Source organism: Paracoccus sp. 08 (assembly GCF_024105395.1).
Taxonomy (GTDB): domain Bacteria; phylum Pseudomonadota; class Alphaproteobacteria; order Rhodobacterales; family Rhodobacteraceae; genus Paracoccus; species Paracoccus marcusii.
Map to the genome: position 1 here is coordinate 1 of NZ_WEKR01000014.1, position 55,013 is coordinate 55,013.

General features: G+C 69.5%; 56 protein-coding genes (1 of these 56 running past the window's edge). 26 read left to right on the forward strand and 30 right to left on the reverse strand.

The features are described 5' to 3' along the window. A partial coding sequence (hrpB, locus tag GBO37_RS06500; RefSeq protein WP_252927954.1) for an ATP-dependent helicase HrpB occupies positions 1-1,499 on the reverse strand: 1,499 nt, incomplete at its 3' end. 116 nt (positions 1,500-1,615) lie between these two features. Between hrpB and GBO37_RS06505 the strand changes: the two genes are divergently transcribed. After that, a complete protein-coding gene (locus GBO37_RS06505) occupies positions 1,616-2,986 on the forward strand; it encodes a YcjX family protein (protein WP_046000766.1) in 1,371 nt (456 codons plus the stop codon). Further along, positions 2,983-4,047 carry a YcjF family protein gene (locus tag GBO37_RS06510; RefSeq protein WP_127897759.1) on the forward strand — a complete coding sequence of 355 codons (1,065 nt, stop codon included), beginning with the start codon at positions 2,983-2,985 and terminating at the stop codon, positions 4,045-4,047. The genes GBO37_RS06505 and GBO37_RS06510 overlap by 4 nt, the downstream gene beginning before the upstream one ends. Here the strand turns inward: GBO37_RS06510 and GBO37_RS06515 are convergent. Together GBO37_RS06515 and GBO37_RS06520 are read right to left on the reverse strand one after the other, a co-directional pair. Further along, positions 4,044-4,493, reverse strand: a complete 450-nt coding sequence (locus GBO37_RS06515; RefSeq protein ID WP_240542486.1) for a GNAT family N-acetyltransferase — start codon at positions 4,491-4,493, stop codon at positions 4,044-4,046. The genes GBO37_RS06510 and GBO37_RS06515 overlap by 4 nt on opposite strands. Continuing rightward, the gene (locus GBO37_RS06520; protein WP_252927957.1) at positions 4,490-5,932 is read right to left on the reverse strand and encodes an MORN repeat-containing protein; all 1,443 of its coding nucleotides are present in this window, start codon (positions 5,930-5,932) and stop codon (positions 4,490-4,492) included. The genes GBO37_RS06515 and GBO37_RS06520 overlap by 4 nt, the downstream gene beginning before the upstream one ends. A gap of 124 nt (positions 5,933-6,056) precedes the next feature. Between GBO37_RS06520 and GBO37_RS06525 the strand changes: the two genes are divergently transcribed. Next, positions 6,057-7,715, forward strand: a complete 1,659-nt coding sequence (locus GBO37_RS06525) for an NAD+ synthase (RefSeq protein WP_252927959.1) — start codon at positions 6,057-6,059, stop codon at positions 7,713-7,715. 3 nt (positions 7,716-7,718) lie between these two features. Here GBO37_RS06525 and GBO37_RS06530 read toward each other — a convergent pair whose 3' ends face one another. Next, a complete protein-coding gene (locus GBO37_RS06530; protein WP_252927961.1) occupies positions 7,719-8,408 on the reverse strand; it encodes a hypothetical protein in 690 nt (229 codons plus the stop codon). A gap of 76 nt (positions 8,409-8,484) precedes the next feature. After that, positions 8,485-10,140, reverse strand: a complete 1,656-nt coding sequence (locus GBO37_RS06535) for an MFS transporter (RefSeq protein WP_371927507.1) — start codon at positions 10,138-10,140, stop codon at positions 8,485-8,487. A gap of 354 nt (positions 10,141-10,494) precedes the next feature. Between GBO37_RS06535 and GBO37_RS06540 the strand changes: the two genes are divergently transcribed. From GBO37_RS06540 to GBO37_RS06550, 3 genes are all read left to right on the forward strand, one after another. Continuing rightward, complete coding sequence (locus tag GBO37_RS06540; RefSeq protein WP_252927963.1) at positions 10,495-11,454, forward strand: L,D-transpeptidase; 960 nt, start codon at positions 10,495-10,497, stop codon at positions 11,452-11,454. Positions 11,455-11,583: 129 nt separating this feature from the next. Next, positions 11,584-12,396 carry a hypothetical protein gene (locus GBO37_RS06545; RefSeq protein ID WP_252927966.1) on the forward strand — a complete coding sequence of 271 codons (813 nt, stop codon included), beginning with the start codon at positions 11,584-11,586 and terminating at the stop codon, positions 12,394-12,396. Positions 12,397-12,442: 46 nt separating this feature from the next. Beyond that, complete coding sequence (locus GBO37_RS06550) at positions 12,443-13,378, forward strand: lytic transglycosylase domain-containing protein (protein ID WP_240542485.1); 936 nt, start codon at positions 12,443-12,445, stop codon at positions 13,376-13,378. Here GBO37_RS06550 and GBO37_RS06555 read toward each other — a convergent pair whose 3' ends face one another. Next, positions 13,379-15,577 carry a primosomal protein N' gene (locus tag GBO37_RS06555; RefSeq protein ID WP_252928065.1) on the reverse strand — a complete coding sequence of 733 codons (2,199 nt, stop codon included), beginning with the start codon at positions 15,575-15,577 and terminating at the stop codon, positions 13,379-13,381. Between the two features lie 138 nt (positions 15,578-15,715). Between GBO37_RS06555 and fsa the strand changes: the two genes are divergently transcribed. Genes fsa through GBO37_RS06580 form a run of 5 tightly spaced genes read left to right on the forward strand, consistent with a single transcriptional unit; the run spans position 15,716 to position 19,478 of the window. Continuing rightward, a complete protein-coding gene (fsa, locus tag GBO37_RS06560) occupies positions 15,716-16,369 on the forward strand; it encodes a fructose-6-phosphate aldolase (RefSeq protein ID WP_046000760.1) in 654 nt (217 codons plus the stop codon). A 24-nt stretch (positions 16,370-16,393) separates the two neighbouring features. Then, on the forward strand, positions 16,394-17,074 hold the full coding sequence (locus GBO37_RS06565) for a DUF484 family protein (RefSeq protein ID WP_252927968.1): 681 nt from the start codon (positions 16,394-16,396) through the stop codon (positions 17,072-17,074). Then, positions 17,071-17,982 carry a tyrosine recombinase XerC gene (locus GBO37_RS06570; RefSeq protein ID WP_252927970.1) on the forward strand — a complete coding sequence of 304 codons (912 nt, stop codon included), beginning with the start codon at positions 17,071-17,073 and terminating at the stop codon, positions 17,980-17,982. The genes GBO37_RS06565 and GBO37_RS06570 overlap by 4 nt, the downstream gene beginning before the upstream one ends. A 51-nt stretch (positions 17,983-18,033) precedes the next feature. Continuing rightward, the gene (gene msrA, locus GBO37_RS06575) at positions 18,034-18,609 is read left to right on the forward strand and encodes a peptide-methionine (S)-S-oxide reductase MsrA (protein WP_084697183.1); all 576 of its coding nucleotides are present in this window, start codon (positions 18,034-18,036) and stop codon (positions 18,607-18,609) included. After that, a complete protein-coding gene (locus GBO37_RS06580; RefSeq protein ID WP_127897751.1) occupies positions 18,609-19,478 on the forward strand; it encodes a 50S ribosomal protein L11 methyltransferase in 870 nt (289 codons plus the stop codon). Before msrA ends, GBO37_RS06580 begins: the two co-directional genes overlap by 1 nt. An 83-nt stretch (positions 19,479-19,561) precedes the next feature. Here the strand turns inward: GBO37_RS06580 and GBO37_RS06585 are convergent, their stop codons facing one another. Continuing rightward, positions 19,562-19,756: a DUF1127 domain-containing protein gene (locus tag GBO37_RS06585; RefSeq protein ID WP_042250734.1), complete on the reverse strand. Its 195-nt coding sequence runs from the start codon at positions 19,754-19,756 to the stop codon at positions 19,562-19,564. Between the two features lie 191 nt (positions 19,757-19,947). Next, entirely contained in the window at positions 19,948-20,667 is a 720-nt protein-coding gene (locus GBO37_RS06590; protein ID WP_252927972.1) for a 16S rRNA (uracil(1498)-N(3))-methyltransferase, read from the reverse strand. Positions 20,668-20,682: 15 nt separating this feature from the next. On the opposite strand from GBO37_RS06590, the gene ubiA reads away from it, so the two are divergent. From ubiA to GBO37_RS06605, 3 genes are all read left to right on the forward strand, one after another. Then, on the forward strand, positions 20,683-21,621 hold the full coding sequence (gene ubiA / locus GBO37_RS06595; protein ID WP_252927974.1) for a 4-hydroxybenzoate octaprenyltransferase: 939 nt from the start codon (positions 20,683-20,685) through the stop codon (positions 21,619-21,621). A 61-nt stretch (positions 21,622-21,682) separates the two neighbouring features. Further along, positions 21,683-23,845, forward strand: coding sequence for an OmpA family protein (locus GBO37_RS06600; protein ID WP_252927976.1), 2,163 nt, complete (start codon positions 21,683-21,685; stop codon positions 23,843-23,845). Continuing rightward, entirely contained in the window at positions 23,842-24,171 is a 330-nt protein-coding gene (locus tag GBO37_RS06605; protein WP_252927978.1) for a hypothetical protein, read from the forward strand. Before GBO37_RS06600 ends, GBO37_RS06605 begins: the two co-directional genes overlap by 4 nt. Before the next feature lie 18 nt (positions 24,172-24,189). Here GBO37_RS06605 and GBO37_RS06610 read toward each other — a convergent pair whose 3' ends face one another. From GBO37_RS06610 to smpB, 3 genes are all read right to left on the reverse strand, one after another. Beyond that, entirely contained in the window at positions 24,190-25,371 is a 1,182-nt protein-coding gene (locus GBO37_RS06610) for an amino acid aminotransferase (RefSeq protein WP_252927980.1), read from the reverse strand. Next, positions 25,371-26,222, reverse strand: coding sequence for a 3-mercaptopyruvate sulfurtransferase (gene sseA, locus GBO37_RS06615; protein WP_252927982.1), 852 nt, complete (start codon positions 26,220-26,222; stop codon positions 25,371-25,373). The genes GBO37_RS06610 and sseA overlap by 1 nt, the downstream gene beginning before the upstream one ends. A 61-nt stretch (positions 26,223-26,283) precedes the next feature. Continuing rightward, a complete protein-coding gene (gene smpB / locus GBO37_RS06620) occupies positions 26,284-26,757 on the reverse strand; it encodes an SsrA-binding protein SmpB (protein ID WP_045980939.1) in 474 nt (157 codons plus the stop codon). Positions 26,758-26,848: 91 nt separating this feature from the next. Here smpB and GBO37_RS06625 point away from each other — a divergent pair, with 91 nt between their 5' ends. The 5 genes from GBO37_RS06625 (at position 26,849) to GBO37_RS06645 (ending at position 31,969) form a co-directional block, all read left to right on the forward strand. Further along, complete coding sequence (locus GBO37_RS06625) at positions 26,849-27,286, forward strand: ion channel (protein WP_252927984.1); 438 nt, start codon at positions 26,849-26,851, stop codon at positions 27,284-27,286. A gap of 3 nt (positions 27,287-27,289) precedes the next feature. Continuing rightward, entirely contained in the window at positions 27,290-28,948 is a 1,659-nt protein-coding gene (locus GBO37_RS06630; RefSeq protein ID WP_252927985.1) for a thiamine pyrophosphate-binding protein, read from the forward strand. Beyond that, complete coding sequence (locus tag GBO37_RS06635; protein WP_252927987.1) at positions 28,945-29,934, forward strand: P1 family peptidase; 990 nt, start codon at positions 28,945-28,947, stop codon at positions 29,932-29,934. The genes GBO37_RS06630 and GBO37_RS06635 overlap by 4 nt, the downstream gene beginning before the upstream one ends. A gap of 211 nt (positions 29,935-30,145) precedes the next feature. Beyond that, complete coding sequence (locus tag GBO37_RS06640; protein ID WP_252927989.1) at positions 30,146-31,615, forward strand: NAD-dependent succinate-semialdehyde dehydrogenase; 1,470 nt, start codon at positions 30,146-30,148, stop codon at positions 31,613-31,615. A gap of 99 nt (positions 31,616-31,714) precedes the next feature. Next, the gene (locus GBO37_RS06645; protein ID WP_198143153.1) at positions 31,715-31,969 is read left to right on the forward strand and encodes a GlsB/YeaQ/YmgE family stress response membrane protein; all 255 of its coding nucleotides are present in this window, start codon (positions 31,715-31,717) and stop codon (positions 31,967-31,969) included. A 152-nt stretch (positions 31,970-32,121) separates the two neighbouring features. On the opposite strand, the gene GBO37_RS06650 is transcribed toward GBO37_RS06645, so the two are convergent. Beyond that, positions 32,122-32,883, reverse strand: coding sequence for a DUF1013 domain-containing protein (locus GBO37_RS06650; protein ID WP_148911228.1), 762 nt, complete (start codon positions 32,881-32,883; stop codon positions 32,122-32,124). A 187-nt stretch (positions 32,884-33,070) separates the two neighbouring features. Here GBO37_RS06650 and GBO37_RS06655 point away from each other — a divergent pair, with 187 nt between their 5' ends. Continuing rightward, the gene (locus GBO37_RS06655) at positions 33,071-33,706 is read left to right on the forward strand and encodes a ribonuclease T2 (RefSeq protein WP_252927991.1); all 636 of its coding nucleotides are present in this window, start codon (positions 33,071-33,073) and stop codon (positions 33,704-33,706) included. On the opposite strand, the gene GBO37_RS06660 is transcribed toward GBO37_RS06655, so the two are convergent. Beyond that, positions 33,703-34,689, reverse strand: a complete 987-nt coding sequence (locus GBO37_RS06660; RefSeq protein WP_045980946.1) for an NAD(P)H-quinone oxidoreductase — start codon at positions 34,687-34,689, stop codon at positions 33,703-33,705. The genes GBO37_RS06655 and GBO37_RS06660 overlap by 4 nt on opposite strands. Positions 34,690-34,699: 10 nt before the next feature. Continuing rightward, a complete protein-coding gene (locus tag GBO37_RS06665) occupies positions 34,700-35,353 on the reverse strand; it encodes a COQ9 family protein (RefSeq protein ID WP_046000747.1) in 654 nt (217 codons plus the stop codon). 92 nt (positions 35,354-35,445) lie between these two features. Here GBO37_RS06665 and rpsU point away from each other — a divergent pair, with 92 nt between their 5' ends. Next, positions 35,446-35,652: a 30S ribosomal protein S21 gene (rpsU, locus tag GBO37_RS06670; protein ID WP_081994671.1), complete on the forward strand. Its 207-nt coding sequence runs from the start codon at positions 35,446-35,448 to the stop codon at positions 35,650-35,652. Between the two features lie 86 nt (positions 35,653-35,738). Here rpsU and GBO37_RS06675 read toward each other — a convergent pair whose 3' ends face one another. Continuing rightward, positions 35,739-36,464 carry a hypothetical protein gene (locus GBO37_RS06675; protein WP_252927993.1) on the reverse strand — a complete coding sequence of 242 codons (726 nt, stop codon included), beginning with the start codon at positions 36,462-36,464 and terminating at the stop codon, positions 35,739-35,741. A 69-nt stretch (positions 36,465-36,533) separates the two neighbouring features. Further along, positions 36,534-36,995, reverse strand: a complete 462-nt coding sequence (locus tag GBO37_RS06680; RefSeq protein WP_046000877.1) for an Lrp/AsnC family transcriptional regulator — start codon at positions 36,993-36,995, stop codon at positions 36,534-36,536. 134 nt (positions 36,996-37,129) lie between these two features. On the opposite strand from GBO37_RS06680, the gene ald reads away from it, so the two are divergent. Then, on the forward strand, positions 37,130-38,248 hold the full coding sequence (ald, locus tag GBO37_RS06685) for an alanine dehydrogenase (protein WP_252927995.1): 1,119 nt from the start codon (positions 37,130-37,132) through the stop codon (positions 38,246-38,248). Positions 38,249-38,251: 3 nt separating this feature from the next. Here the strand turns inward: ald and mscL are convergent, their stop codons facing one another. From mscL to GBO37_RS06700, 3 genes are all read right to left on the reverse strand, one after another. Further along, the gene (gene mscL / locus GBO37_RS06690) at positions 38,252-38,695 is read right to left on the reverse strand and encodes a large conductance mechanosensitive channel protein MscL (RefSeq protein WP_045980951.1); all 444 of its coding nucleotides are present in this window, start codon (positions 38,693-38,695) and stop codon (positions 38,252-38,254) included. Between the two features lie 117 nt (positions 38,696-38,812). Further along, entirely contained in the window at positions 38,813-39,436 is a 624-nt protein-coding gene (locus GBO37_RS06695) for a DsbA family protein (protein WP_127897739.1), read from the reverse strand. Between the two features lie 30 nt (positions 39,437-39,466). Further along, positions 39,467-39,991 carry a DUF721 domain-containing protein gene (locus GBO37_RS06700; RefSeq protein ID WP_045980953.1) on the reverse strand — a complete coding sequence of 175 codons (525 nt, stop codon included), beginning with the start codon at positions 39,989-39,991 and terminating at the stop codon, positions 39,467-39,469. An 85-nt stretch (positions 39,992-40,076) separates the two neighbouring features. On the opposite strand from GBO37_RS06700, the gene GBO37_RS06705 reads away from it, so the two are divergent. The 3 genes from GBO37_RS06705 to GBO37_RS06715 all read left to right on the forward strand — a co-directional run bounded on the left by GBO37_RS06705 (position 40,077) and on the right by GBO37_RS06715 (position 42,825). Continuing rightward, entirely contained in the window at positions 40,077-41,102 is a 1,026-nt protein-coding gene (locus tag GBO37_RS06705) for an A/G-specific adenine glycosylase (RefSeq protein WP_252927996.1), read from the forward strand. Between the two features lie 9 nt (positions 41,103-41,111). Then, a complete protein-coding gene (locus GBO37_RS06710; protein ID WP_252927999.1) occupies positions 41,112-42,242 on the forward strand; it encodes an alkane 1-monooxygenase in 1,131 nt (376 codons plus the stop codon). Positions 42,243-42,363: 121 nt separating this feature from the next. After that, entirely contained in the window at positions 42,364-42,825 is a 462-nt protein-coding gene (locus GBO37_RS06715) for a BLUF domain-containing protein (RefSeq protein ID WP_052714550.1), read from the forward strand. A 90-nt stretch (positions 42,826-42,915) separates the two neighbouring features. On the opposite strand, the gene GBO37_RS06720 is transcribed toward GBO37_RS06715, so the two are convergent. From GBO37_RS06720 to GBO37_RS06740, 5 genes are all read right to left on the reverse strand, one after another. Beyond that, positions 42,916-44,046 carry a site-specific DNA-methyltransferase gene (locus GBO37_RS06720; protein ID WP_045980956.1) on the reverse strand — a complete coding sequence of 377 codons (1,131 nt, stop codon included), beginning with the start codon at positions 44,044-44,046 and terminating at the stop codon, positions 42,916-42,918. 90 nt (positions 44,047-44,136) lie between these two features. Then, entirely contained in the window at positions 44,137-44,766 is a 630-nt protein-coding gene (locus tag GBO37_RS06725; RefSeq protein WP_045980957.1) for a ribonuclease HII, read from the reverse strand. Beyond that, a complete protein-coding gene (locus GBO37_RS06730; RefSeq protein WP_252928001.1) occupies positions 44,763-45,242 on the reverse strand; it encodes an ureidoglycolate lyase in 480 nt (159 codons plus the stop codon). Before GBO37_RS06730 ends, GBO37_RS06725 begins: the two co-directional genes overlap by 4 nt. 9 nt (positions 45,243-45,251) lie before the next feature. Continuing rightward, positions 45,252-46,874 carry a glycosyl transferase family 90 gene (locus GBO37_RS06735; protein WP_252928003.1) on the reverse strand — a complete coding sequence of 541 codons (1,623 nt, stop codon included), beginning with the start codon at positions 46,872-46,874 and terminating at the stop codon, positions 45,252-45,254. Position 46,875: 1 nt separating this feature from the next. Then, entirely contained in the window at positions 46,876-48,072 is a 1,197-nt protein-coding gene (locus GBO37_RS06740) for an MFS transporter (protein WP_127897732.1), read from the reverse strand. Positions 48,073-48,277: 205 nt separating this feature from the next. On the opposite strand from GBO37_RS06740, the gene GBO37_RS06745 reads away from it, so the two are divergent. Next, the gene (locus tag GBO37_RS06745) at positions 48,278-49,024 is read left to right on the forward strand and encodes a GntR family transcriptional regulator (protein ID WP_252928005.1); all 747 of its coding nucleotides are present in this window, start codon (positions 48,278-48,280) and stop codon (positions 49,022-49,024) included. Here GBO37_RS06745 and GBO37_RS06750 read toward each other — a convergent pair. The 6 genes in view from GBO37_RS06750 to GBO37_RS06775 are tightly spaced (at most 4 nt apart) and all read right to left on the reverse strand, a layout consistent with a single transcriptional unit that may run on beyond the window. Next, entirely contained in the window at positions 49,021-50,514 is a 1,494-nt protein-coding gene (locus GBO37_RS06750; protein WP_252928006.1) for a class I adenylate-forming enzyme family protein, read from the reverse strand. The two genes, GBO37_RS06745 and GBO37_RS06750, sit on opposite strands and share 4 nt — an antisense overlap. After that, the gene (locus GBO37_RS06755; protein ID WP_252928009.1) at positions 50,511-51,320 is read right to left on the reverse strand and encodes an oxepin-CoA hydrolase, alternative type; all 810 of its coding nucleotides are present in this window, start codon (positions 51,318-51,320) and stop codon (positions 50,511-50,513) included. The genes GBO37_RS06750 and GBO37_RS06755 overlap by 4 nt, the downstream gene beginning before the upstream one ends. After that, complete coding sequence (locus tag GBO37_RS06760; RefSeq protein ID WP_127897728.1) at positions 51,317-51,715, reverse strand: PaaI family thioesterase; 399 nt, start codon at positions 51,713-51,715, stop codon at positions 51,317-51,319. The genes GBO37_RS06755 and GBO37_RS06760 overlap by 4 nt, the downstream gene beginning before the upstream one ends. After that, positions 51,712-52,710: an acyl-CoA dehydrogenase family protein gene (locus tag GBO37_RS06765; protein WP_127897727.1), complete on the reverse strand. Its 999-nt coding sequence runs from the start codon at positions 52,708-52,710 to the stop codon at positions 51,712-51,714. The genes GBO37_RS06760 and GBO37_RS06765 overlap by 4 nt, the downstream gene beginning before the upstream one ends. Before the next feature lie 4 nt (positions 52,711-52,714). Continuing rightward, positions 52,715-53,896, reverse strand: coding sequence for an acyl-CoA dehydrogenase family protein (locus tag GBO37_RS06770; RefSeq protein WP_252928010.1), 1,182 nt, complete (start codon positions 53,894-53,896; stop codon positions 52,715-52,717). Next, a protein-coding gene (locus GBO37_RS06775) for an acetyl-CoA C-acyltransferase (protein WP_252928012.1) crosses the window boundary here: on the reverse strand, positions 53,896-55,013 show its 3' portion. 58 nt of this gene lie beyond the right edge of the window; the window shows 1,118 of its 1,176 coding nt (coding positions 59-1,176); its start codon lies off the right edge, out of view; its stop codon occupies positions 53,896-53,898. The genes GBO37_RS06770 and GBO37_RS06775 overlap by 1 nt, the downstream gene beginning before the upstream one ends.

The following is a 55,013-nucleotide window of genomic DNA, read 5'->3' on the forward strand; positions in this document are numbered from 1 at the left end:
GGTGCGGGGGGGACATCGTCCCCCCCGCCGTCGCGGGACGCAACCAGCCGCCGCAACCGCTTGGCCTCGGCCCTGATCCTCTCGATGCCCTGCCGGTTCACCTCGAATACCGCACGCGTACCCGGATCGCGGATCGCGCGCAGCCGATGCTCCAGATCGGCCCCCGCCCCGCGCAGCGGATCTCGGTCCGACAGCAGCGCCGCCAGATCGGCGGCAGCGGGGCCCGCCAGCGCCAGCATATGCGCCAGACGCGGATGCAGCGGCAGCCGTGCCAGCMCCCGGCCATGCGCTGTGATCCGCCCCTCCGCATCCAGCGCGCCCAGATCGGCCAGCAGCGCCCGCGCCTCGGTCAGCGCGGCGTCCGGCGGCGGCGTCAGGAACGCCAGATCGGCGGCCCCCGCCCCCCAGACGGCCAGTTCCAGCGCCAGCCCGGTCAGGTCGGCCACGACGATCTCGGGTGGCGCGAAAGCCGGCAGCGCCCCCTCCTCGGCCCGTGCCCACATACGATAGCAGATGCCCGGTGCCACCCGCCCCGCCCGGCCGCGCCGCTGCTCGGCCTCGGCGCGGCTGACCCGCTCGGTCACAAGCCGCGACATGCCGCTGCCCGGATCGAACCGCGCCCGGCGTGCGCGCCCCGCATCCACCACGACCCGCACGCCGGGGATCGTCAGCGAGGTCTCGGCGATGGCCGTCGCCAGAATGATCCGCCGCACGGCTCCCGGCGGGGCCAGCGCCGCGCGCTGCGCCGCGGCCGGCAGCGCGCCATACAGGGGCAGCACCTCGCAGCCCGTCCCCGACAGGGCCGCCGTCACGCGGCGGATCTCTCCCTCTCCGGGGAGAAAGGCCAGGATCGTGCCGCCCGTCTCGCGCGTCTCGTCATGGGCCCTTGCGATCAGACGCGCGGCATCATCCGCCAACCGCCCGCCCGCGGGCAGGGGCCGGTCCAGCCAGCGCGTCTCGACCGGAAAGGCCCGCCCCTCGGACGTCACCACGGGTGCGTCGTCCAGCATTGCCGCCACCGGCCCCGCGTCCAAGGTGGCGGACATCACCAGCACCACCAGATCCTCGCGCAGGGCGCCCCGCGCCTCCCAGACCAGGGCCAGCCCCAGATCGGCGTTCAGGCTGCGCTCGTGGAACTCGTCGAAGATCACGCAGCCCACGCCCTCCAGCGCGGGATCGGTCTGGATCATCCGCGTCAGGATGCCCTCGGTCACCACTTCGATGCGGCTGCCCCGAACCGATTCCCCGCGCATCCGGTATCCGACCCGCCCGCCCACGGCCTCGCCCAGGGACTGCGCCAGGCGCTCGGCCGCGGCGCGCGCGGCCAGGCGGCGCGGCTCCAGCATCAGGATGCGGCCCGCGACCTGATCCATCAGCGCCAGCGGCACCCGCGTCGTCTTGCCCGCGCCGGGCGGGGCCACCAGCACCGCGCGGCCGTGGCTGCGKATCGCCGCGCACAGCGCAGGCAGGGCGTCGTCGATGGGCAGGGCATCCGTCATGCCCGCCTTCTAGCGCCGCCGGGGCACCGGGCACAATCGCGCCGCTACACATCGCGCCTCCGCGGACCTATCTTGCACCCGCGGCGTTGGGTGTCGCGAAACGAACAGGGGCAGACATGGGTATCCGCAGCGACGTGATGGAGGGGCTGGGCCTGTCCGATCCGGTGATCCGCATCGGCGTGACGGGCCTGTCGCGGGCCGGCAAGACGGTGTTCATCACCTCGCTGGTGGCGAACCTTCTGGAACGCGGGCGCATGTCGTCGCTGCGCGCCGCCGCGGACGGGCGGCTCAAGGCGGTGTGGTTGCAGCCCCAGCCCGACGACACCATCCCCCGCTTCGACTTCGAACGCCACCTGGCCGCGCTGACGGGCCCCGATCCGCACTGGCCCGACGGCACGCGTCACGTCAGCCAGCTGCGCCTGTCGCTGCGCCTGCAGGGCGGCGGCATGTTCGGGGGGCTGCGCGGCGCGCGCAACCTGCATGTGGACATCGTCGATTATCCCGGCGAATGGCTGCTGGACCTGCGCCTGATGGAACGCGACTTTGCGCAATGGTCGACCGAGGTGCTGGACCGCATCGCGGGCCGCCCCGGCGCCGACCGGTTCCTGACCGCGCTGCAGGCGCTGCCCCGCGATGACGGCTTCACCGAACCGCAGGCCCAGCAGCTGGCCGACATCTATACCGCGCATCTGAACGCGGCGCGCGACGCGGGTTGGTCGGACTGCACGCCCGGCCGGTTCCTGATCCCCGGAGAGCTGGCGGGATCGCCCGCCCTGACCTTTGCGCCCCTGCCGCCCGACCTGCAGGCCACGCGGCTTGGCCGCGAATTCCGCCGCCGGTTCGATGCCTACAAGTCGCGGGTGATCCGGCCCTTCTTTCGCGACCACTTTGCCCGCATCGACCGCCAGGTGGTGCTGGTCGACATCCTGGGCGCGATCCATCAGGGCCCCCAGGCGGTCGAGGACATGCGCCGCGCCATGGCCGACATCCTGTCGGCCTTCCGCCCCGGCCGCGCAGGCTGGCTGGGCCAGCTTCTGGGCACGCGGCGGGTCGAACGCATCCTGTTCGCCGCGACCAAGGCCGACCACCTGCATCACACCCAGCACAACCGCCTGACCGCGATCCTGTCCGCCATGCTGCGCGAGGCCCGCGACCGCGCCGATTTCCAGGGCGCCCGGACCGAGGCGATGGCCATCGCCGCCCTGCGCGCCACGACCGAGGACATGATCGCCCAGCCCGACGGCGACCTGCCCGCCGTGCGCGGACGCCTGCTGGACGGGCGGCAGGCCGCGTTCTTTCCGGGCGAACTGCCCACCGACCCCGCGGTGCTGCTGCATCCCGCGCGGCAGGGCGCGCAGGCGTGGCTGGATGCCGATTACGCGATCATGAACTTTGCCCCCGCCCCCCTGACCACGCGTCCGGGCGACGGCCCGCCCCACATCCGGCTGGACCGCGCCGCCGAATTCCTGATCGGAGACCGCCTGTGACCGACGCCCCCAAACGCCCGCGCGGTCCGGTCCTGATGCCCCTGGACGACGATACCGGCACCCGGCCGCGGCCGCCCCGCACGGAAACCCGCGCGGACGACGCCCCAAGCCCCGCCGATGCCCCTGTCATCGACATCAGCGACGCCCCGCTGCCCCAGCCGCGCACCATGCAGATGGTGGCCCGGCTGGTCGGGCGCCCACCATCGCGTCTGACGCGGTTGTTCATCAATGCCGGGGCGGCGCTGTTCACCTTCCTTCTGGGCGTGATGGCGCTGGATTTCATTGACGGGCTGATGACCCGCTATCCGCTGCTGGGCTGGATCGCCGTCACGCTGTTCGCGGTCTTCACCATCGCGGCCCTGGGGATGGCGCTGCGGGAATGGCGGGCATGGCGGCGGATGGCCAGGATCGACGCGCTGCAGCGGCAGGCCGGCGCCGCCTTGGCCGCCGAGAGCCTGGATCAGGCCAAGGCGGTTGCCGACGGCCTGGTCGCCCTCTATGCCAAGCGCCCCGAGATGGAGTGGCAGCGTCAGCGCCTGGCCGACCGCCGGGCCGAAACCTTTGACGCCCAGGCCCTGCTGACCCTGGCCGAGACAGAGCTGCTGGCCGGGCTGGACCAGCAGGCGCGCCGCGAGATCGAGGCCGCCGCCCGGACGGTCGCCGCGACGACCGCGCTGGTCCCGCTGGCCCTGGCCGACGTGGCGGCCGCCCTGGCCGCGAACCTGCGCATGATCCGCCGCATGGCCGAGATCTATGGCGGGCGCGCCGGKGCCGTCGGCGGCTGGCGCCTGGCGCGGACGGTGATGACGCATCTGATCGCCACGGGCGCGGTGGCGGCCGGGGACGACCTGATCCACACGATGGCGGGGGGCGGCATCCTGGCCAAGCTGTCGCGCCGTTTCGGCGAAGGTTTGGTGAACGGCGCACTGACCGCCCGCGTGGGCATCGCCGCGATGGAGGTCTGCCGCCCGCTGCCGTTCCTGTCGCAGCCCCGGCCCAAGGTCGGAAACCTGGTCAGCCGCGCGCTGACCGGCCTGTTTTCGAACGACGACGCCCGCTAGTCCAGCGCCAGCTTGTATCCGACATGCGACGGGACGAACCCCAGCCCGTCATAGAACCGGTGCGCATCCGTGCGCGACCGGTCCGTCGTCAGCTGCACCAGCGCGCAACCCCGCGCCCGGCATTCCGCGATGGCCCAGTCCATCATCGCCCGGCCCAGGCCCGCGCCGCGATGGCTGCGGGCGACGCGCACCGCCTCGATCTGGCCACGCAGCGCGCCGCCGCGGGCCAGCCCCGGGATGAAGGTCAGTTGCAGGGTGCCGACCACCCGGTCCCCGTCCTGCGCCACGGCCAGCATCTGCGCCGGATCGGCGTCGATGAGATCGAAGGCCGCACGATACCGCGCGGCATCCGCCAGGTCCTCTCGCCCGGCGCCCAACTGATCGTCGGCCAGCAGGGCAAGGATCGCGGGCAGGTCGGCCGCGGTGGCGCGGCGGAACGCGGTCACGGGGCCTCGGCCGGCAGGTCGGGCGCGTCTTCGGTGGGGGCCATTTCGGTCGATCCCTGGTCGGCCTCGATCAGGCGGTTGTCCTGCCATTCGCCCGACGCGATCTGGCCGGTGGCATAGCGCATGACGCCCTGCCCCTGGCGCTTGCCCGCGGCAAAGGTGCCCTCGTACCGGTCGCCGTTGCCATAGGTCGCGACGCCGGTGCCGTCGATCTCTCCCGCCTTCCAGCCGCCTTCGTAGATGAACCCGTCGGGCGTGGTCAGGCGGCCCTGGCCCTCGCGCAGCCCGTCCACGAAGCTGCCGGTATAGACCGTGCCGTCGGGATAGGTGGCCTGCCCCTCGCCGTGTCGCTGGCCGTCCTTCCAGGCGCCGGAATAGACATAGCCGTCAGGATAGGACATGCGCCCCTGCCCGTCGTTGCGCGCGTTGCGAAAGCCCCCCTCATAGACCATGCCGTTGGCATAGCTGGCCTTGCCCTCGCCCTCGATCACGCCCTCGGACCACTGGCCCTCATAGGTCGAGCCGTCGGCATAGGTGATCTTGCCGGTGCCGTCGGGCCGGTCGGCGCGCATCTGGCCCAGATAGACCGACCCGTCGGGATAGGTGATCTGGCCGCGGCCCTCCATGCGGCCTTCGGACCATTCGCCGACATAGACGTAGCCGTCCGCACCGGTGAACGTGCCCTGGCCGTGGCGGCGGTCATCGGCGAAATCGCCGTCATAGACGTCGCCGTTGGCATAGGTCGCGACACCCTTGCCCTGCCGACGCCCGCCCTGCATCTGGCCCTCGTACCGGTCGCCCGTCGGCTGGACCAGAACCCCCGACCCGGACATCTGACCCGCTGCCCAGACCCCTTCGTAGGTCAGCCCGTCCGACATCACCAGCTTGCCCTGGCCCGCGCGCTGGCCGGCCAGCATCGCGCCCTCGTAGGTGGCGCCGTCGGGATAGGTGATCTTGCCCTGCCCCTCCTTGACGCCGGCGTTCCAGTCGCCCTCGTAGCGATAGCCGTTGGCCTGGGTCAGCACGCCCTGCCCCTGATGCAGGCCGCTGACGAACTGGCCCTCGTAGACGGACCCGTTGGCATAGCGGGCGACGCCCTGCCCGGTGATCTCTCCCTCGGCCCAGGCGCCTTCGTAGGTGCCGCCGTCGGCATAGGTGATCTTGCCCTGGCCATGCGGCTTGCCGCCCGCGAACTGGCCCTCATAGACGGACCCGTTGGGAAACGCGGCGCGGCCCTGGCCCATGATCTGGCCCTCGACCCAGTCCCCCTCGTAGCGATAGCCGTTGGGCAGGACATAGCTGCCCTGGCCGTGCTGCAGCCCGTTGCGGAAAGTGCCTTCGTAGACGCCGCCATCGTCGTACTGCTTGGTGATGACCTGGGCGGCCGCAGGGCCTGCCCAGATCGCCAATGCCAAGGCCGTTCCGATTGCCGCTTTCATCGCCTGTCGCCCCTTACGGTGTTTTGCCGCAGGTTTACCCCGGAAGGCACCCATGCGCAAAGGCCGACTTTTCCTTGGCCGGGCGATCCTCTATCCAAGGGGCCACACAACCGGGGTGCCCGTGATGACCGACCGTTTCCGCCTGACCATCGGGCAGCTGAACGCCACCGTGGGCGACCTGGACGGCAATGCCGCCCGCGCGCGCGATGCCTGGGAACAGGCGCGCGATGCAGGCGCCGACATGCTGGCCCTGCCAGAGATGTTCATCACCGGATACCAGACCCAGGACCTGGTGCTGAAGCCCGCCTTCACCGCCCAGGCCGAGGATGCGATCATGGCGCTTGGCACGTCGCTGACGGGCGGCCCCGCCATCGGCATCGGCGGGCCGTGGCGCGACGGCGGCCGTCTTTACAACGCGTGGTGGGTGTTCCGGGACGGGGCGCTGGTGGCGCGCGTGCTGAAGCATCACCTGCCCTACAAGCAGTTGTTCGACGAATTGCGCCTGTTCGACAGCGGCCCGATCAGCGGCCCCTATCCGGTGGGCGCGGCCCGCATCGGCAGCCCGATCTGCGAGGACAGCTGGTACCCGGACGTGGCCGAGACGCTGGCCGAGACCGGGGCCGAGATCCTGGTCGTGCCGAACGGCAGCCCCTATCACCGCGACAAGCTGGACCTGCGCATGGGCCACATGGTCGGCCGCGTGGTCGAAACGGGCCTGCCCCTGGTCTATGTGAACATGGTCGGCGGCCAGGACGACCAGCTTTATGACGGGGCAAGCTTCGTGCTGAACCCCGGCGGCCACAAGGTCTTGCAGCTGCCCGCCTTCCAGGAGGCGGTGGTGCATGTCGACTTTACCCACGGCCCCGATGGCTGGCAGGCCGAACCGGGCCTGATGGCGCCCCAGCCCGACGCGTGGGAGCAGGATTACCACGCGATGATGCTGGGCCTGCGCGACTATCTGCGCAAGTCGGGATTCCGCCGCGTGCTGCTGGGCATGTCGGGGGGCATCGACAGCGCGCTGGTCGCCACCATCGCCTGCGACGCGATCGGGCCGGAAAACGTGCGCTGCGTGATGCTGCCGTCGGAATACACCTCCCAAGCCAGCCTGGAGGATGCGGCCGATTGCGCGACGCGGCTTGGCGCGCGGCTGGACACCGTGCGCATCGACGGGGCGCGCGACGCGGTGGGGGATGCGCTGGCGCATCTGATGGAGGGCACGAGCCCAGACATCACCGAGGAGAACATCCAGTCCCGCCTACGCGGCGTGATGCTGATGGCGCTGTCCAACAAGTTCAACGAAATGCTGCTGACCACAGGCAACAAGTCCGAGGTCGCGGTGGGCTATGCCACCATCTATGGCGACATGGCGGGCGGCTATAACCCGATCAAGGACCTCTACAAGACGCGGGTGTTCGAAACCTGCCGCTGGCGGAATGCCAACCATCGCGACTGGATGATGGGCGCGCCCGGAGAGGTGATCCCCCAGCGGATCATCACCAAGCCGCCCTCGGCCGAACTGCGCCCCGATCAGCGCGACGACGACAGCCTGCCGCCCTATGAGGTACTGGACGCGATCCTGGACGGGCTGGTGGAACAGGACCTGTCGCTGGCCGATCTGGTGGCGCGGGGGTTCGATGCGGACACGGTGCGGCAGGTGGAAAAGCTGCTCTATGTCAGCGAATGGAAGCGATATCAGGCCGCACCGGGGCCGCGCATCTCGACCCGCGCCTTCTGGCTGGACCGCCGCTATCCGCTGGTGAACCGCTGGCGCGACCGGCTGTAGGTTTCAGAACTCCAGCCAGGTGCCCAGCCGGACGGCCTGTTCGGACGGGCCGGACAGGGGATTGACCATGCCCAGTTCCACCTTGACCGGGCCGGGCACGTCGAAGACCAGCGACGACATCAGACGGGCGGAATATTCCTCGTCCTGGGGGTGCTCCAGCCACAGGCTGTTGATGACCATCAGCCCGTCGCGCGGACGCAGGCCCAGGGTCACGTCGGTCTTGATCACCCGTTCGGCGGTCAGGAAGCTGGCGGCAAAGGACGGGCGCATGGGCGCGCGCGGGTCCGGCGCGCTGCCGGTCATCTTGGCCAGCACCTGCGCGGTGATCCAGCCCCGGTCGAAACCGCGGCCCCAGGACAGCGCGCCCTGGACCACCGGCAGGGCAAGGTCGTCCCGCCGGATCACCCCCGCGCCCGATTGCATCGCAAAGCGGTTTGGCCCCTGACCGTCGTCCAGCGCGCGTTGCAGCCACAGGATGGCGCTGGTCTCCGCCTGGTCGGCGCGGCCCAGTTCCATCCCCAGCGTGGTGCGCGGCGTCAGCCCGTATTCGGCATAGGCCGAGGCATAGCTGCTGTCCGCGCGATTGCGTTCCCCCGACAGCGACAGGAAGGTCCGCCCGGCCTCGCGCGGCCAAGGCCCGGCCTGCACCGCGGCGGGCAGCATCAGCGCCAGGAACAGGACAAGTCTGATCATCGGCCGGCCCTTTCGTGCCACGGGTCGCCCCAGATCTGGCACAACCCGCGCGTGCGGGCGAGGGGGAAACGATCCGTCAGGGGATCTCGATCTTGCCCACCAGGGGTACGTCGTCCTGGGGACCGACAGTGTGACGCTCGATCATGCGGTGGACCAGCGGGTCGGTGTCGCCCTTGTGCAGCGCGCGCAGGGCCACCGCGACCTCGGCATCCGACTTGGTGCGGCGCAGGTTGTGGCGGACATATTCGTCCCAGGTCGCGATGTGATAGCTTTCGCTCCACTGGTCGGGATGTTCCAGATCGCGCAGCAGCGACCAGTTGCGCGCCCCGTCCCGCCTGCGGATGTTGCGCCGCCGCTGCATCAGGCGCAGGAATTCGGGCACGTCGGGCTGATCGATGCGGTAATCGACCATCACCATGATCGGCCCCGACCGCCCCCGCAGGTCCAGCATCAGCGCGGGCTCGCGGAAGCGGTTCACCGGGTCCAGATCGACCGCCCCGAATTCGGGCGCCCGCAGCCAGAACCCGATAACGGCCCCCAGCAGCAGCACGCCCCCGGCGGCCGTCAGCGCCGCATCCAGGCCCTGCGTGCCCGCCACCATGCCCCAGATCCAGGCGCCCGCCGCCATGCCGCCGAAGGTCGCCATCTGGTACAGCGCCAACGCGCGGGCCACGACCCAGCGCGGCGTGGACAGCTGCACCGTCACGTTGAACAGCGACAGCGCCAGCACCCAGGACGCCCCCGCAGGCAGCATCGCCGCCGCGTGCAGCCAGACCGACTGCGTCTGGCCCAGGACCAAGGCCGAGAGCGCAAAGCCCGCAAAGGCCATGCGCACGACGTTCTCGTTGTTCAGCCGGGCGCGGATGCGGGGGTTCAGCAGCGCCCCGCCGATCGCGCCGACGCCATAGCATCCCAGCAGGCCGCCAAACAGCAGCGACCCCCCCTCAGGGTGGCTCTTGGCGACCAGCGGCAGCAGCGCCAGCACGGCGATGGCGGCAAAGCCGAAGAGCGCGCCGCGCGACATCACCCGCAGCAGGTTCGGCGACAGCGCGACATAGCGCAGGCCAGCCCCCATCGCGGCCATGAACGGCTCTGGCGTGGTGACGCGCGGCGCCAGCTTGGGCTTCCATTGCGACATCGCCCCCAGCAGCGGCAGATAGCTGATGGCGTTGACCGCAAAGGCAGCCGACGCGCCCAGTGTGGCCACGATCAGGCCGCCCGCCGCGGGCCCCACGCTGCGCATCAGGTTGAAGCCCACCGAGTTCAGGCTGACCGCCGCGGGCAGGTCCTTCCGGTCGACCAGATCGCCCATGCTGGCCTGCCAGGGCGGGTTATAAACCGCCTGCCCCGCCCCAAGCAGGAAGGTGAAGCCCAGCAGCAGCCACGGCGTCAGCCCCCCCGTCCAGGCCACCGCGGCCAAGGCCAGCGACACTACCGCCATGAAGATGAGCGCGCCCATCAGCAGCGTCTTGCGGTCAAAGATGTCGGCCAGCGCCCCCGCCCCGATCGCCAGCAGCATGATCGGCAGCGTGTTCGAGGCCTGCACCAGCGCGATCAGCGTGGCGCTGTCGGTCAGCTGGGTCATCAGCCAGGCCGCGCCCACGGCCTGCACCAGGCCGCCGAAATTCGACACCAGCGTCGCGCTCCACAGCAGGCGAAAGTCGCGATAGCCCAGCGGCGCCAGCGCGCCGGTCCGGGCGGGGACGGTGGTGGGGTCTGTCGAAGGGGTCACGGATCGGCCTTTCCTGCGGCGGGCATCGCGGTCAGCCTAGGCGGGCACCCGCGAACCCGCAACGTCGAGGCCCGCCCGATCGCCGCAAAGTTTTCGCCTGCACATGAAACCCGAAGACACGCCAAGTTGTTCATTAGGCGCATAAAGGTGATCCACCTGACGCCGTAGCGCCACAGAGATCGGGCGCAGACGCGGCACGGACCCCGTGGAGGGTGGCTCGGGGTTGACGCGGATCGGCGGGCGGCCTCATGGAAGAACATGCGAATCGCGCCCGCCCTGCGGCGCAACAGAACAGATGCTGCCTCGGAACCGCCTCTGCCGGCGCGACCGACGATGAACAAGGAACAAGCAACGATGCGCCTCGCTTCCCTTTTCGCGGCGCTGGCCCTGGGGCTGGCGGCCTGCGGTCCCTCGCAAGAGACCACGACCCCCACCGCCCAGCAGCCGGTCGAGATCCCCGAGATCTACAAGGCCCGCACCGACCGCGGCCCGGATGGAGAGCCGATTCCCATCGCGGCCGTCCGCGCTGCCTATCTGAACGACCGCAACACCCGCCAGCTGGTGCCCTATAACGGCACCGAGGCCCCCGGCACCATTGTCGTCGACCCCTATGCGCGCGTCCTCTATCACGTGCAGCCCGGCGGCCAGGCGATGCGGTACGGCGTGGCGGKGGGGCGCGCGGGCCTGACCTTCGAAGGTCGCGCCACGATCGCGCGCAAGGCGGCCTGGCCCAGCTGGCGCCCGACCGACAACATGCTGCGGACCGAACCCCAGCTTTACGGCCAGTTCGCGGGCGGCCTGCCCGGCGGCATGCAGAACCCCCTGGGGTCGCGCGCGCTGTATCTGTACCAGGGCAGCGTCGACACCTATTACCGCATCCACGGCACGCTGGACCCCTCGTCCATCGGCAAGGCCACGTCGGCGGGCTGCATCCGGATGTTCAACCAGGACGTCATCGACCTGTTCGAACAGATTCCCACAGGAACCGAGGTGATCGTCCGTTCGCAGGCCGAAAGCGTCGCGATGGAAGGCCCGATGCAGGAAACGCCCGAAGGCTATGTCGTGCCCGCCGCCGCGGTGCAGCCGACGGCCGACCCGGCCGCGACCGCGCAAGTCGCAGCCGCGCCGACGCAGACCGCGGTGGTCGCATCCGCGCCGGTCGAATCTGCCGTGCCGACGGGGTTCACCGATCCCTATGCCGCAATGACGGCGGTTCCGGCCGCGACCTCGGTCCAGCCGTCGCTGGTCAGCGATCCGTTCGCCACGGATGCGGGCTTCGTCTCGCCAGTCGAAAGCGCCGTGCCCTCGCGGTAACGGGGCGGCCACGCCTGCGAAAAGATCAGGGGGCTCCGGTTGCGACCGGGGCCCTTTCCAATTGCAAATGCGCCGATTCCTGCGCACAGTCCTGCCGAACACATCATCCGTCCGCCAAGGGTCCCGCGAATGCCGAATTATGCCAAGCGCGAACAGGAACTGCTCAACCCCGATCAACTGACGCTGGCCGAACAGAGCCGCCATCCCGCGCTTGGGGCGCTGGACGATGCGGCGTTGCTGACGCTGATCGATGCGCTGCGCGCCGCGCGGGCCGAGGCGACGACCGCCGAGGGCGACCCGGCCCCGGCCGAGATGCTGCGCGCGGCCCTGCGCCGGGCCGACATGGAACGCCGCAAGCGCCGCCTTGCCGCGCCCGGCACCCCCTCCGCCGTGCCGGCGGCGGCCAAGGCGGCGGCCAAACCTGCCGGTGCCAAGCCCGCGACCGCCAAGCGCAAGCAGGCGACCGTGCCGCGCACCCCCGCCGACCGCAAGTCCGCCGAGACGCGCAAGACGGACCTGCGGACGGAACCGCACCGCATTCCCAAGCGCGGCGCAAAGGCCGCGCCCGCCCCGGCCGACGCTGTGGCAGAGGCCGCGACTGCAAGCGACGACAAGGCGCAGAAATCCGCCAAGCAGGCGGCCCGCAAGGCCCAGAAGGATGCCGCCAAGGCCGCCGAGAAGGAGGCCGCCAAGACCGCGCGCAAGGCGGAGCGCCAGGCCGCCAAGCAGGCCCAGAAGGCCGAGGCCAAAGCCGCCAAGGCCGCCGAGAAGGAGGCCGCCAAGACCGCGCGCCGCGCCGCCCGCAAGGCCGAACGTCAGGCCGAGACCCCCGAGGCCAAGGCCGCGCGCAAAAGCGCCAAGCCCGCCAAGGACAAGCCCGCAAAGGCCAAGTCGGCCGAGGCCAAGCCTGCCAAGAAATCCAAGTCGAAGAAGTCCAAGTGATCGTCCGCCCGCGCACCGGGCGCGGGCGGATGAACGGCCCGTCGCGATGATGACCCTTTCCAGACATCTTGGTGCCGCCGTCGTGGCGCTGTTCTGCGTGGCCGCGCCCCTGTCCGCGCGCCCCGCCATCGACGCCGCCCACGGCCTGCCCCCGCCCCGCACATCCGAAGACCTGCGCTGCAGCGATGACGGGCGCGACTGCATCGCGCGCGACAGCTATGCCGCGGATGTCTGCAAGCTGATCGAGCGCAATGCTGCCGATCACGGGCTGGACCCGGCCTTCCTGGCGCGCCTGCTGTGGAAGGAGAGCCGGTTCGAACCCTCTGCCGTCAGCCCGGCGGGTGCGCTTGGCATCGCGCAGTTCATGCCGGGCACGGCCGATCTGTATTGGCTGGACGATCCGTTCAACCCGGCCCAGGCCATTTCCAAGGCCGCGTGGTATCTGGGCCAGCTGCGCGACCGGTTCGGCAATATCGGTCTGGCCGCCGTCGCCTATAACGGTGGAGAGAACCGCGCTGCGCGGTTCATCGCGCAGGCCACGACCCTGCCCTATGAGACGGTCGACTATGTCGAATCGATCACCGGGTTCAGCGCGCATCGCTGGCGCGACAACCCCCCGCCCCAGCAGGAGGTCAAGCTGGCCCTGGCCGACGACCAGGCCTTTCGCCCGGCCTGCGAACGGATGGCCGGCGACCGGTCGCTGCGCGAGTTCAACACCCAGCCCCCGGCGATGCCTTGGGGCGTGGTCGTGGCCAGCCATCCCAGCCAGGCGGGCGCGGCCCAGCAGGTCGCGCGGCTGAACCGCACCCTGCGGCCGATCCTGACCGACGGGGCGCGGGTGGGCTATGTCCGCAAGCGGCTGAACAGCATGCCGCGCGCCGTCTTCACCGCGCAGGTCGGCTATTCGTCGCGCGACGAGGCCACGCGGTTCTGCAACCGGTTCAAGTCGCTTGGCGGGCGCTGCATCGTCCTGAAGAACTGATCACAGAAAGCTTTGCGGGTCGATGTCCACGGACAGGCGCATGTTCGTGGGCAGCTTGACCCCCGCCAGCCAATCGGCGATCGCCGCCTGCAGCGGCGCCTGACGCGGCGCGCGGATCAGCATGCGCATGCGGTGGCGTCCCCGCACCCGCGCGATGGGCGCAGGCGCCGGGCCCCACAGTTCGGCCCCGACCTCGACCAGGGGGGTGGCCAGACCGGCCAGATGGCGCGCGAAATCGGCAACCGTGCCCAGGTCCGGATGGGACAGGATGATCCCCGCCAGCCTGCCGAAGGGCGGCATGCCCGCCGCCTGGCGGCCCGCGGCCTCGGCATCCCAGAACGTCTCGTCCTGGCCCGACAGGATGGCGCGGATCACCGCGTGGTCGGGCTGGTGGGTCTGCAGCAGCGCCACACCCGGTGCGGCCCCCGACTGCCGCCCGGCCCGGCCCGCCACCTGGCGCATCAGCTGAAAGCTGCGCTCGGCCGCGCGCAGGTCGGCGCCCTGAAGGCCCAGATCGGCGTCGACCACGCCGACCAGCGTCAGGCGGGGAAAGTTGTGCCCCTTGGCCACGATCTGGGTGCCGATGATGATGTCCGTGTCGCCCTCCGAGATCTGGGCGATGGTCTCCTTGAGCGCGCGGGCGGAGTGGAACAGGTCCGAGGACAGCACGGTGGCCTTGGCCTCGGGGAACCGCACTGCCACCTCCTCGGCGATGCGCTCGACGCCGGGACCGATGGGGGCGAGCTTGCCCTCGACCCCGCAGCTGGGGCAGGCGGTGGGGATGGGCCGCGTCTCCCCGCATTGGTGGCAGACCAGGCGGTTCTGGAAGCGGTGTTCCACCATCCGCGCATCGCATTGATGACAGCCGATCTGCTCGCCGCAGGCGCGGCAGACGGTGACCGGCGCAAACCCGCGCCGGTTCAGGAAGATCAGCGACTGTTCCCCCTTGGCCAGCCGGTCGGTCACCGCCTGCGCCAGCGTCGGAGAGATCCAGCGCCCCTGCTCCATCGCCTCGGCGCGCAGGTCGATGGCGGCCATCCGCGGCAGCTCGGCCTCGCCATAGCGGGACCGCAGGTCGAGGCGCGCGTATTTCCCGGTCGCGGCGTTCACCCAGCTTTCCAGGGAGGGCGTGGCCGAGGCCAGCACCACCTGCGCCCGGTTGATCGAGGCGCGCAGCACCGCCATGTCGCGGGCGCTGTAATAGACGACATCCTCCTGCTTGTAGCTGCCGTCATGCTCCTCATCGACGACGATCAGGCCCAGATCGGCAAAGGGCAGGAACAGCGCCGACCGCGCGCCGACGACCAGCCCGACCTGCCCGCGCCCGGCCATGTGCCACAGCCGGCGGCGTTCGGTGCGGGTGATGCCGCTGTGCCATTCGCCGGGCCGCGCGCCGAAGCGCGCCTCGACCCGGTCCAGGAACTCGGCGGACAGCGCGATCTCGGGCAGAAGGACCAGCGCCTGCCGCCCCTGTGCCAGGCATTCCGCCACGGCCTCCAGATAGACCTCGGTCTTGCCCGAGCCGGTGACCCCGCGCAGCAGCGTGGTGCCGTAACCGCCCGCCCGGATCGCGGCGCGCAGCGTGTCGGAGGCCGCCTGCTGATCGGGGGCCAGGGGCTTGCCCGGCCGCGTGGGGTCCAGCAGGGGATAGGGGGTGTCGCGGGGCGCCTCGATCTCGGCCAGGGCGCCGCTGGCGACCAAGCCCTTGACCACCGACGTGCCCACCCCCGCCAGCTGCGCCAGTTCCGAGGCCGCGAAGCTGGCCCCGCCGTGATCGGCCATGACCTGCAGGACGCGCGCGCGCGCCTCGGTCGCGCGGCCGGGCTGGCCGGTGCCCGGCACGATGATCCGCCGCGCGGCGGGCGGCTGGTCGATGTCGGGCGCGCGGGTGGCCATGCGCAGCATCAGCGGCAGCGGCGTCAGCGTGTATTCCGCCGCCCGCGTCAGGAAATCCAGGAACCGCGCATCGAAGGGCTGTGCGTCCAGCATGCGGGCCACGGCGCGCAGCTTGGCCAGGTCGAAATCGCCCTTGCCCGGCCCCCAGACCAGCCCAAGCACCCGGCGCGGCCCCAGGGGCACCAGCACCAGCTGTCCCTGGCGCACGCCCTCGTCGGGTGCCAGATAGTCCAGCACGCCGACCGTCTCGGCGGTCAGCACCGCGATGCGGGCGCGGGGGGGAAAGAATTCGGGCGGGGTCATGATGGCGCGATAAAGACGGGGCCGCGCGCCGGTTGCAAGCCCCCGCATGGGTTGTGCCCCTTCCCGCCCGCCCCCATCTGCAGTATCACCCAGACAAACGCACCCTGAGGAGACAAACGCACCCTGAGGAGACGCGCCATGAAATTCTTTGTCGACACCGCCGATATCGCCGCGATCAAGGAGCTGAACGACCTGGGCATGGTCGATGGCGTCACCACCAACCCGTCGCTGATCCTGAAGTCGGGCCGCGCCATCGCCGAGGTCACGGCCGAGATCTGCGCCATGGTCGAGGGTCCCGTCAGCGCCGAGGTCGTGGCCGAGAAGGCCGACGACATGATCGCCGAAGGCCGCCACCTGGCCAAGATCGCGCCGAACGTCTGCATCAAGGTGCCGCTGACCTGGGACGGCCTCAAGGCCTGCCGCGTGCTGTCGGACGAGGGCCACAAGCTGAACGTCACACTGTGCTTCAGCCCGGCCCAGGCGATCCTGGCCGCCAAGGCGGGCGCGACCTTCATCAGCCCGTTCATCGGGCGCCTGGACGACATCCACCTGGACGGCATGGACCTGATCGCCGACATCCGCGAGATCTATGACAACTACGGCTACGAGACCGAGATCCTGGCGGCATCGATCCGCACGGTGAACCACATCGTGGACGCGGCCAAGATCGGCGCCGACGTGATCACCGCGCCGCCCTCGGTCATCAAGTCGATGGCGAACCACATCCTGACCGACAAGGGTCTGGCACAGTTCAACGCGGACTGGGCCCAGACCGGCCAGAAGATCCTCTGATCCGCGCCCCCCGGAGAGACCCGCATGACCGACGCGCTGGACCCTGAAACCCGCGACCGGCTGCTGGCCGATCCGGGCGCGATCCTGGCCGACCGGGACCTGATGCGGGCCCTGGTCGCCGCACGCGAGGCCGAGGTCGGCGACAACGTCATCGACATCCGCGGTCGCGCGATGCAGGCGCTGGAGACCCGGCTGGATCGTCTGGAATCCACGCATGAAAGCGTGATCGCCGCCGCCTATGACAACCAGTCCGGCATGGCGGTGATCCACCGTGCCGTCCTGGGCCTCCTGGAGACGGCCGACCTGGCCGACTTCATCGCCGCCCTGCAGACCAACATCGCCCCCTTGCTGCGCATCGAGACGCTGCGCCTGGTGGTCGAGGACGATCCTGCCCTGGACCTGCCGCGCGATGCGGTGGCGGTCCCCCACGGCACCATCGACCGCATCCTGACCGCCGGGCGGCGGGCGCCGCGCGGCGACGACATCGTGCTGCGCGCGGCCCTGGTGGTGACCCGCCCCCTGCATGGCCGCACCATCGCGTCCGAGGCGTTGCTGCCGCTGGACCTGGGTCCGGCGCGGCCGCGCACGGTGCTGCTGATGGGCAGCAGCGATCCGACGCGGTTCATGCCCGCGCATGGCACCGACCTGCTTCGGTTCTTCGGCCAGGTGTTCCGCATGGCCCTGCTGGCCCGGTTGCCCGGATGATGGCCCCGGCCACGGCCGACGCCCTGCACCGCTGGCTGGAAACCGAAGCCGCGGCCCGCGACCGGTCCGACCATACGGTGACCGCATACCGCGCCGATCTGGTCGCGTTCCTGCAGTTCATCGCGGCCCATTGGGGCGAACCCGTCCCCCCCGCGGCCCTGGCCCGCCTGCGCCAGGCCGACATGCGCGCATTCGCGGCGTCCGAACGCGGCCGGGGTCTGGGCGCGCGGTCGCTGGCGCGGCGCATGTCCGGGGTGCGGTCGTTCCTGCGCTGGATCTCGGACCGCGAGGGGCTGGACCTGTCCGCCGCCCTGTCGACCCGCAGCCCGAAATACAGCCGCAGCCTGCCGCGCCCGTTGACCCCCCTGCAGGCCCAGGACACGCTGGACCGCGTGGCCGATCACGCAACCCCCTGGGTGGGCGCGCGCGACCTGGCGGTGCTGACCCTGCTGTGGGGGTCGGGGCTGCGCATCTCCGAGGCGCTGGCGCTGGAGGGTACGGACTGGCCCTTTCCGGAAGGGCTGATCATCCGCGGCAAGGGCGGGCGCGAACGGCAGGTGCCGGTCCTGCCGGTGGCCCGCGACGCGATCGCGGCCTATCTGCGCCTGTGCCCCTGGGGGCACCGCACCGACGCGCCGCTGTTTCGCGGCATCCGCGGCGGCCGCCTGACCGCCAGCGCGGTCGAGGGCGCGATGCGCCAGGCCCGCGCGGCCATCGGCCTGCCGGCCAGCGCGACGCCCCATGCCCTGCGCCACAGCTTTGCCACGCATCTTCTGTCCGCGGGCGGCGATCTGCGCACGATCCAGGAACTTTTGGGCCATGCCAGCCTGTCGACCACCCAGGTCTATACCGGGGTGGACGACGCGCGGCTGATGGCCGTCTATCGCGCCGCGCACCCGCGCGGTTGAACCCCGGCGCGCCTGCAGGCGTTTGCCCCATCATCCATCAACGAGGCCCCGATGACCGATCACGCCATCTTTCACCGCCCCCTGGGGGCCACCCCGCCCGCCGGCTATGACCAGGCGATCTTCGGCATGGGCTGCTATTGGGGGGTGGAGCGGTTGTTCTGGAAACAGAACGGCGTCTGGCTGACCGAGGTCGGCTTTGCCGGTGGCGACGTCCAGAACCCCACCTATGACCAGGTCAAGCGCGGCGACACCGGCCATGCCGAGGTCGTGCGCGTGATCTATGACAGCTCGCTGATCAGTTATGATCACCTGCTGCAGCTGTTCTGGGAAAACCACGACCCCACGCAGGGCGACCGCCAGGGCAACGACGTGGGCAACCAGTATCGCAGCCTGATCATGACCTTCACCGACCTGCAGGAATCGGCAGCCGAGGCGTCCAAGATCGACTACGACAACCGTCTGGCCGTGCAAGGCATGGACAAGATCACCACGCAGATCGTCCCCGCCGGCCCCTTCTGGCCCGCGCACGAAGCGCATCAGCAATATCTGGAAAAGAACCCCGACGGTTATTGCGGCCTGAAGGGCACCGGCGTACAGGCCAGCATTCCCAACCCGGATCCGATCTGATGGCCACCTATACCGCGCTGACCCACCTGCCCGGCCGCGAAGCCGCCGAAGACCTAGCGCTTGCCTGCGAGGACCTGACCCCCGAGCCCGTCGGCACTGGCGTCTTCGAGATCGAGGACGGCAGCGAACGGTGGGAGGTGGGCGCCTACTTCACCGAAGCCCCCGACGAGATCGCGCTGGCGATCCTGGCCGCCGCCTATGGCGCGCAGCCCTTTGCGGTGTCCGAACTGCCCGATGTCGATTGGGTCGCCCATGTCAAACGCGAACTGACCCCCGTCCGCGCGGGCCGGTTCTTCGTGCATGGCAGCCACGATGTCGACCAGATCCCCGAAGGTGTCGAGGCGCTGTGGATCGAGGCCGCGATGGCCTTCGGCACCGGGCACCACAACACCACCAAGGGCTGCCTCGAAGCGCTGGACCGCCTGGCCACCGACGGGTTCAAGGCGACGCGCATCGCCGATATCGGCTGCGGCACGGCGGTCTTGGCGATGGCCGCGGCACGGCTGTGGCACGTCACGGTCCTGGCCAGCGACATCGACCCGGTTGCCGTCGACACCGCCGCCGCCAACGTGATCGCCAACGGCCTAGACGGTCGTGTGGAATGCGTCGAGGCGGCGGGGTTCGACCACCCGATGCTGGAACGTGCGGCGCCCTATGACCTGGTGCTGGCCAACATCCTCAAGCAGCCGCTCATCGATCTGGCGCCCGACATGGCGCGCCATGTCGCCAAGGACGGCCGCATCGTGATGTCGGGCATTTTGACCACCCAGGCGGATGAGGTCACCGCCGCGTATCAGGTCGTGGGCTTTGCCCCCGACCGGCGCGACGACATGGGCGACTGGACCACGCTGGTGATGATCCGGGGCTGACCCCACGCCACCATCCGGACATGAAAAAACCCCCGCGAGCATTCCGCTTTCGGGGGTTCGTTCGTCAATTGTGGCAGCAAGCCTTAGAAGCCGCGCGCAACCCGCTCGATGTCGCCGCGGCACAGACCGATATCGTCCAGCTCGCGGTCCGACAGGCGGCCCAGTTCGCGACGCGTCATGCGGGTTTCCCGCCAGGACGCGATCAGCGACGTGATTTGCGCCACGACGTTGCCCACGCCTCCGACAGCCACGCTGCGGTTCGTTTCGATCGTCGACATCAGTTCACCTGTTTTCACTTTGCCCGGTCAGCGGGCACATTTCGGATAGACAGGAGATAGTTTCGGCAGCCCACGAACGGTAGCCGCAAAACCGGCAACCCCGCTATGCGCTTTTCGCAACAGGTGGGCGTGTTTCTGTCGCAAAAAGGTCACGAAGGGACGCAAATCGAACCCTTTCGTCTGCCTGTTGGTTAACGCCAGTCGCCCAGGGCCGATTGCCACAGCGCCAGCGCGGCCACCGCCGCCGTGTCGGCGCGCAGGATTCGCGGCCCCAGGCTGACCGGCGTGACGAAGGGCAGGCGCGCCAGCCGCGCGCGTTCGGTGGCGGAAAACCCGCCCTCGGGGCCGATCAGGATGGCCCAAGGGCCCTGCGGCAGCCCGGCCAGCGTCGCGGCCGGCCCGGCGCGGGATTCGTCCGCCCACAGGATGCGCCGCGCCGGGTCCCACCCGTCCAGCACGCGCGACAGCGGGGCCAGGTCGGCCACCGGGGGCACGAAGGTGCCGCCGCATTGTTCCGCGGCCTCGATCGCGTGCGCCTGCAGGCGGTCTTGGCGGATGCGGTCGGAATTGGTGTGGTCGGTCTGCACGGGCATGATGCGCGCCGCGCCCATTTCGGCCGCCTTCTCGACGATGAAGTCGGTGCGGGCCTTCTTGATGGGCGCGAAGATCAGCCACAGGTCCGGCGGGTCCTGCTGGATCGAGGTCTGCGCGACCAACGACAGGCTGCCGCCGCGCTTGCCGGCATCCAGCAGGGTCGCCTGCCATTCGCCGTCGCGCCCGTTGAAGACCGACACCGCGTCGCCCTGCCGCAGGCGCATGACGCCCGACAGGTAATGCGCCTGCGCGCCGTCCACGGGAACGGGTTGTCCTGCAACCAACGGGTGATCTATGAACAGTCTGATCTTAGCCATGATGGGCGCGACGCTATGCAAAGCCGGACAGAAAGGCCAGACGCCGTCTTTGACGCGCCCCCGGACAACTGGGTGGACCGCTTTGCGCCGGTGCGCACGCGGCCCTGGCTGCGGCTCAGCCGGGCGGACCGGCCCATCGGGACATGGCTGCTGCTGCTGCCCTGCTGGTGGGGGATCGGGCTTGCGATGATGGCGGACGGGCCGCGGCTTTTCGATCTGTGGATCGCGCTGGCCTGCGCCATCGGCGCCTTCGTCATGCGCGGCGCGGGCTGCACCTGGAACGACATCACCGACCGCGACATCGATGCGCAGGTGGCGCGGACCCGGTCGCGGCCCCTGCCCTCGGGGCAGGTCAGCCTGCGCGGCGCCTATCTGTGGCTGGGGGCGCAGGGGTTGGTCGGATTGGTGATCCTGCTGACGCTGGGCCGGGCGGCGGTGTGGATGGGGGTCGCGTCGCTGGCGCTGGTAGCGATCTATCCCTTTGCCAAGCGTTTCACCTGGTGGCCGCAGCTGTTCCTGGGCTTTGCCTTCAACTGGGGCGTCATGCTGGCCTATGCCGCGCATATGGGCCGGGTCGATCCGGCGCCGGTGGTGGCCTGGCTGGGCGCGATCGCCTGGACGATCTTCTATGACACCATCTATGCCCATCAGGATGCCGATGACGACGCGCTGATCGGGGTAAAATCCACCGCCCGGCTGTTCGGCGACCGCAGCCCCGCGATTCTGGCGGGTTTCGCGCTGGTGACGGTGGTGGTTCTGGCCGTGGCCGTCGCGCTGACGGGTCGCAATCTATTGATGGGCTGGGCCGGAGTGCTGGCCTTGGGGCTGCACCTGACGTGGCAGCTGCGGAATTTCCAGCCGGATCAGGGAGCTGTCTGCCTGCGCCTGTTCCGGTCGAACCGCGATGCTGGGCTGATTCTTGCGCTGTTTCTTGCCATCGCGGGGCTGGCATGATTGCGCCACCGCCCCCCCGTCGCTAGACGTTGCACGCTTGCAACAGCACAAGGTTTTTCCGATGGCCCGACGCCGCCGCCTTTCGACATCCCTGGCCACCATCATCGTGTTGGCCGGCGCGGGCGGATTGTCCTGGATGGGGGCCGAGGCCGCAGCGACCTTCGTCGAGGATCGCGCCGCGCGCGATGTGACGCAGGCCCTGCAGGCCGCGGGCCATGACTGGGCGCAGGTGGCGACCGACGGGCTGCGCGTCCGCCTGACCGGCACCGCCCCGTCAGAGGTCGAGCGGTTCCGTGCGGTGACCCAGGCCGGCACCGCCGTCGACGCCACGCGCATCCTGGACGAGATGACCGTCGCCTCGGTCGAGGCGATGACGCCCCCCGATTTCAAGGTCGAGCTGCTGAAGGGCGAACAGGGCCTGTCGCTGATCGGGCTGGTTCCCGCCGCCACCGACCGCGACGCGATCCTGCGCGGACTGCGCCCGGCGGGCCAGCAGGTGACCGACCTGCTGGAGGCCGCAGACCACCCCGTCCCCGACGGCTGGACCGAGGCGCTGCGCTTCGGGCTGCAGGCCGCCCAGATGACCTCGCAGGCGAAGATCTCGATCGCGCCGGGACAGGTGCAGGTGGCGGCGTTGGCCGCCGACCGCGAGGATCAGGGCCGGCTGGAACAGGCGCTGCGCCGGGCCGCACCGCCGCAGGTCGCGCTGGACCTGCAGATCACCGCGCCGCGTCCGGTGATCGCGCCCTTCACGCTGCGGTTCGTGATGGATGATGACGGCGGCCGCTTCGACGCCTGCGCGGCCAGCGACGATGCGGGCCGCGACCGGATCGTGCAGGCGGCCCGCGATGCCGGCATGCAGCGGGTGCCGACCTGCACCCTGGGCCTGGGTGCCCCGTCCGACGACTGGGCCGAGGCCGCCGCCGCCGCCATCGCCGCCGTGGGGCAGCTGGGCCAGGGCCAGGTGACGCTGTCGGATGCGGACGTGGCGCTGGTGGTGCCTGCATCGGTGACGCGCCAGCGGTTCGACCAGGTCGCCGGCCGCCTGGAACAGGCGTTGCCCCCGACCTATCGGCTGCAGGCCCAGCACGAACAGGCGGCCGCCCAGGCCGCGCCCATCGAATTCCAGGCCACGTTGCCGCCCTCGGGCAGCCTGTCGATGCGCGGACGCATCGCGGATGCGCAGATGCAGCAGGCCGTGGACAGCTTTGCCCGGTCACGCTTTGACGTGGCGCAAAGCGGCCTGCGGACCGATCCGTCGGTTCCCGGCGGCTGGACCGTCCGCGTGATCGCGGGACTGGAGGCAATGGGCGCGCTGCACGCGGGCCAGGTTCGCGTGACCCCCGACATGATCGAGCTGACGGGCGTATCGGGCGATCCACGCGCCAGCGACCGGGCCGCGGCGCTGCTGTCGGAACGGCTTGGCCCGGGCGCGCGCTATCGCCTGGCGATCAGCTATGACCGCCGCATGGACGAGGCCCTGGGCCTGCCCGACGGAGAGGAATGCGTCGCGCGCCTGAACATCATCATGTCCGAGAGCGAGATCGGCTTTGAACCCAGCCGCTCGTCGATCGCCGGCGATCCGGGGCCGACGATGGAGCGGTTCGTCCGCGCCATGGCCGATTGCAGCGATTTTCAGATCGAGGCCGGCGGCCATACCGACTCTCAGGGTTCGGAGGCGTTCAACGCCGAACTGTCGCGGTCGCGTGCGCAGGCGATCGTCTCGGCGATGGCCGATGCCGGGATCAGCGTGGCGAACATGTCGGCCCGCGGCTATGGCGAAAGCCGCCCCGTCGCCACCAACCAGACCGAGGAAGGCCGCGAGATCAACCGCCGGATCGAGTTCCGCCTGCTGTCGCCGCACCCCCTGGATGCCGACACCATCCCCGCCCCGGTCACCATCGCCGGCGTCACCGGCGCCGAGGTCGACCCCGACCCCGCCGAGGATCTGACCCAAGGCCCGCGCCTGCCGCCGATGCAGGGGCCGCAGCTGCCCGACCGGGCGGCGCAGATGCAGGGCCCGCAGCTGCCCCACAGCCGTGCCGCGTCCGGGATGGTGCCGATGACCGTGGGCGTCGCGGAACAGTTCCAGACGCTGGACGAACGCGAGGAAAACCTTAGGGTGCCCGTGCTGACGCCCGATGACGACACCCCCCGCCCCGGCCCGCGTCCCGACAGCGTCGCAGAGCAGGCAGGCGCGCAAGACGAAGCGACAGACGAATGAACAGATCCGAATTCATAGCCGTGACCGCCCTGATTCTGTTCGGGGCCTTCGTGCTGGGCTGGATCGCCAGCTGGCTGGTCCATCGCGTCGCCCGCCCTGCCCGTGCCGACATGTCCGAGCTGGACCGCATGGCCCAGCAGCTGCACGAGGTCGAGGAGGAGCGCGACGAGGCCGTGGCCGCCCTGGCCGAACGCGAGGCGGCGCTGACCATCCGCCTGGCGGGCACGCAGGCCGAATTGCGCGATGCGATGGACGGCCTGCGCGACAGCCGCAACGAGGTCGAGGACCTGCGCGACTACATCGAGCAGGCACTGGCGCGTCGCTGACGCGCCAGTCCGCCCGGATCAGATGCCGGCGTCGATGATGGCGCGGGCCAGGACCGGCACCGTGTCGCGGTTCAGACCCGCGATGTTCAGGCGCGAATCGCCCACCATGTAGATGGCCGCATCGGTCTTCAGGCGCTGCACCTGTTCGGGCGTCGCGCCAAGGCGCGAGAACATGCCGCGATGGTGGCGGATGAAGTCGAACCGGTCGCTGCCCGACAGATCGCGCAGTTCGGCCGCCAGCTGGTCGCGCAGGCCCAGCATGGTGTTGCGGACCTCCTCCAGTTCCGCCGCCCAATCGGCGCGCAGCGCGTCGTCCATCAGGATGGTGCTGACGATGCGCGCGCCATGATCCGGCGGGAACGAGAAGTTCTGGCGGTTCAGGAAGGCCATTGACCCCTGCGCCAGGTCGCGGCCCTTGGTGGTGTCGGCCAGCGCGATCAGGATGCCGGTGCGTTCCCGGTAGATGCCGAAGTTCTTGGAACACGACGCCGCGATCAGCACCTCGGGCAGGCTGCGGGCGACAAGGCGCGTGGCCTCGGCATCCGCGTCCAGCCCGTCACCAAAGCCCTGATAGGCCAGGTCGATCAGCGGGATCGCACCCGATTTCTGCAGGATCGCCACGACCTCGGACCATTGCTCCAGGGTCAGGTTCGCGCCGGTCGGGTTGTGGCAGCAGCCGTGCAGCAGGACGACGTCGCCCTTGCCCGCCTGCGCGATGTCGGCCTTCATGCCCTCGAAATCGACGCCGCGGGTTTCCGCGTCGAAGTACCGGTATTCGGTATAGGGCAGGCCCATGAACGCCATGATCGACAGGTGGTTCGGCCAGGTCGGGTTCGACACGAAGACCCGCACGCTCGGATTGGCCAGCCGCGCCAGTTCCAGCGCCTGACGGATGGCCCCCGTGCCGCCCACGGAGGCGACCGAGGCCAGACGGTCGGCGGGCAGATCGCCCAGCACCATCGTGGCCAGCGCGTTGCGATAGTCGGCCTCGCCCGCCAGCCCGGTATAGGCCTTGGTGGTCTGCGTCTCCCAGATGCGCTGTTCGGCGGCCTTGACGGCGCGCATGACCGGGGTGACGCCCCGCGGGTCCTTGTAGACGCCCACGCCCAAGTCGATCTTGCCCTGTCGGGTGTCGGCCTTGAACTCCTCGATCAGCATCAGGATCTTGTCGGGGCTTTGGGCTTTCAGGTCGGTCAGCATCAGGCGTCTCCGGTTGCGATGTTCAGGTCGGCGAAGCTGCCCCATTCGGTCCAGCTGCCGTCGTAAAGCGAATGGTCGCGATGGCCCGCCCGCTCCAGCGCGAAGGACAGCACCGCCGCCGTCACGCCGCTGCCGCAAGTGGTGATGACCGGCTTGGACAGGTCGATGCCCGCCTCGGCAAAGGCCGCGCGGATCGCGTCGGGCACGATCATCGTGCCGTCGGCGTTGAACAGGCGACCGAAGGGCAGGTTGCGCGAGCCCGGGATATGGCCCGCGCGCAGGCCCGCGCGGGGTTCGGGCTGATCGCCGCGAAAGCGTTCGGGGCTGCGCGCATCGACGATCTGCGGATCGCCCAGCTTGCTGGCCGCGGCCACCTGGGTCACGTCGCGCACCAGGCCCGCCTGGCGCTGGACCGTGATGTGGCGGTCGCGCATGACGGGGGGCATGTCCTCCAGCGGGCGGCCCTCGGCGCGCCATTGCGGCAGGCCGCCGTCCAGCACGGCCACATCGGTCTTGCCCATCAGGCGGAACGTCCACCAGACGCGAAAGGCGCTGCGCACGTCGGAATTGTCATAGATGACCACCTGATGCCCGTCGCCCACGCCCATCGCGCGCAGGCGGCTGATGAACATCTCGGGCGGGGGGGCCATGTGCGGCAGGGCAGAGCGCTTGTCGCTGATCGCGTCGATGTCGAAGAAGCGCGCGGCAGGGATGTGGCCCGCGTCGTATTCGGCCCGTGCGTCGCGGCCCGTGGCGGGCATGTGCCAGCTGGCGTCGATGATGCGCAGGTCGGGATCGGACAGATGCGCCGCCAGCCAGTCGGTCGAGACCAGTGTCTTCGGATCGTCCATCGCCGTCCCCCTTGGCTTGTGCCGCCCCGATCTACAGGCCGGGGGCCAGGGCTGCAATGGCCTATCCCTGCTTCAGCAGGCGCGCCTTTTGACGATTCCAGTCGCGGGCGGCGCTGGTTTCGCGCTTGTCGTGGTTCTTCTTGCCCTTGGCGACGGCGATCTTCAGCTTCACGATGCCGCGGTGGTTGAAATACATCACCAGCGGAACCAGCGTCATCCCCTCGCGCGCGGTGGCCTGCCACAGGCGGGCCAACTCGCGCGATTTCACCAGCAGCTTGCGGCGGCGCCGCTCCTCGTGGCCGAAGACGCCGGCCCGCGACAGGGCCGCGATATAGCCGTTGATCAGCCACAGCTCTCCGCCCTCGACCGAGGCATAGCTTTCGGCGATGTTCGACTGGCCCACGCGCAGGGACTTGACCTCGGACCCGGTCAGCATGATCCCCACCTCGAGATCGCTCTCGATGGCATAGTCGTACCGGGCCCGCCGGTTCTCGGCGATCACCTTGTAGTTCTTGCTGTCGTCATCCTTGGCCATGGCAGGTCAGATAGGCGCGGCGGGTGCATCTGTAAAGGCATGCGTTGCGCGATAGCCGTGCCCTGCGCTAGGTCTGTCGCGGGGGGGGGACATGCTGGGTCAGATCGCGTTCGGATCGGTGCTGATGGTGACCAGCGTGCTGATGGCCGCCCTGGCCATCTGGGCGCTGGAGACGGCATTCTCCCGCAACGCCCGCTGGCTGGCCCGTGCGCCCCATCGGCCCAAGCTGGCTCTGGTGATCGTCGCGACCAGCCTGGCGGTGCTGGCGATGGTCACGGCGTCGGTCTGGCTGTGGGCGGTGGCGTTCCACCAGATGGGCGTCTTCGCCACCTTCGAGGAGGCGATGTACTTCACCTTGGTCACCTTCACCACGCTTGGCTATGGCGATGTGCTGATGCCCCAGGACTGGCGCATCCTGGGCGGGCTGGCGGCGGCCAACGGGCTGTTGCACTTTGGCCTGATGACGGCATTCATGGTCGAGGCGTTGCGCCATGTCCGCGTGCGCCAGATCGAATTCACGGAAGGGTAGCCGATGCGGCATGGCGGTCAGATCTTGGTGCAGGCGCTGCGCGCCAACGGCGTCACGCGGGTGTTCTCGGTTCCGGGCGAAAGCTTCCTGGCGGCGCTGGACGGGCTAGTCGACAGCGGCATCCGCAACATCGTCTGCCGCCACGAAGGCGGCGCGGCCATGATGGCCGAGGCCACCGGCAAGCTGACCGGCAGGCCCGGCGTGGCCTTCGTCACCCGCGGACCGGGGGCCACGAACGCCAGCGCCGGCGTGCATGTCGCCCGCCAGGACAGCACCCCCATGATCCTGTTCGTGGGCCAGATCGCGCGCGGCGACCAGGACCGCGAGGCCTTCCAGGAAGTCGATTACCGCGCCATGTTCGCCCCCTTGGCGAAATGGGTGGCCCAGATCGACGCCACCGACCGCATCGCCGAATACGTGGCCCGCGCCTTTCACGTGGCGATGTCGGGCCGACCCGGTCCCGTGGTCCTGGCCCTGCCAGAGGACATGCTGTCCGGCCAGGCCGACATTCCCGACCTGGCCCCCGCCCCGGCCCCGCTGTCCCACGTTGCGCCGCAATCGGTGCAGGCCGTGGCCGACGCCCTGGCGACGGCACGGCGTCCGCTGGTCGTCGCCGGCGGCAGCCAGTGGTCGCAGGACGCGGCCGAGGACCTGGCCCGCCTTGCCGCGGCGTGGGATCTGCCTGTGGCCGTGCCCTTCCGCCGCCAGGACCGCATGGACAACCGCCTGCCCCATTACGTGGGCGACCTGGGCGTCGGCATGAACCCCGCGCTGGCCGCGGCGCTGCGCGAGGCGGACGTGATCCTGTCGCTTGGCTCGCGCTTGGGGGACACGCTGACCGAGGGCTACAGCGCGATGGACCCGGTGCGTCCCCATGCCCGCGTGATCATGGTCCATCCCGACCCCGACCAGCTGGGCACGCTGTGGCGGGCCGATCCGGGCCTGGTCGCCGATCCACGCCGCGTGGTGGCCGCGCTGGCCGACCTGCCCGCCCCCACGACGCGCTGGTCCGATTGGCGGGCCCGGCTGCGCGCGTCCTATGACGACTGGCAGACCCCGCGCCCCACGCCCGGCGCGCTGCGGCTGGAACAGGTGGTGGGCTGGCTGGCGCAGAACCTTCCGGCTAACGCGATCGTCACCAACGGCGCGGGAAACTATGCCAGCTTCCTGCACCGCTATTACCGCTGGCGCTGCCACGGCACGCAGCTGGCGCCCACGTCGGGGTCGATGGGATACGGCCTGCCCGCGGCCATCGCCGCCAGCCTGACCCATCCCGACCGGACCGTCGTCTGCCTGGCGGGGGACGGCTGCCTGCAGATGACCGTGAACGAGTTGTCGACCGCTGCCCAGTACGGCGCAACGCCCATCGTCATCGTGGCCAACAACGGCCGCTATGGCACGATCCGGATGCATCAGGAGCGCCACTATCCGGGACGCGTGTCGGGCACCGACCTGTTCAATCCCGACCTGCCCGACCTGGTCCGCGCCTATGGCGGCCATGGCGAGCTGGTCGAGCGGGACGAGGATTTCGCCCCCGCCTTTGAACGCGCCCGCCTGTCTGGCCGCCTGTCCGTGATCGAATTGCGGCTGGACCCCGAGGCGCTGACCCCCGGCGCGACCCTGACCCAGACGCGCGACGCGGCGCTCAGGGCCCGGGCATGATCCGGGGCCCGCGCAACCGGATCACCGACGTGGCCGGGCTGCGCGTGGGCCATGCCCAAGACGACGCCCTGCGGTCCGGTGTCACCGTGCTGACCGCAGATGCGCCCTTTGCGGCCAGTGTCCACGTGATGGGCGGCGCGCCCGGGACGCGGGAAACCGACCTGCTGGCGCCCGACAAGCTGGTGGGCGGGGTCGATGCGCTGGTGCTGGCCGGCGGGTCGGCCTTCGGCCTTGCAGCCTGCGACGGGGTGATGGCGGCGCTGCACCGGGCGGGGCGCGGCTTTGCCGTGGGCCCCGCGCGGGTGCCGATCGTGCCGGGCGCGATCGTGTTCGACCTGTTGAACGGAGGCAACAAGGGATGGGACGCCAATCCCTATCCCGCGCTTGGCGCCGCGGCTTGGAGCGCGGCGGGGGTGGATTGCGCGATGGGATCGGTGGGCGCGGGCACCGGTGCGCTGACCGGTACGCTGAAGGGCGGGGTCGGGTCTGCATCCGCGGTGCTGCAGGGTGGCGCCACCGTCGGCGCGCTGGTCGTGGTGAACGCGCTTGGGCAGGCGACCGTGGGCGACAGCCGCCATTTCTGGGCAGCCCTGTGGGAGCTGGAGGCCGAGTTCGGCGGCATGGGCCTGCCCGCGCGCTTTTCCGCCGCCCATGAACCCGCCCCGGCCAAGCGCCTTGGCGAGGCCACGACGATCGCCATCGTCGCGACCGATGCCGCGCTGGACAAGGCCGGGCTGCAACGCATGGCGACCGCCGCGCATGACGGCCTGGCCCGCGCCCTGGTGCCCAGCCACACGCCGCTGGACGGCGATCTGGTCTTTGCGGTGTCCACGGGCGCACGGCCCTTGGCGGACCCCGTCGGCGATGCGTTCGTCCTGGGCCATGCGGCGGCCTGCGTGCTGGCGCGTGCCGTGGCGCATGGCGTGCACAGCGCCACGGCGCGGCCGGGTGACCTGCAACCCAGTTGGCAACAGCGGTTCGGATAGAAAAAGGGCGGCGCGACCAGCGCACCGCCCCCGAGAGATCGCCAAGAGGGACAGCTTAGCGATTGCAGGCCGAACGCCGAACCCCGCCCCCGGTTGCGACGCCCGCTTCACGTTTCCGTCATCGTCGGCACCGACCGGCCCCGCGGCGGCTTTGACTTTGCCGCGCCGGGCATGTTCACATGCCGCAACCGAAATGCACCCCGAGGACGCCATGACCAAGCCGACCGATCTGAAAAGCCTTCTTCGCGACCCCTCGCTGTTGGAAACCCGTGCGTTCGTGGGCGGCGAATGGGTCGACGCCGATGACGGCGCCACGTTCGAGGTCACCAACCCCGCCCGCGGCGACGTCATCGCCCATGTGGCCGATCTGGGCCGGGCCGAGACTGCCCGCGCCATCGACGCCGCCGCGGCGGCGATGAAGGACTGGGCCGCGCGCACGGCCAAGGACCGCGCCCAGGTCATGCGCAAGTGGTTCGACCTGATGATGGCCAACCAGGACGACCTGGGCACCATCCTGACCGCCGAACAGGGCAAGCCCCTGGCCGAGGCCAAGGGCGAGATCGCCTATGGCGCCAGCTTCATCGAATGGTTCGGAGAGGAGGCCAAGCGCGTCTATGGCGAGACCATCCCCGGCCACCAGGCCGACAAGCGCATCAGCGTCATCCGCCAGCCCATCGGGGTCGTCGGCTCGATCACGCCCTGGAACTTTCCGAACGCAATGATCGCGCGCAAGGCCGGGCCCGCGCTGGCCGTCGGCTGCGGCTTCGTCGCGCGGCCCGCAGCCGAGACACCCCTGTCGGCGCTGGCCATGGCAGTGCTGGGCGAACGGGCGGGCCTGCCCAAGGGCATCCTGTCGGTCGTCCCGTCGTCGCGCGCCAGCGACATCGGCAAGGAGTTCTGCGAGAACCACCTGGTCCGTAAGCTGACATTCACCGGTTCGACCGAGGTGGGTCGCGTGCTGCTGCGCCAGGCCGCCGACCAGGTGATGAAATGCAGCATGGAGCTGGGCGGCAACGCGCCCTTCATCGTCTTCGACGATGCCGATCTGGATGCCGCGGTCGAGGGCGCCATGGCGTCCAAGTTCCGCAACAACGGCCAGACCTGCGTCTGTGCCAACCGCATCTATGTCCAGGCCGGGGTCTATGACGCCTTTGCCGACAAGCTGAAGGCCGCGGTCGAAAAGCTGCACGTGGGCGACGGGCTGACCGAGGGGACCACCACCGGCCCGCTGATCAATCAGAAGGCCGTCGACAAGGTCGAGGAGCATATCCGCGACATCACCCAGGGCGGAGGCCAGGTCCTGACCGGCGGCAAGCGCAAGGACGGCCTGTTCTTCGAGCCGACCATCGTCACCGGCGTCACCCGCGACATGAAGGTCGCGACCGAGGAGACCTTCGGCCCGCTGGCACCGCTGTTCCGCTTCGACACCGAGGATCAGGCGGTTGCCGCCGCCAACGATACCATCTTCGGCCTGGCAGCCTATTTCTATGCCCGCGACATCGGCCGCGTCACCCGCGTCCAGGAATCGCTGGAATACGGCATCATCGGCGTGAACACCGGCATCATCTCGACCGAGGTGGCACCTTTCGGTGGCGTCAAGCAGTCCGGCCTGGGCCGCGAGGGCAGCCATCACGGATTGGAGGACTATCTGGAGATGAAGTATATCTGCCTCTCGGTCTGACATTTTCGACGCCGTCTTGGAACCGGGGGCCGGAGGCCACGTTGCGCTCACAGAAGGCGCCGACCGTCAGGGTCGGCCGGGACAATCAAGGAGAATGGCATGGGCTGGCTTGCAGCTATCATCGTCGGGGGCATTGCCGGTTGGCTTGCTGAAAAGTTCATGAAGTCCAACATGGGCCTCCTCATGAACATCATCCTGGGCATCGTGGGCGCGGTGCTGTTCAACTTCATCTTCGGCTCGCTACTGGGCCTCTATGCGGCCGGTGCAAGCTTCAGCTTCGCCTATCTGCTGGCAGGCTTCGTGGGTGCATGTATCCTGATCGCCATCGCACGTGCGGTGCGCGGCCGCGCCTGACACTCAGGCGTTTGCAGAAAGGGCCGCGTCGGGGAAACCTGGCGCGGCCTTTTTCATGCGATCGTTGTTGCAGGCGGGCGGGCAGCTGCGCGTCCATCCCAAGACAAAAGGCCGGGCGATTGCCCGGCCTTTTTCATCATCTGCGGTGCCAATCAGCGGCGCGACTTGCCGTGATCGTCCTCGTCGTCATCCTCGTCATCCGTGTCGGGCAGGTTGAAGAACGTGTCCTTGTCCAGCTCTCGCTCGGGCTTGTCCTCGTCGCGCGACAGGCTGAAGTTCTCCAGCCCGGCGATCGCGCTGGGCAGGCGCGGCTCCTCGGACATGGACAGCGAGGTCTCTGTGCTGACCAGCTTGCGACGCTCGTCGTCGGTCATCACGCCGCCTTCGGCGGCCTTCTTCTTGGCGGCCTTCTGGACGGCGGCGTCCAGTTCGGTCTGCCGACACAGGCCCAGGGCGACCGGGTCGATCGGCTGGATGTTCTGGCTGTTCCAGTGCGTCCGCTCGCGGATCGACGCGATCGTGGGCTTGGTCGTGCCGACCAGCTTGGCGATCTGCGCATCGGCCAGTTCCGGGTGGAACTTGACCAGCCACAGGATCGCCGCGGGACGGTCCTGCCGCTTGGACAGCGGCGTATAGCGCGGCCCGCGGCGCTTTTCCTCGCCGTCGGCGGCGGGGTTGTGCTTCAGGCGCATGCGATAGATCGGGCTCGCCTCGGCGCGCTTGATCTCTTCGGGGTCCAGCTGGTTCGAGGCGACGGGGTCATAGCCCTTGACGCCCGCGGCCACGTCGCCATCGGCGATGCCCTGAACCTCAAGCTCGTGCAGACCGCAGAAATCGCCGATCTGCTTGAAGCTGAGCGTCGTGTTGTCGACCAGCCAGACGGCGGTGGCCTTGGCCATCAGCGGCTTGCTCATGTCAGTCTCCTTCGCGTGTCTCTTGGTCCCGAACATGGGGGCGAGGGCCGGAAAAACGGCTTCGGCTTGCGCCATTCCTCGTTTTCGGGGGGAATTGGCAGGTCGTATACCGATTTCGGAGGCCGGGGAAAAGAGGATTCGCACGTTTGCCGGTGCATGCCGGCGCGGGCGTCGCTATTGTCGCAGGATGCGCATCCTGTTCCTGACCCTCGCGGTCCTGCTGACCCCCCTGCCCCTTGCCGCCCGCGACGTCGCGGGGCAGTTCGATTATTACGTGCTGGCGCTGTCCTGGCAGCCGACCTGGTGCAGCACGACGGGCGACGACCGCGACGCCCCCGAATGCCGCGACGGCACGGCACGCGACTTTTCGGTCCACGGACTGTGGCCGCAATACGAACGCGGCTGGCCGCAGGACTGCACGACGCCCGAACGCGATCCGTCGCGCCGCGAAAGCGCCGCGATGGCCGACGTGATGGGGTCCGGCGGGCTGGCGTGGTACCAGTGGAAAAAGCACGGCCGCTGCAGCGGGCTGTCTGCCGCGGGCTATTACGACGCGACCCGGCAGGCGGCAGAGGGCATCGTCATCCCGCCGGTGCTGGATGGTCTGGCCCGCGACGTCGCGGCCCCGCCCGCGGTGATCGAGGAGGCCTTGCTGGAGGCCAACCCCGACCTGGATGCCGACGGCGTAACCATCGCCTGCCGCGACGGCGCCCTGACCGAGGTGCGGATCTGCCTGACCCGCGACCTGGAACCCCGGACCTGTGCGCCCGACGCGCGCCGCGACTGCGACGCGCCCCGCCTGCTGATCGAGGCCGTGCGCTAGCCCGCGACCTTCAGGACGATCTTGCCGATATGGTCGCTGCTTTCCATCCGGCGATGGGCATCGGCCGCGTCGGCCAGCGCGAACTCGCTGTCGATGGTGACGGCGACCGACCCGGCGGCGATCATCGGCCACAGCCGCTTACGGATCTGGTCGGCGATTTCGGCCTTGGCGACGTCGGATTGCGGGCGCAGGGTGGACCCGGTGATCGTCAGGCGGTTCACCATGATCTGGGCAAAGTTCAACTCGACCTTGGGGCCTTCCAGAAAGGCGATCATCACCAGCCGCCCGTCCTGGGCCAGCGTCTTGATGTTGCGGGGGATGTAGCTGCCCCCGACCATGTCCAGGATCAGGTCCGCACCACCCGCCTCGGCCAGCACCTTGGTGAAATCCTGGCTGCGATAATTGATGGCGGTGGCGCCAAGCGCGGTGATGGCCGCGCATTTGTCGTCGCTGCCCGCGGTGGCAAAGACGCGCGCGCCCAGGGCATGGGCGATCTGGATGGCCATCATGCCGATGCCGGAGGTTCCGCCATGGACCAGAAAGCGGTCGCCCCCGGTCAGCCCACCGCGCTGGACGACGTTCGACCAGACGGTGAAGGCGGTTTCGGGCAGGCACGCCCCGTCGCGCAGCGACAGGCCCTTGGGGATGCGCAGCGCGTGATCGGCGTGGCACACCGCGTATTCCGCATATCCGCCGCCGGGCAGCAGGGCGCAGACCTGTTCGCCCTTGCGCCAGCGCGTGACACCCGCGCCAAGGCCCACGATCTCGCCCGAGGCCTCCAGCCCGGGCAGGTCGGACGCGCCCGGCGGCGGGGCATAGCTGCCCGATCGCTGCAGCACGTCGGGACGGTTCACGCCGGCATAGGCGATCTTGATCAGGATCTGGTCATGGCAGGGCACCGGCACGGGCCGGGTCGTGGCGCGCAGCTGATCGGCGGCGCCGGGGCCTGCGATCTCGATGGCGGTCATCTGGTCGGGGAACATGGGGTCGTCCTTATCGGGTCTTGCCGGGCAGCGCCCGGTCGCGGGGAGCACGGATCCAGCCCAGGGCGGCATCGGCCAGCCTGGAGGCGCCGGGCAGGCTGCGCAGGCGCGCCTTGACGGTCTCGACCGACATCACGCCGTCGATGCGGCGGTCGATGAAGGCGCGGGTGTCGGCGCGGCCCTCGGACTCGTCGCCCAGCCAGAACAGCACCGTGGCCGAGATCACGGCCGTCAGCGTCGCGCGTTTCGAATACCAGTTCACGTCCTGCGACCGATCGCCCAGTGCGGTCCAGATCACGTCCGCGGTCTCCCAGACCAGCCGCGCGGCCAGGGCCGCATTCTGCGGCAACGCCAGCGTCGCGGCCCCGGCACGGACCAGTTCTGGGTCCGACAGCTCCAGCCGCTGCCACAGGGCCTGGGCCACGCGGTCGCGGAACCGCCCCTCCAGCGGGGTGGCGGCCAAGGCCTCGCGCAGCGCCCGGTCGGCACGACGGTGATAGGCGGCGGCCAGTCCGGCGCCGCCCTGCGGGAAATGCACCCGGATCAGGGCCGCATCCATGCCGATGTCGCGCGCACCGGCGGCCAGCGCCCGCTCGTTCATCCCCTCGAAGGGGACATGGACCAATGCGGCATCCAGCAGCGCGTCCCGGTCGGTGTTGGTCATGCATACCTCGTCTGGACATTTGCGCCCGCCCCTGTTAGGGGGACGCTTCCTGCAATCTATCAACTCTAACCTAGGAAGGTGGTGACAACCACATGCAGGTCAATGTTCGCGACAACAACGTCGAACAGGCGCTCCGTGCTCTGAAGAAGAAACTTCAGCGCGAAGGTGTCTTCCGCGAAATGAAGCTCAAGCAGCATTTCGAGAAGCCGTCGGTCAAGAAAGCCCGTGAAAAGGCCGAGGCCGTTCGCCGCGCCCGCAAGCTGGCCCGTAAAAAGGCACAGCGCGAAGGCGCGCTGTAAGACGACGCGATCTTGTGTCATTTGAAAACCCCCGCGGCGCCATGCCGCGGGGGTTTTCTTTCGCGCTGCGTCAATCCGGGACGCGATCAGCCGTTGCTGTCCGAACCGCCGTCGGAACCGCTATCCGATCCGCCGTCGGAACCACCGTCCGAACCGCCATCCGAATCACCGCCGTCGGATCCACCGTCAGTGCCGCCATCAGACGTGCCGCCATCAGACGCGCCGCCGTCGGATGCGCCGCCGTCGGCGCCATCGTCCGAACCGCCATCCGCGGCACCGTCATCACCGGCCCCGCCATCCATGCCGTCATCACCGGCACCGTCATCCGTAGGGCCATCATCGGTCGATCCGTCATCGGTCGCGCCGTCGTCCACGGCGCCTGCCGTGCCGACGGGCGCCGCGCCGGAATCATCGCCTGCCGAGGATGTCTCGGGGTCGGCACGCGTCTCTACCCCGTTCACCGAGACCAGCCGCCCGTTGGCGGTGCTGTAGACCAGTTCGGTCGGCACGCCGGCGCGTTGTGCGGTCACCGTCAGGATGGGCCCCTCGCGCTGGATGTAGATGTCGGAATAGCCCTGGTCGGACAGGGTGTCGGCGATGGCCTCATAATTCTCCAGGCTTTCCAGCCGCGGATAATCGCTTTCCGAGACGAAGCCGCCGGACGGCGATTCCTCCAGCGCGTCATCGGGGACGATGACGGTCGATTCGGGGGTCTCGATCACGGTGGTCTGTGCGATCGCGGTCGTGGCCATCAGGCTGGCCGCGGCGATCTGGCCGCCGACCAGCAGGGCCTTGAACGGAGTCTTCAGCATCGTGCGTCTCCTGTTGTCTGTCTGGCGGCATAACGCGCATCCGGGCCCGCAGGGTTCCCTGACCGCCGATCAGACGGGAATCGCGGTGGTCCGGAACACCGTGCGCAGGGCGAAGCTGGAATGCATCTGGGCAACTCCCGGCAGGCGCGACAGGTGCTGACGGTGGATGCGGGCGAAGTCGTCGGTATCCTCGACCACGATCTTCAGCAGATAGTCGGCCGTGCCCGCCATCAGGTGACACTCCAGCACGTCCGGGATGGTGCGCACGCCGCGTTCGAAGGCGTCCAGAACCTCGTCCGCCTGACCCGACAGGGTGATCTCGACGAAGACCGTTGTCTGGCGGCGCAGGGCGCGCGCATCCAGCAGCGCGACATAGCCCGAGATGACGCCGGCCTCCTCCAGCCGCTGAACGCGCCTGTGGCAGGCCGACGGGGAAAGATGCACCCGCAGCGCCAGCTCGGCATTGCTGATTCGTCCCTCGGTCTGAAGCAGGGACAGGATTCGTCGGTCTATTGCGTCAAGATCGGCCATGCCGGCAGAATCTTCGAAGACCGGTCCCGATGCCAGCGGTTTCTTCGTCGATCATCCGCCTATCAAGGGAATGTTCGCAGCACCTTGCGGGCCGGACGGGGCATCATCGGACCATAGCTCTGGGAGGAGAGACCATGAAGATTGGATGCCCCACCGAAATCAAGCCGCAGGAATTCCGCGTCGGCCTGACCCCCGCCGCCGCCGCCGAGGCCGTGCTGCGCGGCCATGACGTGCTGGTCCAGTCCGGCGCGGGCCTGGGCGCGGGATTCGCGGACCAGGACTACGTCGATGCCAGCGCCACGATCGCCCCCGACGCGGCGACGGTGTTCGCCGAGGCCGAACTGATCATCAAGGTCAAGGAGCCGCAGGCCGCCGAACGCAAGATGCTGGCCCGCGGCCAGATCCTGTTCACCTATCTGCACCTGGCGCCCGATCCGGACCAGACCCGCGACCTGCTGGACAGCGGCGTGACCGCCATCGCCTACGAGACGGTGACCGACGCGCGCGGCGGCCTGCCCCTGCTGGCCCCGATGTCCGAGGTCGCCGGTCGCCTGGCCCCGCAGGTCGGCGCATGGGCGCTGCAAAAGGCCAATGGCGGCCGCGGCATGCTGATGGGCGGCGTGCCCGGCGTGCGGCCTGCGAATGTCGTGGTGATCGGCGGCGGCGTGGTGGGCACCGCGGCGGCGCGCGTGGCGGTCGGCATGGGGGCCAACGTGACGGTCATGGACCGGTCGGTGCCGCGCCTGTCCTATCTGGACGACATCTTCATGGGCCGCCTGACCACCCAGTTCGCCAGCGCCGCGGCCACGGCCGAGGCGATCCGCACGGCCGACATGGTGATCGGCGCGATCCTGATCCCCGGCGCCGCCGCGCCCAAGCTGATCAGCCGCGACCAGCTGTCGACCATGCCGCAGGGCGCGGTTCTGGTCGACGTGGCGATCGATCAGGGCGGTTGCTTCGAGACGTCGCGCGCCACCACGCACCAGGACCCCATCTATGACGTCGACGGAATCGTGCATTACTGCGTGGCGAACATGCCGGGCGCGGTGGCCCGCACCAGCACGCAGGCGCTTGGCAACGTGACCATGCCGCATCTGCTGGCCCTGGCCGACAAGGGCTGGCGCCGCGCGCTGACCGATGACGCGCATCTGCGCGCCGGGCTGTCGGTCCACGAGGGCCAGCTGACCTCGCCCCCGGTGGGCGAGGCCCTGGGCCTGGATGCCGTCACCCCGGCATCGGTGCTGGGGCTGTAGGCGTCAGGCGGGGCTGGCGCGGTCGGCCAGCAGGTCGCGGATCTGCGCCAGCAGCTCTTCCTGGGTGGGGCCGGCCGGGGGGGTCTCCTTGGCCTCCTCCTTGCGCATCGCGGCGCGCTGCAGGCGGTTCACGCCCTTGACCAGCAGGAACACCGCCCAGGCCACGATCAGGAAGTTCAACACCGCCATCGCGAAGGCGCCATAGGCAAAGATCGCCGCCCCGGAATCGCGGGCGGCGGCCAGACTGGCCCCGTCGGCCACGTTACCGGACAGAACGACGTACTTGTCGGTGAAATCGATCCCGCCGGTCATCAACCCCAGGATCGGGTTGATCAGGTCGACGACCAGCGAATTGACGATGCCCGTGAAGGCCGCGCCGATGATGATGCCCACGGCAAGGTCGATGACGTTGCCGCGGGCAATGAAAGTCTTGAATTCCTGAATCATGACACACTGTCCCCGTGCTGCGCGTCAATTCCGCGCCCGCCGATCCTGCGACCATTCCGGGCGAAAATCAATCGCGCGCGTGCAAGACCCCGTCACGGGGCCCTGTAGGGCGATGCGTCACTCGGCCGGGGCGGCCTCGGCCAGCTTGGTGTCGATGATTTCCTTCATGCTGTCCCAGGGCTGGTTCGACACCTTCTCTCCGCCGATGATGAAGGTCGGGGTGGCCTCGACCTCGTCGGCGGTGGCGTTCGTCTGGAACGTGGCGATCAGCTGTTCGACCTTGGCGGTGTCCTCCCAGCAGGCGGTCATCTGTTCCTCGGTCATCCCGGCCTTCAGGCCGATGCGGCGCAGGTTCGTCGCGATCTCGTCGCCCGAACCGCCGGCCAGCCACTGTTCCTGTTCGTCGAACAGCATCCCGGACACGGGGAAGAACTTGTCGTCGCCACCGCAGCGCGCCAGGATTCCGGCCCACAGGCCCGGCTGGTCGAAGTAGACGTCGCGCTGCACGAAGCGGACCTTGCCGGTGTCGATGTATTCCGCCTTGAGCTGCGGATAGACGTTGGCGTGGAAATTCGCGCAATGCCCGCAGGTGAAGCTGGCGTATTCGACGATCGTCAGGGGCGCGTCCTCGGCGCCCTGGGCGATGTCGGGCAGGGTTTCGGGGGTCGCGGCGGCGTCCTGCGCAAAGGCGGGGGCGGCCAGGGTCATCGCGACGGCGGTTGCGGCAAATCGCAGAAACATGGAAAGTCCTTTCAGGTCGTGCATGTCATGTCAGGTCCGGCGGCTGGCGACGTTCATCGCCAGTTGCGCCATGGCCTGGGCAAGGGTCGGATCGGAAAACTGCTGCCCCACCCCCCGGGCCTGCGCCACGATCGCGGGATCGGGCGCGCGGTCCGGGCGGGGCGCATGGGAAAAGGCCGCCTGCCCTTCGGCAAAGCCGGTTGCGGCGGTCTGCGTCAGGGTGATGCGGCTGACGGCGTTATAGCCGTAGCAGGCGTTGACGCGGTCGCGCAGCCGGGGCAGCTGCATCTCGACCATGGGCGCCATGGGGCCGGTGGTCAGCAGCGTCAGTGTGGCGCCAAAGCCCGTGCGGGCGTGGCTGATGCGGACCGGACGGGTGACGGGGGCCAGCTGCGGGCCCGCGATCTCGGCCCAGTTGGTCAGCAGGCGGGTGACCGCGAATCCGCGCCCCTCGGCCGCCTTCTGGACGCGGTCGGCCAGCAGGGTGGCTGCCGCCTGAAAGCCGCGGCTGCGACGACGGATCCGGGTCTTTGGGGCGTCGGACGGGTGGGCCATGGGCGCCTTTGCTGCTATCACCCGGCCATTCTTAGCCAGCCATCCCCCCGGATGAAAGCGCGCCCTTTTGCAAAGGCCCACATAATTGCGTGAAAGCAAGGTGATCGCCCCCGACCTGCTGGATTGGTACGACCGCCATGCCCGCAGCCTGCCCTGGCGGGTGCCCCCCGGCGGCGGCCCTGCCGACCCCTATCGCGTCTGGCTGTCCGAGGTGATGCTGCAGCAGACCACCGTCGCGGCGGTCAAGGCGTATTTCCTGCGGTTCACCGCGCTGTGGCCGACGGTCCAGGACCTTGCGGCGGCCGATGACGCGCAGGTGATGGCCGAATGGGCGGGGTTGGGATACTACGCCCGCGCCCGAAACCTGCTGGCCTGCGCCCGTGCGGTGGCGGCGCGGGGCGGCTTTCCCGACATGCGCGACGGGTTGTCCGCGCTGCCGGGGATCGGGGCCTATACATCGGCCGCGATCGCCTCGATCGCCTTCGACCGGGTGGAAACCGTGGTGGACGGCAATGTCGAACGCGTGGTGTCGCGGCTGTTCGCGGTCCAGACACCCCTGCCCCGCGCGAAACCGGAACTGGTGGCGCTGGCCGACGGGCTGACACCGCAGTCCCGCCCGGGCGATTACGCGCAGGCGATGATGGACCTGGGCGCGACCATCTGCACGCCCCGCAGCCCCGCCTGCGTCATCTGCCCCGTCCAGGCCCAGTGCGACGCCCGCGCCCAGGGGATCGCGGCCGAACTGCCCCGCAAGACCCCCAAGGCCGCCAAGCCCACGCGTCAGGGCGTGGTCTGGCTGGCGCGCCAGGGCGATGCGCTTGTGCTGGAACACCGCCCGCCCAAGGGGCTGCTGGGCGGCACGCTGGCCTTTCCGTCGGCCCAATGGGACGGGCGCGACATGCCCCCGCCTGGCCCCGCCGACTGGCGCGACCTGGGCGCCGTGCGCCATGTCTTCACGCATTTCACGCTGGATCTGACCGTGCTGCTGGGCGATCTGACCGGCAATCCCACGCGCGGGGAACTGGTCCCCCTGCGGCAGATCGACCGCGACGCCCTGCCGGGGCTGATGCGCAAGGCCTGGGATATGGCGCAGCCGCATCTTCAGAGGTAGCATCGCGGCATGAGCCATGCCCCCTTGCCCGCCGCGGCGCCCTTCTGGCTGTCCGTCGCCCTGATCCCCCTGGTCGCGCTGGCGGCCTGGGGCGGTGGGATGTGGTGGCTAATCGTGCCAGTCTATGCCTGGTATCTGACCACGGTTCTGGACCGCGTGCTGGGCCTGAACGAGGCCAATCCCGACCCGGACACCACCACCGACCAGCTGTTCTGGCACCGCGCCGTGACGCTGATCTGGTTCCCGCTGCAGGCGGCCACGATTCTGGCCTGCCTGTGGGTGGCCGGGCGCACGGACCACCTGTCGGGGTGGGAATCGCTTGGGCTGTTCTTTGCCATCGGCGTCATGTCGGGCAGCGTCGGCATCGTCTATGCGCATGAACTGCTGCACCAGAAGACGCCGGCCGAACGCTGGCTGGGGGATCTGCTGCTGGCGTCGGTCCTTTATTCGCATTTCCGCACCGAACACCTGCTGGTGCATCACAGCTGGGTATCGACCCCGCGCGACGCCGTTTCGGCCCGCTACAACGAAGGCTTCCACCGCTTCTTCGCCCGCGTCCTGATCGACGGCCCCCGCAGCGCGTGGCGGGCCGAGACGCGGTTCCTGGCCCGCGCGGGCCGCAGCCCTTGGGACCGCCGCAACCCCTTCTGGCGTTACGGCGTGCTGCAGGGTGCGATGCTGGGGCTGGCCATGGCCGTGGGCGGCTGGACCGGGCTGGGGCTGTTCCTGTTCCAGGCGCTGATCGCCGTCTGGCAGCTGGAGCTGACGAATTACGTCGAACATTACGGGCTGTCGCGCAAGCATCTGGGGGACGGCCGCTATGAACCCGTCCGCCCGCGCCACAGCTGGAACGCCAGCCACACCGCGACCAACTGGCTGCTGATCAACCTGCAGCGCCATTCAGACCATCACACAAAGCCCGACCGCCGCTTTCCGCTGCTGCAGACCTATGGCGCGGACGAGGCGCCGCAGCTGCCGATGGGCTATCCGGCGATGACGCTACTGGCGATGGTCCCGCCGCTGTGGCGGCGGCGCATGAACCCCCGCGTGCGCGCCTGGCGGCGCCAGTTCTATCCAGAGATCACCGACTGGACCGACTATAACCGCGGCACCCTGCCCCTGCCCCGCAACGCGCTGTAGCGCGCATGCCGCAGGGGCCGGCAAATATCGCTAAAAGGCTGCGCAGCTTGTTCCGGGCGCAACCTTGCATTGTGTGCACAAAATGGAAAAATGTCCCAAGGCGTAACAGGGACCGACCGGAATGAACGACGATTCGATGCTGATGCACAGCGATGCGCAGCCCTATCACTTCGCCGCGGGCGACAGTCTGGGCTATCTTCTGTACCGCAGCGTGGCCCGTCCCGGCATGCAACGCGACGACCTGGAACGCATCCTGCATCATGCGCGCGACCGCAACCGGGCGGCGGGGCTGACCGGATGCCTGCACCACGAGGACGGGCTGTTCTTCCAATGGGTCGAGGGGCCGCGCTTTCGCCTGTTCCGGCTGATCGACGTGCTGCGCGAGGATGACCGCCACCTGAACTTCACGGTGCTGGACCAGGGCCCGCTGCAACAGCGCCTGTTCAGTGACTGGGAGATGCGGTTTTCCGACCGCGAGGCCGCATCGCTGCTGGAATGGCTGGCCGAACGGCGCGACCGTGCCGGGTCCGACCAGGACGACGCCGAAAGCATCGCGGCCTTCATGCGGTCGATGAACGGCTGACGGATGAAAATTCCCCGCCATGCGAACATGGCGGGGCAAGGTGGTTCCGGCCGCGCGCATGGCGCGGGGGGAACGGGCGAAGGGTGAAGCTCAGTTGGGCCGGGGGGCGTCGCCCTCCATCTCGGCACGGATCTGCTGGCGCAGAATGTCCAGCGGGATCATCTTGCCCTCGCGCCGGAAATGCCAATAGGTCCAGCCGTTGCAGCTGGGCGCGCCTTCCAGCGCGGCGCCGACCTGGTGGATCGATCCCTTGACATCGTTCCCGATCAGTGACCCATCGGCACGGACCTTGGCCTTGTGGCGGTTACCGATCGAGAACAACTCCTCTCCGGGGCGCAGCATGCCGCGTTCGATGACCTGCCCGAAGGGGATGCGCACCTCGGCGCGCTTGGCGCGGGTGGTGGCGATGGCGTCGGCATCCAGCCGGCGGACGCGCGACAGGCGGCGGCCCGCGACCTCGCGATAGGCCTCCTCGCGCTCGATCCCGATATAGTCGCGGCCCAGCATCTTGGCGACCGCACCGGTGGTGCCGGTGCCGAAGAACGGGTCCAGCACCACGTCGCCGGGGTTGGTCGTGCCCAGGATCACCCGGTGCAGCAGCGATTCTGGCTTTTGCGTCGGATGGGCCTTGTCGCCGGCCGCGTCCTTCAGCCGCTCGCCGCCGTTGCAGATCGGCAGCACCCAATCGCTGCGCATCTGGACGCCCTCGTTCAGCGACTTCAGCGCCTCGTAGTTGAACGTGTATTTCGAGCTTTCCGACTTTGCCGCCCAGATCAGCGTCTCATGCGCGTTGGTCAGGCGCTTGCCGCGAAAGTTCGGCATCGGGTTCGACTTGCGCCAGATCACGTCGTTCATGATCCAGAACTGCTGGTTCTGCAGTTCGGCGCCGACGCGGAAGATGTTGTGATAGCTGCCGATCACCCAGATCGCGCCGTTCGGCTTCAGCAGGCGGCGGGCGGCGGCCAGCCAGTCGCGGGTGAAGGCATCATAGGTGGCAAAGCTGGAAAACTGGTCCCAGTGATCGTCCACCGCATCGACCAGGCTGTTGTCGGGGCGATGCAGGTCGCCCTTCAGCTGCAAATTATAGGGCGGATCGGCAAAGATCAGGTCCACGCTGCCCGCGGGCAGGCTATTCATGATCTCGATGCAATCCCCGCCCAGAATCTGGTTCAGCGGTAATGGCCGCGCGGAATCCGCGCGCTGGTCCTTGGTTTTCGTCATGCTCTGCCTTCGGGAAATGCCGGCTTTTGCCGGTCTGGTATGTCCCCAAAGATGATTCAGATGCGAATCGCCGTCAATTTCTTTTTCGAATCAGTCACTTACCAAAGGGGCTTTACACAAGATGTTGTGGACCGGCCTGAACGACCGCCTATGATGTGGGGTTATCCCCAGATCTAGCAGGGCGCGCTTGTGGCCCGGCGTGGGGTATCCGGCATTCACGTCCCAGCCATATCCGGGGTGCTGTTGCGCCAAATCCACCATGATGCGGTCGCGCAACACCTTGGCCACGATCGAGGCCGCGGCGATCGACAGGCAGCGCGCATCGCCCTTGACCACCGCCTGCGCAGGCAGGGTCAGATCGCGGGGCAGCATGTTGCCGTCGATCAGCACGTGGCAGGGCGGCTGGCGCAGCCCGGCCAGGGCGCGGCACATCGCGACATGGCTGGCGCGCAAGATGTTCAGGGCGTCGATTTCGACCGGATCGACATGGGCCACGGACCAGTCGCAATGCGCCATGATCCAAGCGGCCAGCGCGTCGCGCCGCGCGGCGGTCAGCTTCTTGCTGTCGTTCAGACCGTCAGGGATGTTCTGCGGGTCCAGCACCACGGCCGCCGCGGTGACGGGGCCGGCCAGCGGACCGCGCCCGGCCTCGTCCACGCCCGCCACGCGACGCGCGCCCCCGGCCATGGCCAGGGTCTCGACGCTGTAATCGGGGGTCATGCGGTGATCCGCACCGCGGGGATGGTCACTTCCTCTAGGTTCGTGCCGGGCCCCTCGCGGTCCACGACCAGGAAATCGGCCGGCTGGTCCAAGGGCGTCAGCACGCCGTGCCAGGTTCCCGCATGCAGGTTCACGCCGGTATGCGCTGGGACCAGGAACGCCCGCAGGGCGCCGGGTCGGCCGTCGTCATCGGGCGCGACCACCGACAGCCAGGGTTGGTCGCCAAGCGGCATGAACGCCTGCGACCCAAGCGGGTGACGTTCCAGCAGCGTGCAGTCATAGGGCAGGCTGACGGCCTGGCTACGAAAAAGGGAAATGATCGCCTCTCCGCCGCCGCGTTCGACGGTGGCCAGGGCATGGTGGCGTTCGCAGCGGCCCGCATTGATCATGCGGTCGGGCGTCGCGCGCGGGGTCAGCACCTCGCCGAAGGGGGCGAAGGCGGCGGCGGTCAGGGGTTCGATGCGGATCGTGCTCATGGCGGTGTTCTAGCGCGCCGCAGCCAGCCCGTCGAGGATCAGACGCATCAGGTCCGCCCGTGCGGCGGGGTCGCGCAGATGCGCGGCCTCGGCGCGCGCGGCACGCGACATGGCGCGGCAGGCGTCGGGATGGGCGCGGGCCCAGGCCAGCTTGTCCTCCAGGTCGGTCAGGTGGCGCGCGACGGGGATGAAATGCTCCCAAGGCCGGAAGCGCCCCGAATAGAACACCTGCCAGCCGTCATCCTCGGCCAGCAGCACGCCGTTCTGATCCAGCCCGGAGATGAAGTTCGACCCGTGGTCATACCCCGACAGGCACAGCTGATAGCGATAGGCCCGAAAGTCGCGCGGCCCCATGCGCGGGCGGCAATAGGGCGCGATCAGCGGGTCGTCGGCGTGCTGGCGGAAACCGTGCGCCATGACGATGCCCACATCGAAATCGGGATGATCGTGGAACCGGCGGACAAAGGCCATTCGGTTGGTGCGGCACAGGCCCTGCCATGCGGTCTCGCGATCCGCGGGGGTGGCGGCCTGGGCCAACCGCTGCAGCCAGACATGGCTGGCGGGACCGGGCTTGACCCCATCGCGCATTTCCGACCCCGAGATCATGCCGCGCCACACCAGCCGGTCCTGCTTGTGGTCCCAGGAGATGTCGTCGTCGGGCGTGGCGGGATCGAACCCCGGCAGGCCGATCGCGTGCTGGTCCGGCAGGGGCCACAGGACCGCGTTCACCGCCCCCGCCCGGCGGTTGTGGCACAGGACCGGACGATCCAGGGGCGCGCCCTGGGGGCTGCCGAACCAGCGGCTGTCCTCCATGTCGATCCAGACCGGATCGCGGCGGTCCAGCGCCAGGATGTCGTTGATCACCCCCTCGGCCCGGATCAGCTTGAAGGGACGCCCCTCGCGCGCCAGGGCCAGGGGGCGGTGGCCGGGGGGCGTCAGAAGGGTGAACTGCCGCGGCGCACCCGCCGCGTCGGTCACCGCGCCGCTGCCCGACAGGGTGCCGTCCCAACGGCAGGCGAATCCCGACAGCCCCTGCGCGCCGCCTGCCGCACCGGGGTCCAGGCCCGCAAGACAGAAGCGCGCGACATCCTGCGCCCAGCCCGGCGGTGCCTTGGGCATCGGCGGCGGGTCCACGACGGGGTCCGGGACGGGCCAGTGGTCGGGCCAGTGGTCTGGCAGCCCCCGGTCCAGCGCCAGCATCGGCCGCAATCGGGCAGCCAGATCCGCGGGGGTGCTGTCGGTCAGGTCCAGCGTGATCAGCCGCGTGTCGTCCGCGAACAGGGCGCGCGTCGCGTCCAGATGCGCCTGCATCCCTTCGGGCCAGCGATGGCGGGGCGGGATGGTCAGCAGGAAGAGCGCGTCGGGCAGACGGTCGCGCAGAAAGGCGACGCAGCGCCAGGCCTGCAATGTCGGGCGCCAATGGGGCCGGTCGCGGTACAACCCGGCGATCAGCCGCGCGTTGGGCCAGCCGCGCAGGGGCTGCGTCCCCTGCCCCATCGCATAGACGATGTCCGCAGCCAGGCGCCCGCCGTCATGGCAGACCGCGCGATGGCCGTTGGCCTGAAACATCCGCGCCAGCGCCGCACCGATGGGGCCGTCGGGGCCGACATGAATGACGACCGGGCGGCCCATCTCAGCCCAGGCTGCGGCGCGGCAGCAGGATCGTCAGCAACCCCAGCACCGGCAGGACCGAGCACAGCAGGAAGACCGACCGGATCCCCTGCGCATCCGCCAGCACCCCAAGCGCCGCGGCCGAGATCCCGCCCATGCCGAACGAGAAGCCGAAGAACAGCCCCGCGATCATGCCGGTGCGGCCCGGCACCAGCTCTTGCGCAAAGACCACGATGGCCGGAAAGGCCGATGCCAGCACCAGCCCGATCAGCACGGCCAGCACGCCCGTCGGCACCAGCCCCACATGCGGCAGCGCCAGCGTCAGCGGCAGCGCGCCCAGGATCGACACCCAGATCACCGTCAGCGGCCCGACCCTGTCGCCGATCACCCCGCCCAGCATGACGCCCGCCGCCATGCCCGCCAGGAACAGGAACAGCATGATCTGCGCGCCTTGGGTCGACAGGCCGAACTTGTCGATCGTGAAGAAGGTGAAATAGCTGCTCATCGAGGCGCTGTAGATGTTCTTGGTGAAGACCAGCACCGCCAGCACCGCGATGGCGCGGATCACCGTGGCGCGCGGCAGGCGCAGCGTACGGTCGGGGGTGGCGGTGCTGGCGCGGCGCCGATCCTCGGCCCAGCTGCCGACCTGCCACAGGATCGCGGCACCCAGGGCGGCCGCGACCGCGAACCAGGCCACGGCCGGACGGCCCAGCGGCACCACGATGAACGCGGCCAGCAGCGGCCCCAGCGCCTGCCCGCCATTGCCGCCCAACTGGAACAGCGACTGCGCGGTGCCGAACCGCCCCCCCGACGCGATCCGCGCCACGCGCGAGCTTTCGGGATGGAACACGGCCGATCCGATGCCGATCAGCATCGCGCCCGACAAAAGCCAGGCATAGCCCTCGGCCATGCCCAGCATCAGCACGCCGCACAGTGTCGAGGCCATGCCGAAGGGCAGCGACCGCGGCTGCGGGTGGCGGTCGGTGGCCATCCCGATCAGCGGCTGCAGCAGCGACGCGGTGACCTGGAAGGCCAGCGTCATCACGCCGATCTGGGCATAGGACAGGTCGAATTCGACCTGCAGCAGCGGATAGATGGCCGCCAGCATCGACTGCATCACGTCGTTGATCATGTGGCACAGGCTGATCGCCATCAGCACGCCCCAGGATGTCAGCGTCGCGGGTCCGGGTGTCACCGAGGGATGGGTGGTCGAGCGCATCGAAAATCCGCCATCATGCTTGCACGATCTGCATTTATCAGACATCCTGCGAAAGGAAAGCGTCGCGCGCCAGTCCGCCCGGGGTTTTTCCCCGGCCCGCGGCCAGCCGGGATGTCGCATGGCGAATTGGACAGCTTCCATTCTTGTGCGTATCATTTATCAAATCGGGACAGGTATATGTCACGAGTTCTTCAAAATGGCCAAGTTGTCCCAAGGTTCGTCCGTTACGATCCGCTCTTCCGGCGTCGACGCCGAACGGCGGCGACTCAACACATGGCAGGCGATCCGCGCGGATGTGCTGGGCCGGATCAGATCAGGCGAATGGCCGCCGGGCAGCCTGATCCCCACCGAACAGATTCTGTCGATCGAGATGGGCTGCGCGCGCGCCACGGTGAACCGTGCGCTGCGTGAGCTGGCCGACAGCGGCATCATCCAGCGCCGCCGCAAGGTGGGCACCCGCGTGACCGCCACCACGTCCCGCCGCACGACCCTGTCGCTGCCGGTCCTGCGCGACGAGATCGAATCGCTTGGCGCGCGCTATGCCTATCAGATGACCGAATGCCTGCCCTGCAACCCCAGCCCCGCCGCCATGCAGGCGCTGCAGGTCGATGCCGACGACATGATGCTGCTTGTCAAGTCGCGCTATTTGGCCGACGACCGCCCCCATTGCTGCGAGGCGATCTGGCTGAACCCCCGCGCGCTGGCCCTGCCCGATTTCCACCTGTTCGCGCATGAACCGCCGCAGGAATGGCTGGCCCGCAGCCTGCCCGTCACGCAAAGTCGCTTTTCGATCCTGGCCGAAGGGGCCAGCGGATCCTGTGCGGTGAACCTGACCATCGATCCGGGCACGCCGGTGATGACTATCGAGCGGGTCAACACGCTGGATTCGCTGCCTGTGTCGTTTGCCCGCCAGTTCTATCCGCCGATGCACCGCCTGGTGCTGGACGACTAAAGACCCAACAGGTCCGCGAAATGCGCGACAAGGCGGTGCTTGAGCACCTTGCCCGTCGCCGCCGCGGGCAGCGCGCCCGTCAGGATGATCCGCGTGGGCCGCTTGTAGGCCGACAGCCGCGCCGCCGCATGGGCCGCCAGCGCATCGGCCGTCACCGCATCCGGCGAAATCAGCTGACAGAAGGCCAGGATATCCTCGTCGCCCCCCTCGCGCGCGCGGCCGATCACGGCGGTCTGCAGGACGGCCGGATGATCGTTCAGCGCGGCCTCGACCTCGGGGGGATAGACGTTGAAGCCGCCGCGGATGATCAGCTCCTTGCAACGGCCCACGATGTGCAGCCGCCCCTGCGCGTCGATCCGGCCCAGATCGCCGGTGCGCATCCAGCCGTCCCGCAACACCTGCGCCGTACCCTCCGCATTGCGAAAATAGCCGCGCATGATGTGCGGACCGCGCGTCAGCACCTCTCCCGTGCCGGGTTCGCGGCCGATCGTTTCGTCCAGCGCGATCTGGACCCCCGGCAGCGGGTGGCCCGCCGACGGGTCCGGGTCGCCGATGGCGTTGTTCGTGACGGTCACCCCCGCCGTGGTCTCGGTCATGCCGTAACCGTTCTGCAGCGCGATGCCATAGAACGCCTCGGCCCGCCGCTTCCAGTCGGGGTCCAGGGGCGCCGCGCCGCTGCTGACATAGCGCAGCGGGCGGGCCAGACGCTCCAGCCCCTGGGCGCGCGCCTCGGCCATGATGGCCGCGTGCATCTGCGGCACGGCGGGCAGGACGGTCACGTCCGATTGCAGCGCGGCCAGGGTCTGCGCGGCGGAAAAGCGCGGCTCCAGCCGGATATGCGCGCCGGTCGCCAGCCCCGCGGCCAGCATCGAGGTCAGCCCGAAGACATGCGTCAGCGGCAGCACGCCCCAGATGACGTCATCCGCCTGCATCCCCCGCAACCGGGCCGAGCTTTCCCCGCCAAAGATCAGGTTCCCGTGGGTCAGCATCACCCCCTTGGGTGTGCCCGTCGTGCCGGTGGTGTAAAGGATCACCGCCGTCATCGCGTCCTGCGGCTCGACCTGCTCCGGCACGGCGTCGAACGGCCCCGCGACATGCAGCGCCGCCCCGGCCAGTGTGACGGCGCGCGCATCGCCCGCGTGCAGCCGCGCAGGCTCGCTGACATCGGACAGGAACAGGGTCAGGCGCGGTTCGGTATGGGCCGCGATCTTGGCCAGCTCCGGCGCGGTCATGCGCGCGTTCACCGGTACCAGCACCGCATCCATGCGGCTGGCCGCCAGCAGCAGGACCGGCACCGGGGCCGCGTTCTCGGCCACCACCAGCAGCCGGTCGCCGGGGCGCAGGCCCATCGCCGCCAGATCCGCCTGCGTCCGCCGGACCAGATCGTCCAGCGCGGCATAGGTCAGGGTGCGTCCCGTCCCGTCGGTCAGGGCCGGGCGGTCGGGATGGGCCGCGCGGGCGGCGTCGAACAGCTGGTGGATACGGGTCATGAATCCTCGCGAAGGCGGCGGAAATCGGGGGGGCGCTTGGCCAGGAAGGCGGTGATGCCCTCGGCCGCCTCGCGCGAGGCAAGGGCCGTGGCCATCGCGTCACGTTCGGCGGCCAGCTGCGCCTCCAGCAGGGTGGCGCGGGCGCCGGTCAGCAGATGCTTGATCGCGGCCTGCGCCTCGGCCGGGCCTGCGGCCAGGCGGTCGGCCAGGGCCATGGCGGCCATGATCGCCTCTCCGGGCTCGGTCAGTTCCTGGATGACGCCCAGGGCGTGCAGGCGTTCGGCGCCGACGGGCTGGCCGGTCAGGGCCATGGATGCGGCCATCTGCGGCGGCAGGCAGGCGGTCAGCGCCGCGGTCAGCCCGCCATCGGGCACAAGCCCGGCATTCACATAGGCCGCCGTGTAACGCGCATCGCGGGCCGACACGATCATGTCGCAGGCCAGGGCCAGCGACAGGCCCGCGCCGGCAGCACCCCCCTCGACCACGGCGATGACCGGGCGGGGGCAGGCCACGACCGCGCGCATCAGGTCGTTCAGCGAGTCGATGCGGGCGCGGCGCTGCTCCTCGGACATCTCCTGCGCCTTGATCAGCATGGTCAGATCGCCGCCCGCGCAGAAGAAGTCACCCTCGCCCATGATCAGCACGGCGCCGATGCGGGGGTTGTCGGTGGCCAGCTCCAGCGCGCGGTGCAGGCCCTTGTAGAAATCGGGCGTCAGCGCGTTGCGGCGGGCGGCGTTGCGGTTCTCGACCACCAGGCGGTCGCCCAGGTCGCTGATTTCGCAATGCGGATTGGTGAGGTCGGTCATGGGGCGGCCCTTGTCCTGCGGAAGACGCCGGTCGCGGTGGCGATCAGCGTGCCGTCCTCATGCCGCAAGGCGCCCTCGATGAACAGGGTGGCGCGCCCGCCGCCCGTCACGCGGCCCGTGGCGGTCACGCGCCCCGGATGGCCCGGGGCCAGATAATTCACCGTCAGCGACAGCGTGGTGAAGGGATGGCGGCCCGTGGCATCGACCGTCAGGCTGCCCGTGGCCCCCATCGCGCTGTCCAGAAGGGTCGCGGCCAGCCCGCCATGCAGGATGCCCTGACGGTTCAGATGGCGGTCGTCCAGATCCAGCCAGCAGACCGCCCCCGCCCGGCAGCCCACGTCCAGGACATAGCCGATCAGGGACTGGGTGCCGGTTTCGCCGTGGATCAGGGTCATGCGAAGGCGGGCTCGCCGCGCGCGAAGCGCTCCAGGTGGAAATCCGCGTCGCCCATGGCTGTGTCGGCGGCCAGCAGGCGGCGGATCATGCCGCCAAGCGCGTATTCCTCGGTCATGCCAATGCCGCCATGCAGCTGCACCGATTCTTCGGCCACCAGCCGCGCGACCCGGCCCAGGGTGACCTTGCAGGCCTGCAGGTGCCGGGCGCGCAGCGGCGCCTCGGCATCCAGATGGCCCGCGAAATTGGTGACGGCGGACCGCGCCTGTTCGACCTCGACGGACAGGTCGGCGGCGCGATGCGCTAAGGCCTGGAACGCGATCAGCGGCTGGCCGAACTGCTTGCGGGTGCGCAGATAGTCCAGCGTCAGATCGACCGCCGCGCTCAGCGTGCCCAAGGCATAGGCCGCATGGGCCAGGACGCCGCGCGCCAGCACCACGTCGAAATCGGCCAAGGCCCCAAGCCGCGTGGCGGGGGTGGCGTCAAAGATCAGGTCGGCGCCGCGCTGATCGTCCATCAGCGGATAGGGGCGGACGGTCAGACCCGTCGCGTCGGGCGCGACCAGCCACAGCGCATCGGCGGTGGTGACGATGATCGCGGCGGCCCCTTCGGCCCCCGCCACCATGGTCTTGCGCCCGGTCAGGCGGTCGCCATCGACGCTGATCGCCACGCCCCGGTCGTAACGCGTGCCGGGTTCGGCATCGGCGAAGGCGATGGTCGCATCATCGTCAGCAGGCTGGCCCGCCTGCGCCAAGGCCGCTGCCCCGATCATCGTGCCGATCAGCGGCAGGGACGCGCCCGCCCGGCCCAGGGCCTCGAAGATCAGCGCCACGGCGGCGCCCGATCCGTCGAAGCCGCCCTCGGCCTCGGTCAGCAGGGCCTGCGGGACGCCGGCCTCCTGCAGGGCGGGCATCAGCGCCTCGCCGGAATGGCGGGCCAGGATGCCGCGCAGGCTGTCCTGCAGCATGCGGTGGTCGTCGGAAAGCTGAAAGTCCATGGGCTTATCCTTTCGCCAGCGCGCCGGAGATGATGCTGCGCTGGACCTCGTTCGAGCCGCCATAGATCGACAGCTTGCGGTTGTTCAGCCAGGTGGCGCTGGCGGCCAGGGCCTCGTCGGCACCCTCGGGGCCTTCGTTGCCCTCCAGCGTCAGGGCCATCGCCTGCCCGCCATAGGCGCGCCGAGTCAGCGCATCCAGCCGCTGGCGGATCTGGGTGCCCTTGATCTTGAGCATGCTGCTCTCGATGCCGGGCGCCTGGCCCTGGGCCGCCGCCGACAGCATGCGCAGGTTGGTGGTGGACATGGCCATCAACTCGATCTCGACCCCCGCCATCTCGGCGGCGAACAGCGGATCGTCGGACAGGGGCTGGCCGCGATGGCGCTGCGCCTTGGCGACGCGTTTCAGGTTGTCCAGCGCGGCGGTGGCGAATCCCACGCCCGCGATGTTCGTGCGTTCATGCGTCAGCAGGTACTTGGCATAGGTCCAGCCCTGGTTCTCCTCGCCGACCAGATTGGCGGCGGGGACGCGGACATTGTCGAACCAGACCTCGTTCACCTCGGCCGTGCCGTCCAGCAGGACGATGGGGCGCACGGTGACGCCCGGCGTCTCCATGTCAATGAGCAGGAAGCTGATGCCCTCCTGCTTCTTGCCCGTCGCATTGGTGCGCACCAAGCAGAAGATCATGTTGGCGTGCTGGCCAAGCGTGGTCCAGGTCTTCTGCCCGTTGACGACATAATAGTCGCCGTCGCGCACGGCCTCGCAGCGCAGGCTGGCCAAGTCCGATCCGGCGCCGGGCTCGGAATAGCCTTGGCACCACCAGTCGTCGCCGTTCAGGATGCGGGGCAGCCAATAGTCCTGCTGTTCCTTGGACCCGAATTTCTGCAGTACCGGCCCCAGCATGGCGATGCCGAAGGGCACGATGCGCGGCGCATGCGCGCGGGCCGATTCCTCCTCGAAGATGTGGCGCTGGATCGCGGTCCAGCCCGCGCCGCCGAACTCCTTGGGCCAGTTCCCGGCCAGCCAGCCGCGTGATTGCAGCTTGGCATGCCAGCCCTCCATCTCGGCCTTGGTCAGGTCGTGATGGAGCCGCACCTTGCGGGCCAGCGCGGGGTCCAGCTCGGCCTTCAGGAAGGCACGGATCTCGTCGCGGAAGGCGGTTTCCTCGGGGGTAAAGCTCATGTCCATCAGAAGATCTCCAGAAGTCCGGCGGCGCCCTGGCCACCACCCACGCACATGGTCACGACGCCCCATTTGGCGCCCCGGCGGCGGCCTTCGCGCAGCAGATGGCCCGCGGTGCGCGCGCCCGTCATGCCGAAGGGATGGCCGATGGAAATGGCCCCGCCGTTCACGTTGTATTTCGCCGGATCGATGCCAAGCGTGTCGCGGCAATAGAGGCACTGGCTGGCGAAGGCCTCGTTCAGCTCCCACAGGTCGATGTCGTTCACCGTCAGCCCGTGGCGCTCCAGCAGGCGCGGCACGGCAAAGACCGGGCCGATGCCCATCTCGTCGGGCGCGCAGCCCGCGACGGCAAAGCCGCGGAAGGCGCCAAGCGGTTCCAGGTTCAGCGATGCGGCCAGGTCGGCCTCCATCACCAGCAGCGCCGCCGCCCCGTCCGACAGCTGGGACGCGTTGCCCGCGGTGATGAACTGACCCGCGCCGCGCACCGGCTCCAGCTTGGCCAGCGCCTCCAGCGTGGTGCCGGGACGGTTGCCCTCGTCGGCGGCGATGGTGATGTCGCGGTCGGCGGTCTCACCGGTGGCCTTGTCGGTGACGGACATGGTGACCGTCATCGGGATGATCTCATCGTCGAAGATCCCGGCGGCCTGCGCGGCAGCCGTGCGGACCTGGGATTCGACGGCATAGGCATCCTGCGCCTCGCGCAAGATCCCGTAGCGGGCGGCCACGACATCGGCGGTCTCGATCATGGTCATGTAGAGGTCGGGGCGGTTCGCCTCGATCCACGCCTCGCGCGAATGGCGCACCGGCGGCTGGACCATCGAGATGCTCTCGACCCCGCCGACCAGCACGGCGCGCGCGCCCTCATGGGCGACCATCTGCGCGCCCTGGGCCAGCGCCTGCAGGCCCGACGCGCAGAATCGGTTGACCGTGGCGCCCGCGATGCTGTCGGGCAGGCCCGCACGGATCATCGCCTGGCGGGCGATGTTGCCGCCCGTCGCGGCCTCGGGATAGCCGCAGCCCCAGAGGCTGTCCTCGATCAGGGCGGGGTCGATGCCCGCGCGCTCGACCACGGCGCGGGCCACGGCCCCGGCCAGCACGGCCCCGTGGGTCTGGTTGAAGGCGC

What these genes read in the sequence shown, in the direction of transcription:
- GBO37_RS06765 (WP_127897727.1), bottom strand. Translation starts at nt 52,710, where the DNA reads ATGGACTTTCAGCTTTCCGACGACCACCGCATGCTGCAGGACAGCCTG.
- GBO37_RS06600 (WP_252927976.1), top strand. Translation starts at nt 21,683, where the DNA reads ATGGCCCGACGCCGCCGCCTTTCGACATCCCTGGCCACCATCATCGTG.
- GBO37_RS06760 (WP_127897728.1), bottom strand. Translation starts at nt 51,715, where the DNA reads ATGACCCTGATCCACGGCGAAACCGGCACCCAGTCCCTGATCGGCTAT.
- mscL (WP_045980951.1), bottom strand. Translation starts at nt 38,695, where the DNA reads ATGATTCAGGAATTCAAGACTTTCATTGCCCGCGGCAACGTCATCGAC.
- GBO37_RS06555 (WP_252928065.1), bottom strand. Translation starts at nt 15,577, where the DNA reads ATGACCCCGCCCGAATTCTTTCCCCCCCGCGCCCGCATCGCGGTGCTG.
- GBO37_RS06605 (WP_252927978.1), top strand. Translation starts at nt 23,842, where the DNA reads ATGAACAGATCCGAATTCATAGCCGTGACCGCCCTGATTCTGTTCGGG.
- GBO37_RS06655 (WP_252927991.1), top strand. Translation starts at nt 33,071, where the DNA reads ATGCGCATCCTGTTCCTGACCCTCGCGGTCCTGCTGACCCCCCTGCCC.
- GBO37_RS06680 (WP_046000877.1), bottom strand. Translation starts at nt 36,995, where the DNA reads ATGGCCGATCTTGACGCAATAGACCGACGAATCCTGTCCCTGCTTCAG.
- GBO37_RS06565 (WP_252927968.1), top strand. Translation starts at nt 16,394, where the DNA reads ATGACCGACGCGCTGGACCCTGAAACCCGCGACCGGCTGCTGGCCGAT.
- ubiA (WP_252927974.1), top strand. Translation starts at nt 20,683, where the DNA reads ATGCAAAGCCGGACAGAAAGGCCAGACGCCGTCTTTGACGCGCCCCCG.
- GBO37_RS06525 (WP_252927959.1), top strand. Translation starts at nt 6,057, where the DNA reads ATGACCGACCGTTTCCGCCTGACCATCGGGCAGCTGAACGCCACCGTG.
- GBO37_RS06695 (WP_127897739.1), bottom strand. Translation starts at nt 39,436, where the DNA reads ATGTTTCTGCGATTTGCCGCAACCGCCGTCGCGATGACCCTGGCCGCC.
- GBO37_RS06730 (WP_252928001.1), bottom strand. Translation starts at nt 45,242, where the DNA reads ATGAGCACGATCCGCATCGAACCCCTGACCGCCGCCGCCTTCGCCCCC.
- GBO37_RS06635 (WP_252927987.1), top strand. Translation starts at nt 28,945, where the DNA reads ATGATCCGGGGCCCGCGCAACCGGATCACCGACGTGGCCGGGCTGCGC.
- GBO37_RS06650 (WP_148911228.1), bottom strand. Translation starts at nt 32,883, where the DNA reads ATGAGCAAGCCGCTGATGGCCAAGGCCACCGCCGTCTGGCTGGTCGAC.
- GBO37_RS06715 (WP_052714550.1), top strand. Translation starts at nt 42,364, where the DNA reads ATGAACGACGATTCGATGCTGATGCACAGCGATGCGCAGCCCTATCAC.
- GBO37_RS06570 (WP_252927970.1), top strand. Translation starts at nt 17,071, where the DNA reads ATGATGGCCCCGGCCACGGCCGACGCCCTGCACCGCTGGCTGGAAACC.
- GBO37_RS06590 (WP_252927972.1), bottom strand. Translation starts at nt 20,667, where the DNA reads ATGGCTAAGATCAGACTGTTCATAGATCACCCGTTGGTTGCAGGACAA.
- GBO37_RS06770 (WP_252928010.1), bottom strand. Translation starts at nt 53,896, where the DNA reads ATGGACATGAGCTTTACCCCCGAGGAAACCGCCTTCCGCGACGAGATC.
- ald (WP_252927995.1), top strand. Translation starts at nt 37,130, where the DNA reads ATGAAGATTGGATGCCCCACCGAAATCAAGCCGCAGGAATTCCGCGTC.
- GBO37_RS06640 (WP_252927989.1), top strand. Translation starts at nt 30,146, where the DNA reads ATGACCAAGCCGACCGATCTGAAAAGCCTTCTTCGCGACCCCTCGCTG.
- rpsU (WP_081994671.1), top strand. Translation starts at nt 35,446, where the DNA reads ATGCAGGTCAATGTTCGCGACAACAACGTCGAACAGGCGCTCCGTGCT.
- GBO37_RS06645 (WP_198143153.1), top strand. Translation starts at nt 31,715, where the DNA reads ATGGGCTGGCTTGCAGCTATCATCGTCGGGGGCATTGCCGGTTGGCTT.
- GBO37_RS06530 (WP_252927961.1), bottom strand. Translation starts at nt 8,408, where the DNA reads ATGATCAGACTTGTCCTGTTCCTGGCGCTGATGCTGCCCGCCGCGGTG.
- GBO37_RS06725 (WP_045980957.1), bottom strand. Translation starts at nt 44,766, where the DNA reads ATGACCCCCGATTACAGCGTCGAGACCCTGGCCATGGCCGGGGGCGCG.
- GBO37_RS06550 (WP_240542485.1), top strand. Translation starts at nt 12,443, where the DNA reads ATGATGACCCTTTCCAGACATCTTGGTGCCGCCGTCGTGGCGCTGTTC.
- GBO37_RS06740 (WP_127897732.1), bottom strand. Translation starts at nt 48,072, where the DNA reads ATGCGCTCGACCACCCATCCCTCGGTGACACCCGGACCCGCGACGCTG.
- msrA (WP_084697183.1), top strand. Translation starts at nt 18,034, where the DNA reads ATGACCGATCACGCCATCTTTCACCGCCCCCTGGGGGCCACCCCGCCC.
- GBO37_RS06630 (WP_252927985.1), top strand. Translation starts at nt 27,290, where the DNA reads ATGCGGCATGGCGGTCAGATCTTGGTGCAGGCGCTGCGCGCCAACGGC.
- GBO37_RS06625 (WP_252927984.1), top strand. Translation starts at nt 26,849, where the DNA reads ATGCTGGGTCAGATCGCGTTCGGATCGGTGCTGATGGTGACCAGCGTG.
- GBO37_RS06675 (WP_252927993.1), bottom strand. Translation starts at nt 36,464, where the DNA reads ATGCTGAAGACTCCGTTCAAGGCCCTGCTGGTCGGCGGCCAGATCGCC.
- GBO37_RS06720 (WP_045980956.1), bottom strand. Translation starts at nt 44,046, where the DNA reads ATGACGAAAACCAAGGACCAGCGCGCGGATTCCGCGCGGCCATTACCG.
- GBO37_RS06505 (WP_046000766.1), top strand. Translation starts at nt 1,616, where the DNA reads ATGGGTATCCGCAGCGACGTGATGGAGGGGCTGGGCCTGTCCGATCCG.
- GBO37_RS06585 (WP_042250734.1), bottom strand. Translation starts at nt 19,756, where the DNA reads ATGTCGACGATCGAAACGAACCGCAGCGTGGCTGTCGGAGGCGTGGGC.
- GBO37_RS06755 (WP_252928009.1), bottom strand. Translation starts at nt 51,320, where the DNA reads ATGACCGACCTCACCAATCCGCATTGCGAAATCAGCGACCTGGGCGAC.
- GBO37_RS06580 (WP_127897751.1), top strand. Translation starts at nt 18,609, where the DNA reads ATGGCCACCTATACCGCGCTGACCCACCTGCCCGGCCGCGAAGCCGCC.
- GBO37_RS06750 (WP_252928006.1), bottom strand. Translation starts at nt 50,514, where the DNA reads ATGACCCGTATCCACCAGCTGTTCGACGCCGCCCGCGCGGCCCATCCC.
- smpB (WP_045980939.1), bottom strand. Translation starts at nt 26,757, where the DNA reads ATGGCCAAGGATGACGACAGCAAGAACTACAAGGTGATCGCCGAGAAC.
- sseA (WP_252927982.1), bottom strand. Translation starts at nt 26,222, where the DNA reads ATGGACGATCCGAAGACACTGGTCTCGACCGACTGGCTGGCGGCGCAT.
- GBO37_RS06545 (WP_252927966.1), top strand. Translation starts at nt 11,584, where the DNA reads ATGCCGAATTATGCCAAGCGCGAACAGGAACTGCTCAACCCCGATCAA.
- fsa (WP_046000760.1), top strand. Translation starts at nt 15,716, where the DNA reads ATGAAATTCTTTGTCGACACCGCCGATATCGCCGCGATCAAGGAGCTG.
- GBO37_RS06660 (WP_045980946.1), bottom strand. Translation starts at nt 34,689, where the DNA reads ATGTTCCCCGACCAGATGACCGCCATCGAGATCGCAGGCCCCGGCGCC.
- GBO37_RS06710 (WP_252927999.1), top strand. Translation starts at nt 41,112, where the DNA reads ATGAGCCATGCCCCCTTGCCCGCCGCGGCGCCCTTCTGGCTGTCCGTC.
- GBO37_RS06520 (WP_252927957.1), bottom strand. Translation starts at nt 5,932, where the DNA reads ATGAAAGCGGCAATCGGAACGGCCTTGGCATTGGCGATCTGGGCAGGC.
- GBO37_RS06735 (WP_252928003.1), bottom strand. Translation starts at nt 46,874, where the DNA reads ATGGGCCGCCCGGTCGTCATTCATGTCGGCCCCGACGGCCCCATCGGT.
- GBO37_RS06665 (WP_046000747.1), bottom strand. Translation starts at nt 35,353, where the DNA reads ATGACCAACACCGACCGGGACGCGCTGCTGGATGCCGCATTGGTCCAT.
- GBO37_RS06700 (WP_045980953.1), bottom strand. Translation starts at nt 39,991, where the DNA reads ATGGCCCACCCGTCCGACGCCCCAAAGACCCGGATCCGTCGTCGCAGC.
- GBO37_RS06610 (WP_252927980.1), bottom strand. Translation starts at nt 25,371, where the DNA reads ATGCTGACCGACCTGAAAGCCCAAAGCCCCGACAAGATCCTGATGCTG.